Here is a 57,671-nt window from a genome sequence, read left to right on the forward strand (position 1 = left end):
CCGCAGTCCGCCTGAACCAATCAAGATCGGACTCTACGAAACTCGGGGCAGCTCATCCAGCCGGGCGATCCGGCACCTGCTGCGGCGCCGCGGCATCGCCGTCACAATCCCCGAGCGCCGCGATCAAGCGGCCAACCGTCGGCGCCGAGGGCGCCTCGGCGGCCGGCCGCCCACCTTCGACGAAAAGGTCTACCGTGAACGCAACGTGGTCGAACGATGCTTCGCACGCCTCAAGCAGTTCCGCGCGATCGCGACCAGATTCGACAAGCTCGCCGACCGCTACCGTGGCGGAGTCGTTCTGGCCTCGCTGACCCTCTGGCTCCGCGAAACCAGCTCGTGATCATTTGTCAGACACGGCCTAGTCGCCGTACAGCTACTGGAAGTGCAGAGTGTCCTCGATGACCTGCTGCGGGCTGCCGACACTGGACGGCGTCGCCTTCACCCAGTCCTCCAGCGGCGTCTGGATGCCGAACGGGCCGTTGTCGAAGTACGGCCGGTACCGTTCGATCGCGCCTTGGGACCGGTTGGCGATGTGTGCCTGTCCGCCGAGTCCCACGATCGCGTCCTGCGGACGCCCGTGACCGTGGTGAAGAAGGGCGGGTTGTTGTACTCGCCGATCTCAAAACGTCCAGGCCCGCCTCATCGGCATGTCGCGCCATATCAATCACGTTCCGTATCCTCTCGGCCTCGCTCGGCGTGTGCCCCATGGCGGGGTCGCGGGCGATGTCTCTGACGGAGAAGATCCCGAACTGGGCCGCACAGCACGCCGGAACTGCACGGCCCCGGTGTGCTGAAAGGTGCGCACACAGCATTGCGGCGGATCCCGTCCGTGGGATCCGCCGCAATACGGCTGTGCCGTCTGCTCGGCGTGTCAGCCGACGTGCCAGCAGCTGTGGTCGACGTATGCCACGTGGACACTGCCTGCGGTGACGTGTGCGTTCTCGTACCAGCATCCGTGTACGTCACCGGGCTGTGCGGCAGCAGGTGCGGCGGCGACGAGGCCTGCGGCGAACAGACCGGCCAGAACGATCGAGACGCGCCGAAGCATGGTGATCTCCTTCGAGTAGGGGTCCTCGCTATGACTCTTCAACAGCCACCGCGGGGCCGCACGCCGGGAAGGGCCAGCGGGTGGGACGGTCACTGTCGCGGCGGTGCCGCCCCACACCCCGGCGGGGGTCGCAGCTCGGTGACGCCGCCCTGACTGCCGTGGACCGTCGGCGCAGGCCACAGCGTGTGGAGATCAGCTCCCGTAGCCGTAGGTATCGCTGCCGTAACCGTCCATGCCGTCGCCCGATCCGCCGCCGGATCCAGTGCCGTCACCGGAACCCGAACCGTCACCGTCACCGTCATCGGAACCGTCGCCCGAGCCCATGTCACCGCCGCCGTCGGCAGGAGCGACGTCACCGTTCAGGCAAGAGTTGCCGAAGGTCGGGTTCAGAGCGCCGATGACGTTCCCGGAGTTGCCGCACAGGTTCAGCGGAACGTCGATCGGGGCCTGTGCCACGTTGCCGGAGCCGACGCCGGGTGAGCCGACCGCTGCGGCCTCGGCCGTCGCGTCGGCGCCGCTGTTCACACACGTGTTTCCGAACGCCGGGTTCAGGGCACCGATGACGTTCACGGTGTTGCCGCAGAAGTTGACCGGGACGTGGACGGGGGCCTGAGCCGCGTTGCCGGACACCACTCCGGGCGAACCGACCGCGGCCGCCTCCGCGCCCGCATCCGCGGCTGCGAAGCCTGCTCCGCCCAGCACGACCGCGCCCGTGCCGGCGACGACAGCCGCGGTCTTCGAGATGCGAGACATCAAAGAACTCCTTGCTCAAGTCGGCCGCAGGAAACGCGGCCGTAACGTTCCGCCAACGCCCCTCGGCCTACGCGGTCACGCCCGCTGGGCCGAATGGCACCGGCCCGGTCCCACATGAGGGGGAACCGCGCGCATCTCCGCCAGGGGAACCGATCCGACCCCGCTCCGCGCCACACGGGCGGGTGGTGATCGTCTTCGGCAGACCCACCCGCCCGCCGGAAACACGAGCACCGGTCTTCGGAAACCCAACCGCCCCGCACGGGCTTGCCGCGGACCGCCGTAGGAGAAGGAAACGGGAAACAGCTTCGATCGCCTTGTCGGTCCGGGAGTCGGTGCAGCACTCTTCCGTGCAGTACCGCCTCGGCCCGGACGACCGGGTTCGGGAGGTTCCCGTGCGACATCCGTCCACATCGTTCGGCGAGGAACTGAGGAAGCGGCGTCTGGAGGCCGGACTGAGCCTGACGGACCTGTCCGGTCTCGTGCACTACAGCAAGGCGCAGCTCAGCAAGGTCGAGCGGGGCATCAAGTCGCCCAGCCGTGATCTCGCGCGGCTGTGTGACGCCGCACTCGGTGCTGATGGGGCACTGATCGCCCTGGGCACCCCTACCGCCGTCGACTCACCTGCCGTGTCGGCGCCAGGCCGGGTCGAGGAGGAGAACTGGATGATGCAATTGTCACCGGATGGCCCGAATTCGTTCGGGCCCGTGGGTCGGCGTGAGGTGTTGAACGCCGGCGTCGCCTCGCTGATGACCTGGAGGTCGGACGGATCAGGTCCGGCTTCCCCGATCGTCGGCGCGGGCATGCTGGAAGCCTCACGCTCCCTGTTCACGCACTACCGCACACTCGGTCAGACCGTGGATCCCGGCCTGCTCCTGCCCGTTCTGATCGCGCAGACGCACACGCTGCGGGAGTTATCGGCGCAGAGCGACAGCGGCACCAGGCGTCGCCTGCTGGCACTTGGTTCCCGGTACGCCGAGTACGTGGGCTGGCTGGTGCAGGAGACAGGGGACGAGCGCGCGGCGCTGTGGTGGACACAGCGTGCGGTCGACCTGGCCGCCGCCGGCGGTGATCAGGCACTGGCCGGATATGCGCTGGTCCGTAGGGCGTTGGTCACGCTGTACAGGGAGGATGCCGAGCAGACGATCGCGCTGGCCCGCCGGGCACAGAGCGACGTGCTGCCGTCACGGATCCGCGGTCTCGCCGCACAGCGCGAAGCGCAGGGTCACGCCCTCGCCGGTGATGTCGGCGCCTGTCTACGTGCCCTGGACCGGGCTCGTACTCTGCTCTCCCACCCGGACGGCACTGCCGAAGGTGCTGACGGCCCGGTGATCGGCTCCATGCATCTTCCCGATTCGGTCGGCATGGTCACCGGCTGGTGCCTCGTCGATCTCGGGCGGCCGCGCGAGGCGGGCGAGGAACTGGATCGACAGCTCACTCTGGTCGGCCCCGACGCGGTGCGTACCCAGGTCCGGTACGGCGTACGTCGCGCGCTCGCCTTTGCCTGCGCCGGCGAGATCGACCACGCCTGCGCGCTGACGGAGCTACTGCTCGACGGCGTGACGGCGGTGCGCTCGGCGACCGTCACGACCGATCTCCGACGGCTCGTCAGGGTGTTGGGTCGCTATCCGGACCACCCACCGGTACGTCGGCTGGCACCGCGGCTCGGCACCTTGTCACGCCCGACCATCCCTCTTGAGGAGTCACCGTCATGAGCGAGATTTTCATCAACTACCGGACAGGAGACGGAGAGAAGACCGCGGCGCTGCTGCGCCAAGGACTGTCCCACCGCTTCGGTCCAGGACACGCGTTCCACGCATCACAATCCATCGTCCCCGGTGAAAGCTGGCCCGAACGGCTGCTGTCCGCAGTACGGCGCAGTTCCGTACTCCTGGCCATCATCGGTCCGGACTGGACGAACTTCCGTACCCGGTTGGAGGATCCCGAGGACTGGGTGCGCAAGGAAATCGAGGAGGCTTTCCAGTGCGAGGTCCCGGTGGTCCCTGTCCTGGACGGACGCAAAACCAGTCGGCTGGCCAAGGCTGATCTGCCGCCCGCATTACAACGGCTCGCCGATCTCCAGTCCATCGCGTTCGACTCCGGCGACACCGAGGTGTGTGTCGCGCGCATCGGTGACCTGATGGCCGACCTGGTTCCCGGCCTCGAAGACCGGTCCGGGAGCGAAACGGGGACGCCCGCGCCGGGCAGCGTCACCAATTCCATCGGAACCGTGAACGGTACAGCCGTACAGAGCCGTGAGTTCAGCGGTGACGTCGGCACGGTGGTCAAGGGCACCCACGGCCCTGTTCACACCGGGAACGGCAACATCTACTCGCACTCGCGTCATGTCTCGGGTGGCGACGGGATGACGTACTCCGAGGGCGACCACCACGGCGCCGTCCAGCACCGGTTCGGTGAACGGGACGGTCACGAGGACAAGGACCGGTGAGCCAGCACACCGGTACCTGGGTCCGGGACTCGGGTGTCACAGTGACGGGCCCCGGCGACGTCTACATCGGTACGCAGCTGCAGGACTCGGACAAGCCTGCCTTCCGCCGCGTCGCCGAGGACCAACTCCACCGACTGCGCTACGTACTGGTCGCTCCGCCGCGGATGGGTGAGGCTCGTGCCGTACTCGCCGACACCGGCACCGTCATCCTGGACGGTGCCCCGGGCATCGGCCGGTCGGCTGCGGCCCGCGTACTGCTGCACGAACATCACCGGGACAGTGGTGTCTTCCACGAACTCCTGCCCGGTGAGGAGGGGGAGCTGTCCCTCCAGGATCCAGCTCTGGTCGGGACCGGTGATCAGTTGCTGCTGGATCTGTCCACCGCGGACGACCGCCGCTGGGCCGCGGCCCAGGCCGACCTCCCGGCGCTGCGCAAGGCCGTGCACGAGCAGCGGGCTCACCTCGTCGTGCTCATGCCGACCCGCGGCATTCTCGATCCGGACCTCCAGTACTGCCGTGTGGTGCTCGCACGGCCACCCGCAATCGGTGTTCTGCGGCGGCATCTGCGCCTGCACGGTGTGCCGCCTGAGCAATATCTCCGGCCGGATGGCACCGTCACCGGGTTCCTGACGGCGAACAGGCCGATGCGGGAGATCGCGGAATTCGCCGACCTGGTGCGCCGAGCACGCGAGGCCGGTCAGCCCGGAGACGGTTTCGGTCAGTGGTGTGAGGCGGCCTGGCGGGCGCGAAACGACGGCCGACGGGAAGCCGCCGCGCTCGTCGACAAGCTACGGGAGGCACCCCAACGGGCCCTGATGATCGCAGTATCCATGCTGCACGGGGCGCATGCCGATGTCGTTCACCGCGCGGCCGAGCAACTGCTGAGCGCCCTCGGGCCTCCGTCGGAGGGCGACTCGCCGCTGCAGCACCGGGACCTCGCCGAGCGACTCCATCAGATCTCGGCCACTGCCACCCCCAACGGACAGGTCCGGTTCGAGAGGCTGGACTTCGACTCCGCCGTTCGTGCCCATTTCTGGGACCACCTGCCCGATCTCCGCCCTCACCTCGGCACCTGGGCCGCGAGCGTGGTGGAGCTGAACGACCCGCACGTCGTCCCCGTCGTTCGCGACGGCCTGGTGGAGCGAGTGGCCGGTGAATATCTGCGGACCGGACGTGCGGACGGGCTGGGGACCCTCATCGAAGGCTGGAGCACCGGCGGGACGAGCCGCCGTCGCCTGGAAGCGGCCGTCCATGCGCTCACCTGCGGGTTGGCGGACCCGGTGCACGCCAGAGCCTTCCGTGAGCAGATCTACCAGTGGTGCGCCAAACGGAGCCTGAAGGGCGAGCTCGCGCAGGTGTTGGTCCGCGTCTGTGCCGACGTCCTCGCAACGAGTCATCCCGATCAAGCCCTCGTCAGGCTCTACCATCTGGCCCGGCGCGAGCGCGGCACGACGCGTGCCCGGCAGGCGCTGTGCGAGCTCGTGGCGCGCAGCCGCCGACTGCACCGCGTGCTGCTCGACCGTCTCGCCCGTTCCGACTTCTCACCCGCCAATCTCGGGATCTTCCTCCAGGCCAGCGACCCCGAACTGTTGACGCAGCACGCCGGCACCTCGCACACGCTGGTCGACGAGCAGGCCGCACAAGGCTCCCTGACGACCTGCTGGCGCGCGGTGCTGGCCGAACTGCCGCCTCCGCAGTGGCAGGCCGAGGTACGCCGTTGGTTTCATTGGGTGGCCGCCGACGCCGGACCGCACGGCGGGCTCCTGCTCGACCTCCTCGTCAGCGCGGCACAGCGGTGCACGGAGAAACGGGGCAAGGTCTTTGCTCTGCTGTACGCGTGCGCCCGCGACGCCGAGCGCACCGGCCCGGGAGATGCGGCGCGGGCCGCGGAGATCACCGGTCTGCTGCTCCGCAAGATCAGCGCGGCTCAAGCCGTCGCTCCGGCCACATCGCCGACGACCTCACCCGGGGGGACTCGATCATGACCACCGCACGGAAAACCACAACCGTCTTCCTCACCGTTCTGAGCGGCCTCCTGCTGAGCATCGTCGGTCTGGCTCAGCGGTGGCCGGCGTGGACTTGGCCGCTGCTGGCAGTGCTGCTGCTCGTCGTCCCCGCAGTCGTCTTCCGGATCGCCGCGATGCGCCGCGGCACGGTACCGGTGGCTTTCGAGGAACAGCTCACGGCCGCCCCCGTGGAACGCACAGAACACCGTGTCAGCCAGGTCGTGCTGCCAAGCAAGTGGGCCGACTACGACTTCGTCTTCTCCGCGACCGTGCGTTGGTACCTCGTCGACGCTTCCGTGAGTGGCCCCGTTCTCAACCCGGCGGGTCTCGCCGTCGACGCGGTCCTGAAGCGGGCCCGCGCCATCACCGAGCAACGAGATCCAGTCCGGGCCTCACTCGTCGAGCAGGAACTGTCCGGCGCCCTCAGCCGGATGCTGCCCGAGCCCACCGGCCATCTCCAGGCGATGGCGGAGAACATCCAGCTCGTCCTGGCGGAACAGGACCAGGAACGCCTCGACAAGCTCGCCGACGTACGCAAGGACGAGGAAGTCTGGGTGCACCAGCGCAAGTACGAACAGAGCAGGCGCCGGTACCTGGGCGAGGACGTCCTCAAGGACACCGGCAGCGCTGTGGTCTGGTGGCTCACCAAGAACGACGAACACGTGGAGCATACGGTGAACGACCTGGCCCTGCTCGCTCAGCTCACCTCGGCGGCCAATGACACCGACATTCCCGAACGGCTTCGGGATCTGATCTCTCAGCACGCCGGCGAGCCGACGACGTCAGGCCTTCCCAGGGAGGAGCCTCCCTCAGCACCGCCGGGACGGGAGACGGCCACGATGCATCTCTCCGACTTTCTGAACAGCATCGGTTTCACCGACGGTGATGTGCGCCGTCCGATGCTCGCCGCACAGATCGCCGGCCTCATCAAGGGGCAGAACCGCCACGAGACCGCCGAGGAGATCCAGCACCACTTCGATCCGCCGGCGTCTCTTGCCCCGGACGACGACGAGGCACCCGCCTCCGGCTCTCCCCTCGCCTAGGAGAAGACACATGGACAGCGAACTGGCCGTACTCGCGGCGTCGGGTGCCACCACACTGGTCTCTCTCATGGTCACCGATTCCTGGACACACGCCCGGGACCTTGTCGGGCGGTACCTGACCCGCACAGGCGCGGACCCCGCCACGTTCGATGACCTGCAGGACACCAGGACCCGGCTCCTCGCCGCCGACTCCACGGAACGTGAAAGGACCGCCCGCGAGGTCAGCCGACGATACGGTGACCGTCTGCGCCGACTCGCGAACGCCGATGACGGCAGCGGTGAGGCCCTGCGTGCTCTGCTGACCTCGTTACTGCAACTCTCGGCGCCCGCGGCAGACAGCCGACGCACGGTGGACAACCGCATCAGTGGCGGAGTCCAGCACGGCCCCGTCGTCCAGTCGGGCACCGTTACTGGGCTGACCTTGCACGTGGATCACGTCGATCGCACGGATCGCCAGTAGCGCCGACGCAGCGAGGGCACCGCTCGTTCCTGGGTTCGATCAGCCTGTTGCTGCCAAGCTCGGATGATACGGGTGCCGTGGCAACGCGAGTCGGCCGCCCCGAGGCAGCCGCGTAGATCTACGCGACGCCCGATGGTCACGGCACCCCGGAACCCATCCGGCGAGGTCGTCGTCATCGCCGGCCTTGCGTCGAGCGACGGGGCAGGAACCGGCAGGGGGTGTGCGTCGACCCAGTATCCCCCGTCGTCCCACTGGCCCAGGAGGGCGTCGATCGCGACGGAGCCGGGTATGTGACGCCGTGACAGAGGCCCCGGTGCGGGGGCTCGTGGGCAGGGCACGCGCGTGTCCTGCCCTGCGTCGTCGACCGTCACAAAACGGGGAACCAGGCCGCCGGACGCTTGGCAATGACCGGTACATCGACGTTGTCCTGCGCGACGTCCTCGACGAGCGGTGTGCGGCCCTCCCGACGAGCCCGCTCGGTGGGCTTCACGTCAAGGTCGCTGGAGAAGGCCGCGCAGCGGCAGATCGAGCGCGCGACAGCCTGGACGACGAGACGGGCGAAAAGCTGCCCGCTCCCACCGCTCTGGTCCTCGGCGGGGGGGGGCCGCTCGACGAGACGACCTCGGCGGCCGCGGCAGCGGCAGCGGCGTTCGCCTGCCCGGTGGTGAACCTCTACGGATCGGCCGACGGCGTCAACTGCCACACGGGACTCGACCACAAGACCCCGCCCACGGACCGGCACGGGGTGGTCGCGGGGTGCCCGGACCCCCGTGTGGTGGCGGGATGACAGCCGCCGGGGTACGGGAGGGCACCCCAGGTGCCCTCCCGTACCCCGCCCTCTCGCGAAGTGGCACGACTACGCGGTACGGGCCCGCCCGACAAACCCGACGACCACGTCCACGACGAGGAACCCGAGCAGCGTCACCCCGAGCAGGGGCAGCGCCCAGCCCAGGGCGACGACCGCCGGCACACCCAGGACCAGCACGGGCAGCGGCAGTCGGCGCCACGCGCCCCGGGCCGGGGCCTTGCCGAGCACGGCCCGGCGGTCGTCACGGATGGGCCTGCGCTGCCACCACATCCGGTAGCCCCAGACGACGACCAGGGTCAGACCGAGGGCGATGGCCGCCAGGGCGATCTGGTTCACGATCCCGAACAGCCGCCCCATATGGGCCTGGATGCCGAGCTTGGTCAGCTTGGCAAGGACCGGGTAGTCCGCCCACCGGCTCTCGGCGGTGACCACGCGCCTGTCCACGTCGATGGCCACGCTGTCGAAGCGGACCGGCCACACGTTGTCCTTCTGGGCCACGGCCCAGGCGCTCGCGGAGTCGGCGGGAGGCTTCACCTGCACGGTGCCGCCCAGACCGGCGTCCCGCGCCACGGCGAGGGCCGTGTCGAAGTCGGCCGGGTCGGCCGATGCCGTCTCGTTCCCGGCGGCGCCGTGCCCCGCGTGCTCACCGTGTCCCGCGTGGTCGCCTTCGGCGGCGGGCTCGGCGCCGGGCAGCGCGGTGTCCAGGCGCGGCGCTTTCCCCTTGACGGTGTCCAGCAGCTGCCCGAAGCGGTCACCGGCGTACTGGGACCAGGTCAGACCGGTCGCGCTGAGGAACAGCAGACCGAGGGCCAGCCACACTCCCGTGGCGGCGTGCCAGGAGCGGGTCCGCCGCACGCCCCGGGCACCGCGGTCGGGCAGCAGGGCGCCGCGCGCCCCCTTGGCGCGCTGCCCGCGCACGCGTCCGAGCCAGAGCACGAGCCCACCGGCGACGAGGACCCACAGCCAGGTCGCGGCGACCTCCGAGTAGAGCCGGCCGGCATCGCCAAGCTGGAGGCTGCTGTGGAGTTCGCTGAGCCAGGTGGTGAGCGGGGTCGAGCCCCAGGACGTGGTCAACTCTCCCTTCACCTCGGCGGTGTAGGGGTCGACGTAGACCGTGCGCTGGTTCTCGCCCAGCTCCGGCACGGACAGCACCACCTGCGTGGTGTCCTCCGGGCCGGGCGGTGAGATGACCGAGTCGAGCGTTCCTTCGGGATGCGCGGCCCGAGCCGCGGCTATCTGCTCCGAGAGCGGACGTGGTTCCCCGGCGACACGCTCGACGCGCAGTTGATCGCCGTAGACCAGCTGGTCGAGCTGCGGCGCGAACGTGTAGACCAGCCCGGTCAGGGCTGCCACGAGCAGGAAGGGGGCGACGAAGATCCCGGCGTAGAAGTGCAGGCGCAGCAACAGCGCCCGTACGTCCTGCCAGGAGCGGCCGGACCTGCCGCCGTCGGCGGAGTCCGTCGTCGGGCGGGCGGGCGGCTCGGCACCCCCGCGGGCGTTTTGTGAGGATTCTTCTGTTCTGGAAGACATGCGGTGTTCCTAACGGGCGTACGCGGCCGGGGCCGGTACGCGAGCGAAGCCGGTGAGGGATTCCGCCGCAGGACGCGGCGTGACGTGATCGCGGCCTTGGCCGCGGCCCGGACCGACCTCGCCTCGCGCATGCCTCAGGAGCGCCGGTCACCGACGGGCGCGCGGGTGTGCAGGGGCTATGGGGTCAGGCCGGGGCACGCGGTACGGGCGGTCCTCGCCGGGGACAGGAACGGGCGAGCAGGACACCGCGGCCGACATGCAACGCCGGCGCGGGAGTACGGAAGGGGCGGGGCGCGACGGGCAGCACGACCGCGGGGCGACGGCAGATGTCCGGCACCACCAGAGCAGCCAGTCGCCGAAGCACCCGTTCGCCGTGAACGACGCACAGCGCGGCCCCCAGGGTGGCGGCGCTGTGGGCGAGCGTCATGGCCGTGGACATGGAGTGGCCCGCCATGTCCGCCGTGTCCGCCGTGTGCGGGCCGCCCATATGGTGCGCTCCGTGCCCGACGGCCGCGTGCCCGGAGGCCGTGTGGGCGCCGCTCTCCGGCACGGACAGGCGGTGGAGGGCGAGGTGCAGCGCGAACTGGGTGCATGCCAGCAGCAGCACCGTCACGTCGAACCGGCGCCGGCGCCGGCGCCCGCCGAAGAGCACCACGCCCTGCACGGTCAGAACGCCGAACAGGAGGGCGAGCACGCCCGCGTGCGGCAGATGCCCACCGGCCGCGACGTGGCTCACGGCTCCCAGAACCAGGGACGCGGAAGCGCAGAGCAGACCCCTTGAAGTCCGCCGCATCCAGCTCTCCGTTCCGCGCACCGGCACAACCTATCCAGTGCTCACACGCGCCTCGCCACCTGCCCCGGGGGCAACTTCCCCGGTGTGGCGGGGTGCCGGCGTACGGGGCACCGCTCATCGGCCGTACGGCGCAAGGCGCTTGTGCACCGCAGAAGGGACTCCGGTGCCGCCGCGAAGGCGCCGAGCCTGCCGCTCGGTAACCGGGATCGCATATGCGCCCATGGCGGTCGTGGGCGCACAGCCGCGGCAGACATTCGCGTCAGAGGCGCCCATGGCCTTCTTCAGCTCGGCCGCCGCGTCGCGGTAGACCGACAGGAGGTCGAGATCGTTCCCCGGATCGTTGACGATCTTCACCTGTCCGGCGCCCGAGTCGGGCAGGACCGTGCCGGTCGGCATATGGGCGTTGCAGGGAGTCGCCCAGGCGTCGCGCGGCGAGCGCGGGCAGCAGGGTCAGAGCGTCGACCAGCAGGGCGCCGGTCAGCTTGATCGCACCCGCGACGGCGACCGCGACGAGGACCATCAGGACGACGGTCAGGGCCCGTACCGGCACCCCGGAGCACTGGGCCGGCTCCCGGTCGTACAGCAGCAGGCCGATGTCCCGACGGCGCCACAGGAACAGCCCCGGGACGGCGACAGCGAGCACTTCGAGGGCCTGAACCGTGGCCGCGCCCCGGCGAGCCGGAACGGAACGCCCGCCGGAACACGGGTCCGGCGGGCGCTTTCCCTCGGGCCCCTCTGGGAGCCCCGGGGCGGGACGCGTCAGTGACCGGCCACCGTCCCGGACAGTTCGTTGGTGCCCTTCGGCAGCGTCACGGACGTCTCCTTCTCGCCCGAGTCCAGGTCGAAGGAGTGCAGTTGGCGCTTGCCCGGGTCGGAGACGTACGCCGTGTGGTCACGGACGAACAGGGTGGGCCTGGGCTGCTGCCAGTCCAGGGGTTCCGTCCAGTCGCCGACCGCGTCGATCTTCTTCTCGACCTTGCCGGTCTCCGGGTCGATGACGTGCAGGACGCCGTTGGTGCCGAGCACGAGGGCCTCACCGTGCGGGCCGCGGGCGAGGGAGCGGAAGGAGTAGCTGGTGCCGAGGTCGACCAGCTTCATCTTCGCGGTGCGGGTGTCGATCAGCGAGATGCGGGTCGGCCGCTCCAGCTCCGCCTCGGGGTCGGTCTTGTAGTCGCCCAGGAGGATCGGGGAGACGTCACTGCCCGCCTGGTTGCCGGTACGGGCATAGTCGTCGGGTGCGTCGACCTTGGTGAACTCGCCGTCCTTGTAGAGCAGGACGCCGTCCTCGCAGCCGAGTCCGACCACCTCGCCCTTGGCCGCGGCCTCGCCGTGCACGCCGGGGCAGTTCTCGGCGCGGGCGATCTCCTTGTCGTCCTTGTCCAGGACGAGGGCGCCGGTGCGCTTCTCCTCGGTGCCGAGGGTGGTGACGAGTTCGCCGTCGGCCAGTTCGATGGCCACGCCGTGGTGGGGCTCGGCGGAGGTGTAGGTGCGGGTCTTCGGCTGCTTGCCGCCGGCCAGGTCGGCGGGGTCGAGAACGTTCACCTCGCCCGTGCCGTCGGTGAACAGGACCGTCCTGCCGCCGTGCCGTACGACGTGGCCCGGCTTGGCGCCCTTGAACTCGGCGTCGGTGAACTCCTGCCGGGCGGCGTCGAACACGCGGAAGCCGGTGTCGGTGGAGATGACGACGTGGTCCTCGTCGCCGGCCGGGTTGACCCGGTTGAAGCCGGGCAGATCTATCGTCTTCGCCAGTTTCAGGGTCTCGCCGTCGAGGACGTAGAGCCCCCCGTCGTAGGTGGCGACGACCGGGTTCTTGACGGCTGCGGCCTCGCTGCCCTTCGGCTGCTTCTTCGGCTCGGCGTCGGACGAGGCGCCGTCGCCTCCGCCACAGGCGGTCAGCGCCATGGCCGTCGCCAGAGCGAGTGCCGTGCCGGTGAGCGTTCTGGCGCGTGTGGACCTGTTCATCGCGTGTCTTTCCTCTCCGGCCCTCGGGGCGCGGGGTCGTGTTGTGGAGCGGCGGGCGTGTTCGGTTCGCCCGCCGGGGGGAGGCTTGTTCAGTCGCGGGTGAGGCCCTCGGCCATGGCCGAGGTGTTGGCGCGCATCATCTCCAGGTAGGTGCCGGCGCCCTTGCCCTTCTCGGTCAGCGACTCGGAGTGGAGGGAGACGACGTCCACGTCGCCGCCCATCTCCTGGCGCAGGACCTCCGCGAGCTTGGTGGGCTGGGAGGAGTCGGCGAAAACGGTGCGCACACCTGCGCTCTCCATGGCCTGGCTGAGGGAGCGCAGGTCGGAGGAGCTGGGTGAGGCAAGGGTGGTGCCGCTGGGGATGACCGCGCCGATCACGCGGAAGCCGAAGCGGTCGGCGAGGTAGCCGAAGACGTGGTGGTTGGTGACCAGGGCGCGCCGGTTCTCGGGTACGGCGGCGAAGGTTTTCTCCATCCAGGCGGTGAGGTCGGCGAGTTGTCCGTCGTAGCGTGCGGCGTTGTTCCGGACGGCCTGGTCGTCCACGCCGTTGACGTGTTCGGTGACTTGGTCGGCGATCAGGCGGGCGGCCTTGCGGACGCGGTCGGGGTCGGTCCAGAAGTGCGGGTCGGGTCCGCCGGCCTCGTTCTCGGGGCCGTCGTCCTGCCCGGTACGGAAGGTGAGGGGATCGGACGCCTCGCCCGCCGCGAAGGTGGCCACGCCGGACTCACGGGCCGCTTCCACGTGCCGCAGTACGTTCTCCTCGAGGCCGAGCCCGTTGTAGACGACCAGGTCCGCGTTCTCCAACTCCGCGGCCTGCACGGCCGACAGGCCGAAGGAGTGCGGGTCGGCGTCGGGCTTCATCAGGACACTGACGTCCGCCTCGTCCCCGACGATCTCCCGGGTGATGTCACCGAGGATGTTGGTGGTCACCACGACCTGGGGCCGTTCGTCTCCACCGCCCGCACACCCGGTCGCCGTAGCGGCGACGATGAAAAAGCTGACCAGGGTCACCAGCGCGGCACGGACCCGTGCCGCACCCACACGCACGCTCATCGGCCCGTCTCCACCATCAGGGACGGACGGACGTCCAGGTCGAAGGTGCGCGCCACTCGGAGGTCGTCGTTGCAGTCGATCTCGTACACGCGCTTGCCCTCGGGGTCGTTGAGGTAGGCACGGCTGCGGTCCACCTCGATCACCGGCGTGGCGGCGCCGCCGGGCTCCGCTTCGGAGACGTCCTTGAGCAGGGGTTCGGTGACCGTCGTCTCCTTGCCAGTGGATATGTCGTAGCCGTGCAGGGCACCGTCGGTCTCCAGGACCACCAGCGGCGAGCCTTCGCCGGCCGTGTTGGCGGCGGCCACGGGGCCGGTCTCCACCCGGGTCCAGGCGCCCTCGTTGACGTCCAGGACCCAGACGGCGTCCGTGCCCGCGAGTGCCGTGAGGGTGCTGCTCCCCGGACGGTGCCGGAACTCGGCGGCACGCTCCTCCTTCGGTACGTCCTCGCCGTAAGGGATCTTCTCGGCGGTGAAGGCGCCCTCGTCCTCGTGGACGAGCAGGGCGCCGTCGGCGCAGCCCAGGACGAGACCGCGCCGGGTGACCGCGTCGCCGTGCGGTTCCTCGCACTCCCCCTTTGGGGTGGCGACGCGCTTGCCGGACCGGTCGAGAACGGCGACCCTCGCGGGGCCGCCGCTCCCGCCGGTGAGGGCGATGAGGTGTTCGGCGTACGGCACGACCGGGCCTGCGTAGGTGCCCGGGAGCGGGGTGGGGGTGCCGAGGGCGCCCTTCTCCAGTTCGGCGCGCGGGTACACGCTCGCCCTCCCGTCGGCCGCCGTGACCACGGTGACGCCCGCGTCGCTGCGGACGCCCGTGCCGGTGCCGCTCGGGAACTCGCCGACCTCCTGGATCTTCGCGCTGTAGTAGTGCACGTGGTCTCCGTGGTCGATCATCCACGCGCCGCCGTCGAGGACCCGGGTGTCGCCCGCACGGTGGAAGTAGCCGAAGCGGCCGTCCGTGGTGAGTGCGGTGACACCGGGGGTGCGGGCGGTGTCGTGCACCTTGCCGGTGATCAGGTCCAGCACCCGGGTGTCGCCGGTCTCGGGGTCGCCGAGCAGGAGCCGGGACTGCTGCTCGGCAGCCTCGGTGGCGCCTTCCACGTAGCCGTGCGGGGTGGCGGAGGAAGCGGCGCCCTCGGAGCCGGACTCTGCATCGTCCCGGCCCCCGCATCCGGCGGTCAGGAGGGCCACGGCCGCCAGCGCCGGGGCCAGCGATGTGACGTTTCTTCGGACGAGCAACGAGATCGCCTCAGGTTTCGTTCGGTCGGGGGGTGGTGGCGCTCCGGGCCGAGGTGACCGCCCGGGCGGGGACGCCCGCAGGGCGCGCACGGCGGCGGTGCCGGAGGCCGGACGCCAGATGGGACAGGAGGAAGAGGCCGACCGCGAGGGCCGAGACGGTCGCGCCGGCCGCGGTGCTCAGGTGCCAGGACAGGAGCAGGCCGCCGAAGGTGGCGGCGGTGCCGAGGACAGTGGCCAGGGCCATGACTCCGCTCACGCTGCGCACCCAGGGCAGGGCCGCCGCGGGCGGGGCGATGAGCAGGCCCAGGACGAGCAGCGTCCCCACGATGTGGAACGAGGCGACGATGGCCAGCGCCAGCAGACCCAGCAGTACGGCGTGGGCCAGCCGCGGGCGCAGACCCAGCGTGCGGGCCTTGCGCTCGTCGAACGCCAGGGCCAGGAAGGCGCGGTGGCCCAGCACCGAGACCGCCAGCGCCAGCAGCAGGGCCGCCCCGAGGAGCGTCAGGTCGCGCTCCCGCACGGCGAGGACGTCACCGAAGAGGAAGCCGGTGAGGTCCACCGCGAAGGACTGCGAGCGGGACACGATGATGACGCCGAGCGACAGCATGCCGACGAACAGCAGGCCGATGCCGGTGTCCTGGGACAGGATCGGAGTGCGTCCGAACGCCGTGACGCCCGCCGTCATGACGGCCGCGCTCACCACCGCCCCCACCATGAGGTTGCCACCGAGCAGCGAGGCGACCGCGACGCCGGGCAGCAGCCCGTGGGACATGGCGTCGCCGAGGAAGGCCATCCCCCTCAGCACCACCCACGTACCCGCGAGGGCGCATATGGCCGACACCAGGATCCCGGCCCACAGGGCCCGCTGCACAAAGGCCACCTCGAAAGGGGCCGTCAACCACTCCATACGAAGACCCTACAATGAAAACCATGTTCAAAAACAACCCCCCGTCGGCGCCGGACGGCGAACCGAGGAACGAACGCGTCCGGTTCCACGAGCTGAACGCCGGCTATCCGGGCCGCCCCGTACTCCATCAACTCAGCGCCGAGATACCGGCTTTGGCCATGACCGCACTCGTAGGGCCGAACGGGAGCGGCAAGTCCACGCTGCTGGGCGTCCTGGCCGGCGTGATCACTGCCACGTCCGGACAGCTCAGGTACGCGGAGGGCTCGCCACCGGCATTCGTCCCGCAGCGCGGCGCCGTCGGCGACGCGCTCCCCCTTACGGCGCGGCAGACGGTGGAGATGGGCCGCTGGGGCGAGCGGGGACTGTGGCGGCGGCCGACCCGGCAGGACCGGGCCGTGGTCGACCACGCCATGGAACGGCTGGGTGTCACCGGCCTCGGCGCCCGCCAGCTCGGCGAGTTGTCGGGCGGCCAGCGCCAGCGCGTCCTGATCGCGCAGGGCCTCGCCCAGCAGTCCGACCTGCTGCTCCTGGACGAGCCGACCACCGGCCTCGACCCCGGAGCACGGGAGAGGATCACGGCCCTGCTGACCGCTCTGGTGGCCGACGGCACGACCGTCGTCCAGGCCACGCACGACCTCGAGGCGGCCCGCTCCGCCGACGCCTGCCTGCTCCTCAGCGACGGACGACTGGTCGCGGACGGTCCAGCCGCGGACGTACTCACCCCCCAGGGGCTCTCCAGGATCTGGCAACCGGCGTGAGGCGCGGGACCGGACGCGTGGCGGTCGGCGTGCGCGGATCACCGCGGTCTCACCAGGCTGGGCGGGCCGCCACCGCGCAGAAAGTGCCGAACGGTGAAGGGAGTGACGTGAGCGATCAGAAGTACACCGGAGGGCGGGGCAGGCTCGGCGACGCCGTGCGCCTGACCGTTCGGGCAGGGGTGAACGTCCTGCTCGGCGGATTCGCGCTCCTCACGATCGTCACGGTCGCCGGGATCCTCGGCCCGATGCTCGCGCTCGGCCTCTACACGCCTCCCATCGCGGCCTGGTGGACGGTGTTCACCGCCGTCGTCGTCCAGGGCGTGCCGTTCCTCCTGCTCGGTGCGTTGGTCTCCGCGGCCGTCGGCACGCTGGTCCCCGAACGGGTCTTCGCCCGGTTGCTGCCGCGCAGTCCCGTGCTCTCGGTACCCGTGGCGGGTGCCGCCGGGGTGGCACTGCCCGGGTGCGAGTGCGCTTCCGTGCCGGTGGCCGGCAGTCTCATGCGACGCGGGATCGCCCCGTCGGCCGCCCTCGCGTTCCTGTTGTCCGCGCCCGCGATCAACCCCGTGGTGCTCGTCGCCACGTCCCTCGCCTTCCCCGGTCAACCGATGATGGTGGTGGCCCGGTTCACCGCCTCGCTGGCCACCGCCGTGACCATGGGCTGGCTGTGGGCGCGCTTCGGCCGCACTGAGTGGCTGCGGCTTCCGGCACGGCCCGACGCCGAGGCCACCGGCTCACGCGCGGGTGCCTTCGCCTCCGGGGTGCAGCACGACTTCCTGCACGCCGGGGGCTTCCTGGTGGTGGGGGCGGCCGCGGCGGCGACGTTCAACATCGCCGTGCCGCGCTCGCTGCTGGACCTCTTCACGGCGTCCGCCTGGGTGTCGGTGCTGATCCTGGCGCTGCTCGCCGTGGTGCTGTGCGTGTGCAGCGAGGCGGATGCCTTCGTGGCGGCGTCGCTGAGCGGGTTCGGACCGGTGGCCCAGCTGGCGTTCATGGTGGTCGGGCCGATGGTCGACCTCAAGCTGTTCGCGCTCCAGGCGGGCACGTTCGGACGGGACTTCGCCCTCCGGTTCTCGTCCGTCACCTGGGTGGCCGCAGTGACGGGCAGTTTCCTGGTGGGATGGTGGCTGCTGTGAGGAAGTACGGATCCTCGGCGCTGCTGCTGCTCGTCGGCATCGCGGTGCTGCGCGTCTCGCTCTTCGGCGACCTCTACCTCCGCTACGTACAGGCAGGACTGCGGCCGTATCTGGTCGCCTCCGGTGGGCTGCTGGCGGTGCTCGGTCTGGCGCGGGGCGCGCTGACCGCGCGAACGGGGTGGGGGGACTCCCGCGACGCCGACGTGCACGGTCGGCAGGACCACGGTCACGCCCACACAGGCGCTCCACGTGTCGCCTGGCTGCTCGCCCTGCCCGCCGTCGCCCTGCTCTGGTTCCCTCCTCCGGCGCTGGGTTCCTACAGTGCTGCGCGCGAAGAGGCCGGGCGTGCCGAGGAGTTCGTCGGCACGTTCCCCGCACTGCCCGCCGGTGACCCGGTGGAGCTGAGCCTGGCCGAGTTCGGATCGAGGGCCGTGTACGACAGCGACTACTCGCTACGGGACCGCACGGTGCGGCTCACCGGCTTCGTCACCCGCGACGACGACGGCACCTGGTACGTGACCCGGCTGCGGGTGGCGTGCTGCGCGGCCGACGCGACGGCGGTCAAAGCAGAAGTCCGCGGCGTACGGGCACCGGAGGCCGACACCTGGGTGACGGTGACCGGCACCTGGCACCCCAGCGGCCGGCTCGGCTCGGCGGCCGCCTGGCCCCCGGTGCTGGACGCCACGGACGCCCGGCAGATCGCCGAGCCGACGGACCCCTACGAGGAGCGTTGAGACGCGTCGAGGGCCCACCGCCCGGGTGGACCGTCCGGCTCCACCCGAGGACCGCTTCGGAGGACATCCGGCGCTTGGGGGTCGTCGGCGGCGGACAGATGGGGGCCGGCATCGCCGAGGTCTGTGCCCGGGCCGGACTCGGCACGATCGTCTGCGAGGCCACCCGTCCGGCGGCCGAGGCGGCCCACGAGCGGATCGCCGTCTCTCTGGAGCGGGCCGTCCAGCGCGGCAGGCTCGACCGGATCTCCGCCCGAACCGCCCTCGAACAGGTCACGGTCACGGCGTAACTCGCCGATCTCGCCGACCGGCAGCTCGTCGTGGAGGCCGTCACCGAGAACGCCGAGGCCAAGGCCGAGGTGTTCGCGGCCCTCGACAAGATCGTCACCGATCCGGAGGCGGTCCTCGCCACCAACACCTCCTCCCTCCCCGTCATGCGCCTGGGCATGACGACCGGGCGGGCGGACCCCCTGGGCGGCAACGTGGCGCGCCGGGTGAGGGTCCGGCGCGCCACGCGAGAAGGCGGGGGGCGACATGGCGCCTCCCGCCCCTTCGACTTGCCCTCGCCCGTCACTCGTCACTCGTCACCCGTCACTCGTCACTCGTCACTCGTCACTCGTCACCAAGGTGTCTCACCTCACGATCCGGATCATGGACAACGGCCGCCATGCCTTGGACGCCCCCGTAAGGTGGCCGGTGCAGCTGGTTCGCCCCGTCCGCCAGGCGGGATGCGTCGTAAGAGGGAACCCGGTGGGAATCCGGGACTGCCCCGCAGCGGTGAGCGGGAACGACCGCCGTCATACGCACTGGGTCCGGCACACAGGACCCGGGAAGCGACGGCCAGTAGGAGTCTCGTACGACGAGACGCGCCCGCGAGTCCGAAGACCTGCCCGTTGCCCGCACGCGGACGATTCCGCGCGCGGACATCCCGGTGACCTCGAGGGCGGGTCGGCGAACACAACCAGGCGGACGCCTGCGCCTTTCCGCGCGCTCGCACCCTCCGGTCCTTCGCCCCTTCGCGCTCTCGTCCGGTCCCCGGGATCTCAGGGATTCATCTCGCGAAGGAGGTCTCCATGACCACGAAGTCCGCAGCCGCGGCAGCACGGGCCACCGTGTACGGCTACCCCCGCCAGGGACAGAACCGGGAACTGAAGAAGGCGATCGAGGGCTACTGGAAGGGCCGCGTCACCGCCGACGCCCTCCACTCCACCGCCGCCGAACTGCGCCGCACCCACTGGCAGTACCTCTCCGACACGGGCCTCCACGAGGTGCCGACCGGCGACTTCTCGTACTACGACCACGTCCTCGACACCACCGTCATGGTGGGAGCCGTCCCGGAGCGCCACCGCGCCGCCGTCGAGGCGGACGCCCTCGACGGCTACTTCGCCATGGCGCGCGGCACCCAGGATGTGGCACCGCTGGAGATGACCAAGTGGTTCGACACCAACTACCACTACCTGGTGCCCGAACTCGGCCCCGACACCGTCTTCGCGGCTGACGCGCGCAAGCAGGTCGCGGAACTCAAGGAAGCCCTCACGCTCGGGCTCACCGCCCGGCCCGTGCTCGTCGGCCCCGTCACCTACCTCCTGCTCGCCAAGCCCGCCCCGGGCGTGGCCGCGGACTTCGACACGCTCACCCTGCTGGACCGGCTGATGCCGGTGTACGCGGAGGTGCTGGCCGACCTCCGGGCCGCCGGCGCGGAGTGGGTCCAGCTCGACGAGCCGGCGCTCGTCCAGGACCGTACTCCCGCCGAGCTGAACGCGGCCACGCGCGCCTACCGCGACCTCGGCGGTCTCGCCGACCGGCCGAAGCTCCTCGTCGCCTCCTACTTCGACCGTCTCGGCGAGGCGCTTCCTGTCCTCGCCAAGGCCCCGGTCGAAGGGCTCGCGCTCGACTTCACCGGCCCCGCCGCCGCCCATCTGGAGGCGCTGGCAGCCGTCGGCGGCCTGCCGGGCAAGCGGCTCGTCGCCGGCGTGGTCGACGGACGCAACATCTGGGTCAACGACCTGGAGAAGTCCCTGTCCACACTCGGCACCCTGCTCGGCCTCGCCGACCGCGTCGACGTCTCCGCCTCCTGCTCCCTGCTCCATGTGCCGCTCGACGCGGCGGCCGAGAAGGACGTAGACCCGCAGATCCTGCGCTGGCTCGCCTTCGCCGGGCAGAAGACGGCGGAGATCGTCACCCTGGCCAAGGGATTGTCGAAGGGCACCGACACGATCGCGGGCGAACTCGCCGCCAACCGAGCCGCCCTCGCCTCCCGGGCCAGTTCCCCCATCACCCGCGACCCTGTCGTCCGCTCCCGCACGGCCGCCGTCACCCGTGCCGACGCCCTGCGCTCCCAGCCCTACCCGGAGCGGGCCGCCGCCCAGCGCGCCCACCTCGGGCTGCCGCTCCTGCCGACCACGTCCATCGGCTCCTTCCCGCAGACCGCCGAACTGCGCGCCGCCCGCGCCGACCTGCGGGCCGGCCGGATCGACGCCGACGGCTACGAAGACCGGATCAGGGCGGAGATCCAGGAGGTGATCGCCTTCCAGGAGAAGACCGGGCTCGACGTCCTTGTGCACGGAGAGCCCGAACGCAACGACATGGTCCAGTACTTCGCCGAACAGCTGACCGGTTATCTGGCCACCCGGCACGGCTGGGTCCAGTCGTACGGCACCCGCTACGTACGCCCGCCGATCCTCGCCGGCGACATCTCCCGGCCGGAGCCGATGACCGTGCGCTGGACGTCGTACGCCCAGTCCCTCACCCCCAAGCCGGTCAAGGGCATGCTCACCGGCCCCGTCACCATGCTCGCCTGGTCCTACGTCCGCGACGACCAGCCGCTCGCCGACACCGCCCGCCAGGTCGCCCTCGCCCTGCGCGACGAGGTGGTCGACCTGGAGGCGGCCGGCACGGCCGTCATCCAGGTCGACGAGCCCGCCCTGCGCGAAACACTGCCGCTCCGCGCCGCCGACCACCCGGCCTACCTCGCCTGGGCCACGGAGGCGTTCCGACTCACGACCGGTGGCGTGCGACCGGACACCCAGATCCACACCCACATGTGCTACGCCGAGTTCGGCGACATCGTCCAGGCCATCGACGACCTCGACGCCGACGTCATCAGCCTGGAGGCCGCGCGCTCCCACATGCAGGTCGCCCGCGAGCTCGCCTCGCACGGCTACCCGCGCGAGGCCGGCCCCGGTGTCTGGGACATCCACTCACCGCGCGTCCCGTCCACGGAGGAGGCGGCGGCCCTGCTCCGGACCGGCCTCGAAGCCATCCCGGCCGAGCGCCTCTGGGTCAACCCCGACTGCGGCCTGAAGACCCGCGGTTGGCCCGAGACCCGCGCGTCCCTGGAGAACCTGGTCACCGCGGCGCGTGCCGTTCGCGGTGAGCTGTCCGGCTCCTGACGTACACCGTGTGCCACAACGGAGACCCTCTTGCGCACGACGTGTACGAGGGTCTCCATTGTGGGGAGGGAGGAGGGTTACGCGAGTTCTTTGCTGCACCTCACCGCCCCGGCTCGTCGGATCACCTGCCCGGGCGGCTCCTGCGGCGGGAGGCCACGGCCAGGCTCTCCAGCAGCGGCAGGGTGCGGGACCAGCCGAGGCAGGAGTCGGTGACGCTGAGGTCGGGACGCAGCGCCGGTGCGCCGGGGTCCTGACGTCCGTCCGACAGGTACGACTCGATCATGATGCCGGCCAGGGCGGGGTCGCCGTCGGCGATCTGTCCGGCCAGGTCGGCGACCACGACGGGCTGCCGGTTGTGGTCCTTGCCGCTGTTGCCGTGAGAGGCGTCGACGACGATGCGCTCCGGAAGGCCGGACGCGGCGAGGGCAGAGCGGGCCCGCGCGATGCTCGCCCGGTCGTAGTTCGGGTTGGGGCCGCCGCGCAGGACCAGGTGGGCATCGGGGTTCCCGGTGCTCCGCAGGGTGGTGAGGCGGCCGTCGGATGAGAGGCCGGGAAGGGTGTGCGGATGGGCGGCGGCCCGAACGGCGGCGATCGCGGTGTCCGTGCTGCCGGAGACACAGTTCTTCATGCCGACCGGCATGGGGAGCCACGAGGCCAGCTGGCGGTGTGGCTGGCTGGCAACGGTGCGCGCACCGATGGCGGCCCACGACACCGTGTCGGCGACGTACGTGGCGAGGGCGGGGTCCACGAACTCGTACGCCAAGGGCAGTCCCGAGGCGGCCGCCTGGGTCAGGAAGGACCTGCCGAGGTGCAGCCCCCGGGCCAGGTCGCCCGTGCCGTCGAGGGAGGGGGCTGTGAGCAGGCCGGTCCAGCCGGTGACGGTGCGGGGCTTCTCCAGATAGGCGCGCAGGACGACGACCAGGTCGTCGGCGAGGCGCTCGGCGGCATCGGCGAGGAGCGCCGCGTACTCCGATCCCGCGGCGGTGTCGTGGACCGAGCAGGGTCCGACGACGACGAGCAGGCGGGGGTCCCGCCGGGCGAGGACGGCGGCGACCGTGTCGCGGTGCCGGGCGACGGCGTCGGCGGCCACCGGGGTCAGAGGGTGGGCCGAGGCCAGTTCGGCGGGTGTCGGCAGCGGATCGGCCGTGGCGAGGTCCGCCGGCGTGGGCAGGGGCCGCACCGCGGCGAGGTCGGACGGCGCGGACAGGGGACGGGTCATGGCTTCCTCACGTGGGTACGGGGCAGCCTTGTTGCCCCGGCAGCGGCGAGCAGGCAGAGACCGAGCACCCACCAGAAGGTGTCGGCGAACGCCCGGGAGATGTCCGGGCCTCGGGCGGCCAGGTGGTCCTGCAGGACCACGGCGAGCGCCGCGGTGCCGACCGAGCCGCCTACGGTGTTGAGCAGGTTGAGCGCTCCCGACGCGCGTGGGAGGTGTTCGGGTTCGATCCGGCTGTAGACGATGTTCATGACGGGCGCGCCGATCATCGCCATCCCGACGCCGCGGACCACCAGCGCCGAGACGATGGCGACGTCCGGGACCCCGTGGCCGAGGAAGGTGAACGGGACCGTGCCGGCGAGGATCAACGCGATACCGGCGACCACCAGGGTCCGTGGCACGACCTTGTCGATGGTGCGATTGACCAGGACCGATCCGGCCGCCGCGCCCAGCCCTTGGGGGGCGAGCAGCAGTCCGGCCTCCCAGGCCGACAGCCCGCGGCCGGTCTGGAAGTACAGCGGCAGCAGGAACATCGTGCCGAACACGGATGCCCCCAGGACCAGCAGCGCCAGGGCGGCTGCGCCGAACGGCGGCCGGGCGAACAGCCGCGGGTCGACCAGCGGGGTGCGGCGGGTCCTCAGCCCGTGCACGGTGAAGGCGGCCAGCATCGCCAGGCCCGCCGTCACGCCGACCGCAGCAGGCAGGGTCCGGCCGTGGACGACCTCGGTCAGGCCGAGCACCAGCACGGCCAGACCGGGCGAGAGCAGCAGGGCCCCGCGCAGGTCGAACGGCGTGCGCCGGTCCGACGGCGGCACGACGGGCACGTGGCGGCGGGCGAGCAGCACGGCGGCCGCCCCGATGGGCAGGTTGACCAGGAACAGCCACGGCCAGGGCGCCACCGCGAGGAGGGAACCGCCCGCCGGCGGGCCGAGCACCGGCGACAGCAGCGGGACGACCGCGACGATGCTGAGCACCCGCCCCGTGCGGCCGGGACCGGCGACGCGGGCCAGGAGAGCCTGCCCGGTGGCGGGCAGCAGCCCGCCACCAAGGCCCTGGAGGACCCGGAACACGATCAGGCTGGTCGCCGACCAGGCCAGCGCGCACAGCGCCGAGCCGAGCACGAACACCCCCACCGCGACGAGCCAGGTCCGTCGGCCGCCGAACCGGTCGGCGAGCCAGCCGGACGCGGGCACGACGGTGACGACGGCCAGCAGGTAGGCGGTACTGACCCACTGGATCTCGGTGACCCCGGCGTCGAATTCCTCGGTCAGGGTGTCCAGTCCGACGCTGACGATCGTGGCGTCGATGGTGGCCATGAAGGTGCCGAGGACCAGGATGAACGCGATCCGCAGCAGTCGCCGGTCGACCCGCTCGGCCTGCGGTGCGGCCTCCGCGCTCATCGGCGCTCCAGCAGGCCGCGCACGTCGTCGTCGAGCCGACGGCCCAGGGTGCGGAGCAGGTCGAGGAGTTCCTCGGCGAGCCCGTCGACGTCCACCCCGGCCCGGTGGGCGAGCACGCCGGTCCAGCCGTCGCCGTCCGGCATGACGGTGAGGGTCACCGGGTGGTGCGTGGCCTCGCGGAACCGGGTTGCGACGACGGTCAGTCCGGGGGCGGGTTCGCGCAACCGGTCCGGATCGACCGGGTAGTTCTCGAACACCACGAGGCTGTCGAACAGCCTGCGGCGGCCGGTGAGCCGTTCCAGGTCGGTCAGGGCGACGTGGTGGTGCTCGACCAGGGCCCTCTGCCGGGCCTGCAGGTCGTGGAGCGTGTCCGCCAGGGTGCCCGCGAGCCGTGCGCGTACCGGCACGGTGTTGGCGAGCAGGCCGATGATCTCCTCGACGCCCTCCAGCTCCGGCGGCCGGCACGCGACCATCGCGCCGAAGCAGACGTCCGTGCGGCCGGACCGCCGCGCGAGCAGCACCGACCAGGCGCCCTGCACCAGCGTGTTGCGGGTCAGGCCGCGCCGCGCGGCGAGCTCGGACAGCTCGGCCACCAGGGTCGCGTCGAATCCGATGACCGCGGGTTCCTGCCAGGCGGGGCCGGGGTCGCCGACAGCCAGGTAGTCCCCTTCCGGCAGACCGTCCAGCTCGGCCGCCCAGGGGGCGAGCGCAGGCTCGTGGTCGGTGCGCCAGCGCAGGTAGTCGGCGAACGGCACGGGGGCGGGCAGGCCGGACGTCCCGCCGCGCAGGCGCGCGGTGTAGAGGGCGAACAGCTCGGTGAGGATGCGCGGCGCCGACCAGCCGTCGGAGAGCACGTGGTGGCTGGTCAGGACCAGGTCCGCCAGCTCGGGGCCGCGCCGGATCACGGTCAGGCGGAACAGCGGCCCCCCTGCGAGGTCGAACGGCTCGGCCAGGTCCGCCTCCAGCGCCTCGTCCGCGGGCCCGTCGCACACGCGGAACTCCGGCCGGGCCGCCTCCGGGATCACCGAGAGGTCGGCGGGGAACACGGCGCCCAGGTTCGGGTGGCGGGCGAGCAGGTCGGCGCCGGCGGCGCGCAGGGCGCCGGCGTCGAGCGGCCCGGCGAGGGTGAACACCGACTGCGTGGTGTATGGATCGGGGCGCTGGGTCCGGGAGTGCCGCAGCATCACCTCCTGCAACGGGGTGAGCGGTTGCACCTCGGCGACCGGGCGTTCGCCCGCGAGCGCCCGGATCTCCTGCGCGGCGGCTGCGCGCAGCAGCTCGGCCCGCAGGTGACCGGCCAGGTCCTCGATCTCGGCAGCGGTGAACAGGGCGGACGGCCAGGTGATGCGGACCCCGAGCGCGCCGTCCCGTACGAGGGCGTTGACCATCAGGCTGTGCGACAGGGGCAGCGCGTCGGAGCCGCCCGAGCCGAGCGGGTCGGCATCCGGCGGAGCCTGCCACGGCGTCTCCTCGGTGGGGGCGCCGGGGTACTGGCCGAGATAGTTCCAGGCGATCTCCGGCCGTACGGGGTCCAGCAGACCCGCCGTGGTGAGGATGCCGTGGCCGAGGCCGTCGCCCTGGGCGCGCAGCCGAACCGCCACCGCCTTCACGTCGTCGTCGGCTTCGAGGCGCACGGAGTGGACGGCGGTGAACCAGCCGACGGTCTGGGACAGGTCAACCTGGGGCGGGCGCCCGTGACTTTCCAGAGCGACCAGGAGTTCCCGCGTCCCCCTCCACGCTCGCATCGCCTGTGCAAGGGCCACGAGGAGCACGGCGTCCGGGGTGGTGCGGTGGACGGCGGGCAGGGTCGTGACCAGGGCGCGGGAGGTGTCCGCGTCGAGCCGTATCTCGTGGTGTGCCGCGGTAGCCACGGTGTCCCGGGCGGGGTCGAGGGGCCGGGTGAGCGCCGGTGCGGCGGTCATCCGCCGCCAGTGGGGCAGTTCGGCCGTCCGGTCGGCCTCGCGCAGGGAGCGGGCCCAGCCGAGGAACGACTGGCCGTGCCGGGCGAGTGTGCCACCGGAGTGGGCGTGCTGGACGTCGTCCAGCAGGACGCGCCAGGACACACCGTCGACGACGAGGTGGTGGGCGAGCAGGACGAGCCTGCCCGGCCGGGCGGGTCCGGCGTCCAGCCACAGCGCCCGCAGCAGCGGGCCGGTGCGCGGATCCATCGTGTCGCGGGCCTGGGCGGTCCAGGCGTCGACCTGGGCCCGCGGCTCGTCGTCCGCCGGTACGCGGGTCAGCACCTCGGCCGCCGTCACGGCGCCGACCGTCGGGACGCGGAGCACGGTGTCGCCGTCGGCGAGGTGGGCGCGCAGCACATCGTGCCGGGTCAGGACCGCGTCGAGCACGGCCCGCCAGGACGCCTCGTCGCCGCCCGGCGGCACGCAGAGTTCCACCCACTGGCAGAAGCCGTCCGCGGCACTCCCCGCACGGTGCAGCAGGTCCCGCATGATCGGCGTCAGCGGTGCGTCGCCGACCGCGGGGGCGTCGCCGTCGCCGAGGGCGCGGGCCCGCGCCGCGATCCCGGCGACCGTTTCCCCGCCGAACACGTCCCGCGCGGTGAGGCCCAGCCCCCGGCGACGGGCCCGGGACACCACCTGCAGCGCCACGATGCTGTCGCCGCCGATGGCGAAGAAGTCGTCGTCGGGTCCGATGGCGTCGGTGCCGAGGACGTCCCGGAACACTCCGAGCAGTACCGCCTCGGTTTCGGTGGCGGGTTCGCGGTGCGCCGTGGCCGCGGTCCCGGGGGTCGGCAGCGCGGCGGTGTCGAGCTTGCCGCCGGGGGTCAGCGGCAGGCGGTCGAGGGTGAGGAGGGCGGCGGGGACCATGTGGTCGGGCAGCTCCGCGGCCAGGTGGGCGCGCAGCTGCGCGGTGTCCGGGTCGGCGCCGTCGGTCGGGATGACGTAGCCGACGAGCCTGCCGTCGCGCACGATCACGACGCCGGCCCGCACGTCGGGGTGGCGCGTCAGGGCGGACTCGATCTCGCCCAGCTCGACCCGGAAGCCGCGGATCTTGACCTGGTGGTCGACGCGGCCGAGGAAGACGAGCTGCCCGTCCGCCCGCCACCGCACGCGGTCGCCGGTGCGGTACATCCGCTCGCCCGGAGGGCCGTACGGGTCGGCGACGAACGCCGCGGCGGTGAGGGCTGGGCGGCCGAGGTAGCCGCGGGCCAGACTCGGTCCGGCGAGGTACAGCTCGCCCGTCACTCCGACACCGACCGGCTGGAGCCCGCCGTCGAGCACATAGGCACGGACGTTGGGGTCGGGGCGGCCGATGGGCAGCGGACCGGTGTCGTCGGCCTCGTCGGGGTCGTAGCGCCAGGTCACGGAGTTGATGGTGACCTCGGTCGGCCCGTAGGCGTTGAAGAGGGCCCTGCGGCCGGTGCCCCAGCGCCGCGCCAGCTCGGGATCGAGGCGCTCGGCTCCGACGACGAAGAACACGTCGGAACGGACCGTGCGGTCGTCGGGCATGGCGGCCAGGAAGGACGGGAGCAGGTTCACACCGGTCACACGGTGCTCCGCGATGTAGTCGAGCAGTTCGTCGCCGGGTACGCGCACCTCCTCGGGTGCGACCACGGACGTGCCGCCGGACAGCAGCGGCACCATGGTCTGCCAGAACGCCACGTCGAAGCTGGTCGACGCGAAGTGCAGGTACCGGTCGTGCTCCGTGACGCCGACGACCTCCTCCTGGAGCGCGACGAGATCGGGCACGCCGCGATGGGTGACCCCGACGCCCTTGGGCCGGCCGGTGGTGCCCGAGGTGTAGATGACGTACGCCAGGGCGTCGTCGGTGAGCCCGGCGCGTGCCCCGGCCGGGTCGGTGTCCGGTACGGAGGCGAGCGTGGCCGGTTCGTCCAGCCGCAGTACGGGGACGTCGCGGTCGACGGGCAGGTCGGCTCCGGTCGCCAGGACAGCGGCCGGCGCGATGTCGTCGAGCATGTAGGCGAGCCGGTCGCGCGGGTAGGCGGCGTCCATCGGCACGTACACCGCACCGGCCTTGGCCACACCGAACAGCGCCACGGTCATCTCGATGTCGCGCCCCAGCAGCACCGCCACCGGGTCCTGGGGCCGCACCCCGCGCTCGATCAGCGCGTGGGCGAGCCGGTTGGCCTGCCGGTCAAGTTCGGCGTAGCTGAGGCTGCGGTCACGGCAGACGAGGGCTTCCGCGTCGGGCTTGCGACGCACCCAGCCGGCGAACTCGTCCAGCCAGTGGCCGCGGACCCTGGCGGGCACGATGCCGGTGCCGACGCGGAGCATCCGCTGCCGCTCGTCGGGATCGAGAGCGGGCAGCCGGATGGCGGGCCGCGCCGGGTCGTCCACGATCTCCCGCAGCAGGTTGTGCAGCCAGCGGCCGTAGTCGCGGACGGTCGCCTCGGCGAAGGCGCGCGGCTGGTAGCCGAGGCCGATGGTGATCTCGTCGTCGGGGATCACGATCACGGTCAGCGCGTAGTGGGTGGCGTCGGTGATGTCCACCCCGGCGAGGTCGAGTCCGCGGGCGAGCGGAGTGCGCTTCCGGCTGGAGAGCGGGAAGTTCTCCATCACGAGCATGGTGTCGAAGAGTTCCCCGACACCCACCGCCCGCTGGATTCCGGACAGTCCGACGTGGTGGTGCTCCGCGAGGGCGACGCTCTGCGCGTGCACGTCGGCCAGGAGATCCCGCGCGGTCTGGTCCTGGGTGTGCCGGACGCGGACCGGGATGGTGGTGCCGAGCTGCCCGATCATCGACTCGACGCCGTCGACCTCGGAGGGCCGCCCGGACACCGGGCAGCCGAACACGACGTCGCGGCTCCCGGTGAGCCTGCCGAGGAGCAGGCCCCAGGCTGTCTGGAGCACGGTGGTCAGGGTGACGCCCTGCTCGCGGGCGAAGGCGCGCAGCCGGTCGCTGAACTCCCGGCCCAGCTCGACGCTCACACGGCCGGGCCGCTCGATGCCGGTCCCGGTGGTCGCCGGTGCGAGCCGCGTCGCGTCGTCGACTCCGGCCAGCGCCTCCCGCCACGCCTCCAGGGACGCGCGGTGGTCCCGGCCGGCCAGCCAACGGAAGTACTCCGACAGCGGCGGGGCGGCGGGGACGGCGGGGCCGCCGCCGAGTTCGGCGTAGAGGGCGAGCAGGGTGCGCCCGACCAGCGGCATCGACCAGCCGTCGAGCAGGGCGTGGTGGTTGGTGATGACCAGCTTGTGCTCGTCGGGGCCGACCCGGGACAGCAGGAAGCGGATCAGAGGTGGCCTGGCCGGGTCGAAGGGGCGCTCCAGTTCGGCGCGGGCGGCCTCGGGGAAGCGGTCGTCGCACCGCCAGTCCAGGACGGTGTCGGCGGGGACCACCTGCACCACGTCATCGCCGGCCTGGGCGAGGTACACGCGCAGCGCGGCGTGACGGCGCAGCAGTTCGCGGGCGGCCTCCCGCATCCGGTCCGGGTCGAGTTCGCCGACCAGGGTCGTCACGGCCTGGACGACGTAGACGTCGGTGTCCTGGTCGCCGCGGACCAGCGTGTGGAAGGAGAGTCCGACCTGGAGCGGGGTGGCGGGCAAGACGTCGGCGACACGGCCGGCGGCGGCGCCTTCGAGGGCGTCGACGGCGGCCTGGTCGAGATCGACGAGCGGCAGGTCCGACGGGGTGAGGCCGCCTGCGGTGTCGCGGGCGTGGGCGGCGAGCGCGTCCAGCGCGGCGGCCCAGGCCGTCTGCAGGGCCGCCACCGCTTCGACGCCGAGCGCCTCCGTCGCGGCCGTCCACTCGACAGCGAGCCGGGGTGCGCCCTCCTCGTGGACGAAGCAGTTCAGGGCCAGCACCTGTTCCAGGGCCTTGGCGCCGGGTTCGGTCACCGAGAAGGGGTCCCGCTCCGGCAGCTGCCATCCGGTGCCGGGCAGCGCGGCGAACCGGCCGAGGTAGTTCAGGAGCACGTCCGGCGGCGGAGTGGCGGACAGTTCGGGGCCGGCCACCGGGTCGAGCGACCGCAGGACGCCGTAGCCGATGCCGCCGTCGGGGACGCCCCGCTTGGCCTCCTTGGCCGCGCGCAGCACCTGCCGCACGTCTCCGGCCGTGGGGACGCGGACCGGGTACTCGCTGGTGAACCAGCCGACCGTACGGGACAGGTCGAGGTGCTCGCGACCGTGGCCCTCCAGTGTGACGGTCACCGCCTCGCCGGACAGACCCCACTCGCGCAGCGCCAGCACGAGCGCGGCCAGCAGCACCTCGTCGACGCCGGCCCGGTAGGCCGCGGGCAGGGTGGTCAGCAGCGCCTCGGTGACCTCGGGTCCGGCCAGAGTGACGGTGCGGTGGGCGGTGGACACGGTGTCCACCCGTTGGTCGAGCGGGCGCGCGCCCAGTCGCGACACCGTGGCGAGTGCGGCCCGCCAGTGGTCGAGTTCGCCGCGGCGCGCCCCGGTCCTGCCCTGCTCGGCCAGGAGTGCCGCGTGCCGCCGCCACGACGCCCCGACGGGGTCGAGGGCGCCGCCCGCGCAGGCCGTACGGAGGTCGGGGAGGAGCACCCGCCAGGACACGCCGTCCATGGCGAGGTGGTGGACGACGACGACCAGGCGGTCCGCCGTGCCGTCGGCGGTGCGGAGCAGCGCGGACCGCACCAGGTCGCCCGCGCGGGGGTCGAGCTCTCCGGCGAGGCGCTCGGCGAGGGCGGTCGCGTCGGTGCCGCGGACCTCGTGGACGACGGCCTTCACGTCTCCGCGGGGGAGGATCTCCAGTTCGTCGCCGCCGACCCGCAGCCGCAGCGCGTCGTGGTGGTCGAGGACCGTCTGCACGCCCGTGACGAGGTCGTCGACGGCGAGCGCGTCGACCCGCAGGGCCGTCCACTGCGCGTAGCCGGCGACGGTGTCGACGTCGGGGTGCGGGTCGAGCAGGGTGCGTACGATCGGCGGCGCGGGCACCGGGCCCGTCGGGTCGTCGACCGTGGCTGCCGCGTCGTCGACCGGCGTGGCGGAGGCGGCCAGGGCGGCGAGACTGCGGCGGGCCATCAGGTCCCGCGGGCGCAGCGCCAGGCCCCTGGCGCGCAGCCTGCTGCTGACGGCGATGGCGGTGATGCTGTCGCCGCCGAGGGCGAAGTAGTCGTCGTCCACGCTGACGTGCTCGACGTCGAGCACGTCGGCGAGGACCTCGCACAGCACGCGCTCCCGCTCGGTGCGGGGCTCCCGGCCGCCGTCGGACACCGCGGGCGCGGGCAGGGCTGCGCGGTCGAGCTTGCCGTTGGGCGTCAGCGGCAGCTCGTCGAGCACCACCACCGCCGCGGGCACCAGGTGATCGGGCAGCCGCTCGGCCAGGTGGGCGCGCACCGCTTCGGGGGTGGCGGCGGCGGACACGACGTAGCCGACCAGCCGGGACGACCGGACGGTGGCGGCGGCCGCGGTGACCCCGGGGACCGCGCCGAGGGCGGCCTCCACCTCGCCGGTCTCCACGCGGTGGCCGCGGATCTTGACCTGTCCGTCGCCGCGGCCCAGGTACTCCAGGCCGCGGCCGGGCAGCCAGCGCGCCAGGTCGCCCGTGCGGTACATCCGGTCGCCCGGTGCGCCGTACGGGTCGGCGACGAACCGTTCGGCGGTCGCGCCGGGGCGGCCGAGGTAGCCGCGGGCCAGGTGCGGTCCGGCCAGGTACAGCTCGCCCGCGGTACGGTGCGGCACCGGCTGCAGGGCGCTGTCGAGCACGTAGGCCCGGGTGCCGGCAAGCGGCTGGCCGATCGTCGGCTCGTCGCCGTCGACGCGCGCGGTGCTGCTGGTGACGGACGCCTCCGTAGGCCCGTACATGTTGCGGGCGGCGATCCCCGACCCGGCGATCCGGCGCCACAGCGCGGGCGGTGTCGCCTCTCCGCCGAGGACGAGCAGGGTGGGCCGGAGGTCGAGCAGTCCGCCGTCGATCAGGGGCGCGGCCATCGACGGGGTGGTGTCGACGACGTCGATGCCGTCGCGGGCGTAGGCGGCGAGCAGGGCGTCGGCGTCGCGGGTCGTCTCGGCGTCGTAGAGGTGCAGTTCGTGGCCGCAGAGCAGCCAGACGAGGTGCTCGAACGCGGAGTCGAAGGCGAACGAGTACGTGTGTGCGGCGCGCAGTCGCCTGCCCGCGGCCCGCTCGGCCTCCGCGACGACGGTCGACCGCTGGTGGTGCACCAGTGCGGCGAGTCCGCCGATTCGGCCGAGGACGCCCTTGGGGCGTCCGGTCGAGCCGGAGGTGTGGATGACGTAGGCGAGGTGGTCGGGGTGGCGGGGTTCGGCCAGTTCACCTGCCGCCAGCGGCGTGCCGGGCAGTTCGGCGGCCTCGCGGAGGAACGAGTTCCATGCCAGGCCGGCGATCGATCCGTCGGTGAGGACGAGCGCGGGGCGGGTGTCGTCGACGAGGGCGCGCAGCCGCTCCGGCGGGTACGCGGCGTCGAGCGGCAGCAAGGCGGCTCCGGCGTCCATGACAGCGAGGAGGGCGGCCACCAGGTCGGCGGAGCGCGGCAGGGCCAGCGCCACGACGTCGCCGGGCCCGATCCCGCGGGCCCGCAGGGCGCGGGCGAGCCGGTGCACGCGGTCTGCGAGTTCCCCGGCGGACAGCCGGTCCGCGCCGCATACCAGGGCGGTGCGCCCGGGATCGGCGGCGACCATGGCGTCGAACGCGGTGGGGACGTCCACGGGCCTGCCGGGCAGGGCGCGCGGCGACCAGCGGGCCAGGATGCGGTCCACGTCGCCGGTGAGCGGGATCCGGCCCACGGGGCGGCCGTCGACCAGGCCGGACAGCAGGGCGCGCAGGCCGGACAGTCTGCCGTCGACGGCAGACTGGTCGCTGCCACGGGCGTCGACCTCGAAGCCGAGCAGCAGCCCGCCGTCGCGGGTCGGCAGGACGCTCAGCCCCATATCCTCCGGCGGGCCGCCGGCGACGTTGCGCATCACCCCGGTGGCCCCGGCGAAGTCGATGGTCAGGTCGAAAGCCTTGAGGTTGATGCCGCGTCCGTGCAGCAGCGCGCCCGCACCGGGCGCGCCGAGGTCGCGCGGCAGGTCCTCGCCCCGGTACCGCTGGTGGTCACGCATCTCCCGCATGGCGGAGGCGACCCGTCGGCTCAACTCCCCCAGCCCATCGCCGGGGTGGACGGTGACCCGCAGCGGCAGCACGTTGACGGCCATGGCGGGTGTGCGCAGTTCGGCGGAGCCGGTCCGGCACATCAGCGGCAAGGCGAACACCACGTCGGTGCGGCCCAGCGCGCGGTGCAGGTAGGCGGCGTAGCAGGCGATCAGCGCCTCACCCCAGCTGACGCCCTCCCGATCGGCGAACGCGCGGAGCCGGGCCGTCTCGTCGGGGGTGACGACGGCACGGGCGGTCAGGGTGCGCTCGGGCGGGCCGGCGGCGGTGTCGGGGTCGCCGAGGGGGCCGAGGTCGGGCAGCGGGGTGAACCGCTCGACCCAGTACGCGCGGTCCTCGGCGAACCGGCCGCCGTCCCGGTAGGCGCGGTCGGCGGCGACAAGGTCGGCGAAGCGGCCGAAGGCCGATCGCGGCGTCTCGGTGCCGCGGACGAGGGCGGTGTGGCGGGCGGCGGTGCGGCGGGCGAGCATCGCGGCGCTGTAGCCGTCGAAGACGAGGTGGTGGCCGAGCTGGGTGTACCAGACCTCGCGCTCGGAGAGCCTGATGACGGTGCGCGTGTACAGCGGCCGGTCCACCATCCCCCGGCATTCCTCGGCCGCCAGGGCCCGTTCGGCGTCGACGAGCGCGTGGGCCGCTGCCGCCGGGTCGGCCTCGCCGCTGACGTCGGCCACGCGGGGCGGTGGGACCGGTTCGTCGCTGATCGTCTGGCGCGGGCCGTCCGGGGTGTCGTGGAAGCGCAGCCGCAGGCTCTCGGCCTCCTCGGTGGTGGCGCGGACCGCCTCGACGAGGGCGTCGACGTCGACGGGTTCCGCGCCGGATATCTCCACCACGTCTCCGACGAGGTAGTAGGGCGAGTCGGGTTCGAGGCGCTGGGCGTTCCAGATGCCCAGTTGGGCGCTGGTCAGGGGGAGCCGGCCGTCCGAGGGCACGCGTGCGGTGGTCAACTTACTCTCCTTGCAGTGTGGGGACGACCATCGGCATGGCGGTCACCGGGTCGGGGACGATGACGCTCGGCAGGTCGAACACTTCCTTGATCAGCGCGGCGTCCACGATGTCCGCGGGGGCGCCCTCGGCGACCACCCGGCCGTCCTTCATGGCGACCAGGTGGTCGGCGAACCGGCACGCCTGGTTGATGTCGTGGAGGACGGCGATCACCGTGCGTCCCTCGTCGCGCAGCGCGGCAAGCAGGCCGAGCAACTGGTACTGGTGCGTGATGTCGAGGAAGGAGGTCGGCTCGTCGAGCAGCAGGTAGGGCGTCCGCTGGGCGAGCACCATGGCCATCCAGACCCGTTGCCGCTGGCCGCCGGACAGTTCCTGCACGGGCCGGTCGGCCAGGTCGGCGACGCCGGCGCCGGCCATCGCGTCGGCGACGGCCTCCTCGTCGCCCTCCGACCACAGCGCCAGGATCGACTGGTGGGGGAACCTGCCCCGGCGCACGAGTTGCCTGACCTTGATGTCGTCGGGGGCTTGCGGGTCCTGCGGCAGGAAGCCGAGCTGCCTGGCCAGCGCCTTGGCCGGGTACCCTCCGACGTCCCGGCCGTCGAAGTGCATCTGTCCCTCGGTGGGGCGCAGCAGCCGGACGAAGGCCCGCAACAGGGTCGACTTCCCGCAGGCGTTGGGGCCCACGACGGCGGTGAACGCACCGTCGGGGACGTCGAGGCTCAACCGGGTGGACACCACCCGGTCGCCGTAGCGCAGAGTGATATCCCGCGCGGTCAGGCGTGCGGTCACGCTCGCCTCACTTCCTTGGTCAGCAGCCAGATCAGGTAGCAGCCGCCGATCGCGGTGCTCACCACGCCGACGGGCAGCGCGACGGGCGCCAGCAGCATCTGGGCGAGCAGGTCGGCGCCTTGGAGGAGCACCGCACCGGTCAGCGCGGCCGGGAGCAGGGGCACACCGGCCGAGCCGGTGAGCCTGCGCCCGATCTGCGGGGCGGCGAGGGCGATGAAGGCGATCGGTCCGGCCACCGCGGTCACCGTGGCGGTGCAGCCGACTCCGACCAGCACCATCAGCAGCCGCAGCCGGTCGATCCGCACCCCGGTGGTGACCGCGACCGCGTCGCCGAGCGACGCCTGGTGCATGGCGTGGGCGCGGGCAGCCATCAGGGTCATCAGCGCGGCGATGACCGTGAACGGGATCCACAGATCCGGCCAGCCGACGCCGTTGAGGGAGCCCGCGCTCCAGCCGACCGCGGCGATCGCCACCTCCAGCTCGGCGCGCAGCACGATCCACGAGTTGATCGCGGTCACCATCGCGTTGACCGCGATGCCGATCACCACCAGCCGTAGGCCCGAGAAGCCCCGGTCGAAGGAGAGGAGGTAGATCACGGCGGCCGTGACCAGCCCGCCGAGCACCGAGCCGGCGGCGAGCTGCGCCGACGTGCCCGACAGCACGGTGATGGCGATCAAGGCGCCGGTGTAGGCGCCCGCGTCGAGGCCGATCACGTCGGGGCTGCCCATCGGGTTGCGGGTGAGGTTCTGGAAGATCGCTCCGGCGACGCCGAGCGCGGCCCCGAAGACCAGTCCCGCCGTCACCCGCGGCAGTCGCCACTCCGCGATCACCACGGAGTGCTCCGCGCCGGTGAGCACTGCGAACACCCGTGCCGGCGATGACCAGGACGCGCCGTAGCACAGCCCGAGCAGGCCCAGGCCGAGCCCGGCGGCGACCAGCGCCGCGGCGAGCGTCACCGTGCGGCGTTCGGCACGCAGTCCGAGCGCGTTCACAGAGATCCCTCCCCGTATCGGCGAACGGCCCAGATCAGCATGGGGCCGCCGAGGAACGCGGTGACGATCGCCACCGGCACCTCGCCGGTGGGCAGCAGCACCCGCGATCCGATGTCGGCGAGCAGCAGCAGGATCGGCCCCAGGACCATCGCGTGGAGCAGCAGCCACAGCACGGAGCCGGCTGCCGCTCGGCGGACCAGGTGCGGCACGATCAGCCCGATGAAGAGGATCGGCCCGGCGACCGCGGTCGCCGCCCCCGTGAGCACGGTGATGAGCACCAGCGCTGCAGCCCGTACCCGGGTGACGCCGGCGCCCAGCGTGTGCGCCACACTCTCGCCCAGCGTCAGCGCGTCGAGGGACCGGCTCAGCAGCAGCGCCCCGAGCAGGCACGCTCCGATGGCGGCCAGCGGCAGCCCCAATGGAGCCTGTTCGCGGGCAGCCAGCGAGCCGACGGACCAGAAGCGGTAGACGTCGAAGACATCGGGGAGCATGAGCCGCAGGCCCAGGGCGACACCACCGAGCACCGCGGTGAGCGCCACACCGGCCAGCACCAGGCGCAGCGGCGAATGGCGTCCGATCGCGGCGACCAGCAAGGCCGCGAGCACCGAGCCGGTGATCGCGAAGCCGAGCTGGCCGGCCTGCCCGGCGGCCAGCCCGAGCGCCGAGCCGACGGTGATGGCGAACCCGGCGCCCGCGGTGACCCCGAGGATGCCGGGCTCGGCCAGCGGGTTGCGGGCCAGCGTCTGGATCAGTGCGCCCGCCACCGCCAGTGCCGCGCCCACCGCGACGGCCAGCACTGCGCGGGGCGCTCGGACGTTCCGGACGATGACGTGGTCGTCGGTGCCCTGGAAGTCGACCAGGGCCCGTACCACCTCGCCGGGCGGGACCGGGCGAGCGCCGACGCCGACGCTGAGCACGGCGACGACTGCCAGCAGCAGGAGTCCGCCGGCCAGCAGGACGGGCTGCGGCACGGCCCGCGTGGTCGTGGCCCGAGACGCGTGGCCTGCGAGCGTCACTGCTTCAGCAGGGGCGCGAACGCCGCGTCGATCGCTTCCAGGGTCTGGACGGCCTGCCCGTAGGTGGCGGCCTCGGTGTAGCGGATCGGGAAGGTCTTCCCGGCCTTGACGGCGGGCAGGTTCTTCCACAGTTCGGATTCCATGACGTACTTCACCGACTCGGGCACGCTGCCGTCGCCCTTGACGGAGTAGGTGATGACGTCTGCGTCGCGGAGCGAGGTGGGCAGCTCCTCCAGGGAGGGGTACTCGCTGACGCCCTTGGAGCCGGGCCCGGGCTCCTTGACCTTGCCGTAGTACGTGGCGCCGATGTCCTCGGCGATGTTGGTGCCCCACGAGCCGCTGAACTCGCGCTGGAAGGTGCCCTTGGCGGACTCGCCGTACGAGCCGACGTGACCGAACTTGAGCGGGGCCAGCGCGTCCTTGTACTTCTCGGCCAGCTCGGCGGCCTTGGACTCGTACGCCGCCTGCACGGTGTCGAACTGCTCCAGGGCACCGGCGGCGTCGGACTGCTTGCGGGACAGGTCGCGCCACGCGGACGGCACGGTGGGGCCGATGGCGACGACGGGGGCGATCCCCTCCAGCCGCTTGACGTCGATGTCGCCGAGGACGGGGGCGGGCACGCCGATGACGATGAGGTCCGGCTCGGCCTCGGCGATGGCCTCGTAGTTGGTCTCCGTTGCCTGCTCACCCGCCACCTTGGGCAGCTCCTTGTAGGTGGCGAGGTCCTCCTTGCTCATCATCGGCTCCCCGCGCTTCCAGGAGGAGATCCCGACCAGGGGGGCGTCGGCTTCGATCAGGGCGGGCACGGCGTACCCGGTGGCGACGACGCGCTGCGGGTCGGCCGGAATGGTGATCTTCCCGTTGTCGGCGGCGAACACCCGGGTCTTGTTCTTCTCCTCGGCCTTGCCGGCCGGCTCGGCCTCGTTCTTCGACGAGCCGCATCCGGTCAGGGCCAAGGCGATGGCCAGGGCACCGACCAGAACGGAGGATCTGTTTGCGGACATGCGAAACCCCTTAACTCAGGTAAAACTGACTTGAATTGATATTCGACAGACGTGGAGGCACCGGCTGGTCAGTGATCGTCGTCGTAGTCGGTGACGCCGCGTTTCCAGTAGCCGGCGATGTCGTGGTCGGCCTTCTCCAGGCGTAGGTCGTCACGGACCCAGCGGCGCAACGGCTTGAGCTGCCCCGCCTCGCCCGCGGCCCAGACGAACACCCGCTCGCCCTCGGGCACGGACACCGTGGTCACGGCCCGCGCGAGCGCGTCGCCGGTGCCCGCGGGGCGGCCGCCGCGGTGCAGCCAGTGCACCTCGAAGCCCTCGGGTGCGGCCAGCTCGATCTCCTGCCCCGCGTCGGCGACTTCGACGAACGCCCAGCCCCGGGCGGTCCTCGGCAGTTCCTCCAGCCGACGGGCGATCGCGGGCAGGGCCGTGAGGTCGCCCGCCAGCACGTAGTGGTCATAGGCGTGCGGGACGATCAGCCCGCCGGGCGGCCCCGCGACGTGCACGACGGCGCCCGGCTCGACCGCGCACGCCCAGTCCGACGCGAGACCGCCGTCGTGCAGGGCGAAGTCGATGTCGATCTCGCCCGCCACCGGGTCGTGGCGACGCACGGTGTACTCCCGCGAGATGGGCGCCGGCCGCGGCCAGGTCAGCATCAGGCCGTTCGGCTCGGGCAGCGGCAGCGAGCCGTCCGGCGCCGGGAAGAGCAACTTCACGTGCTCGTCCGGCGCATGGGCCTCGAAGCCCTCGACGCTCTCGCCACCCAACGTCACCCGTAGGAGGCCGGCGCCGACCATGGCGGTACGGACGACCTCCGTCCGCCGCAGGCGGATCGGATAGCCCACCTTCTCGGCGTGGCGGCCCGCCCGGACCTCCGCGATGCGCTCCAGATGCCGGTGCCGGTTGTCGGTCCTGATCACGTCCCGTCCCCCGTCAGGAGCGCCGTCCAGTGGCCGAGTTCAGCGCACTCCGCAAGGTCGGGGAACTCCAGCGACGCCGCTCCGGCGGACCGCCAGCGCTCCACGAGGATCATCATGCGCATCGAGTCCAGCCCGCGGTCGAGGAGGTTCTCCTCGGGCGTGAGCTCGGCGGGTTCGCAGCCCAGCAGTTCCGCCACGTCGGCCCGGACTCGCTCGGGTGTGAGGGTCTGGCTCATCGGGCGACTCCCGCGGTGGCCGGCGCGGACAGCGCGGCGAGCGCGTCGGCCGTGGTGGTCACGACGCCGCAGCGCCGGGCGACGTACGCGCACGCCTGGTCATGGCGTTCGCGGGAGAAGTCGGCGACCGCGTCGGCCACCAGAAAGGGTTGGATGTCGCGCATGAACGCCTCGACGGCGGTGGCCTGGCAGCCGATGTGCGCGTAGACGCCGGTGATGAGCAGCTGGTCGCGGCCCAGCGCCGCCAGCCGTTCGGCGAACGTGCTGCGCTGGAACGCGCTGTAGCGCCACTTGACCAGGACGGTGTCGCCCTCGGCCGGTGCGAGCGCCGGGACGATGTCGGCGGCCTGCGGGTCGGCGTCGATGACCGCGCCGATGCCGTCACCCCAGAAGTCGGCGAGCAGCCCGCGGTCCGCGGGGTCCTGCCGACCGGGCTGGGCGGTGTAGAACACCGGGATCCCCTGCGCGCGGGCGTGCGCGGCGAGCCGCGCGATGTTCGCCGTCGCCTCGGGCACCGGCGCCCCGGCGTACGGCGTGAGGAAGTAGCGCTGCATGTCGTGGACGAGCAGGGCCGCGCGGCCCGGCTCGGGCAGCCACCCCACCCGCCCCGCGGGCAGGTCGGCAGCCGCGGGAAGCGGATAGGGCCGTATCTCGGGCAGGGACATCCTCATGACTCCTTCCGAGCGAGCGCGGCCAGGGCCGCCCTCAGCTCGCGCTTGCTGGTCTTGCCGACACCGGTCACCGGGAACTCCTCGACGACCTGGACGAGGTCCGGCACCTTGAAGGCGGCCACCCCGCGCTCGCGCACGAACGCGCGCAGCTGAGGCCCGGTGGGCGTCGCACCCGCGGCGGGCACGACGTAGGCGCAGGTCCGCTCGCCGAGATAGGTGTCGGGCACGGCCACCACGGCGGCGTCGAGCACCCCCGGGTGAGCCATCAGATGGTTTTCGACCTCCTCGGCCGCCACCTTCTCCCCGCCCCGGTTGATCTGCTCCTTGGCCCGGCCGACGACCTCCAGGTGCCCCGTGGGCGTGCGGCGCACCAGGTCGCCGGTCCGGTAGAACCCGTCCTCGGTGAACGCGGTGGCGTTGTGCTCCGCCGCCCGGTAGTAGCCGCGGATCGTGTACGGCCCTCGGGTCAGCAGTGCGCCCGTCCCGCCCGGCGCCACGTCGGCACCGGTGTCCGGGTCGACGACGCGGATCTCGTCGTCCGGGGAGATCGGCCGACCCTGCGTGGAAAGCACGGCCTCGTCCGGGTCGTCCAGACGGGTGTAGCACACCAGGCCCTCCGCCATGCCGAACACCTGCTGCAGCCGGCAGCCCAGCGCCGGGCCGATCCGCTCGGCCAGCTCGCGCCCGCACTTGGCCCCGCCGACCAGCAGCACCTCCAGGGACGACAGGTCGCGGTCGGTGCGCGCGGCCGCCTGCACCCACGCGGCGGCAAGCGGCGGCACCACCCCAGTGATCGTGACCCGCTCCGCCTCGATCAGCCGGAACACGGTGTCCGCGTCGGGCCGTGGCGCCATGACGGTGGCCGCGCCCGCGTGCAGCGCGCCGAGCACCCCCGGCGAACTGAGCGGGAAGTTGTGGGACACCGGCAGCGCGGCCAGGTGGACGCTGTCCGGGCGCAGACCGCAGATCCGGACACTCTCGCGGACGCTGTACAGGTAGTCGTCGTGTGTGCGCGGGATCAGCTTCGACAGCCCGGTACTCCCCCCGGACAGCTGCAGGAAGGCCACGCCTCCGGAGTCGGGGTCGGGCAGTTCTCGCGGCGCCGACGCGGCAAGGTCGGCGAACTCGCGCGAGCCGACGACCATGACCTGTCGTACGGAGTCGACGTCGGACGCGACGGCGCGGGCCATCGCCGCGTGGTCGTGCCGTTCGTGCTCGCCGACGGTGACGATGGCGGCGGCCTCGCTGTGCGCGGCGAAGTGCCGCAGTTCGCTGTGCCGGTGCGCGGGCAGCGCGAACACCGGCAGCACGCCTGCGCGCCACATGCCGAACACGACCGGCAGGAACTCCGGGATGTTGGGCAGTTGCAGCACCACCCGGTCACCGGGCGCGAGTCCCGACCCGAGCAGGCCCGCCGCCATCCGGTGGGCCCGCTCGTCCAGTTCGGCGAAGCTCCACCGGGTCTCCCCGCCCACGACGGCGGTGCGGCCGCCGTACGCGGCGGCCAACGAGGTCAGCAGTGCCCCGAAAGTCTGCCCGCGCCAGTGGCCGGCGGCCCGGTAACGCGCGGCCGTCCGCGCCGGCCAGGGCACGTGGTCCGCGGTCATACGGCACCCTCCAGTCCGAGGGCGCGCAGCAGCGTGCTGAACTTGGCTTCGGTCTCCGCGAGTTCGGCCAGGGGGTCGGAACCCTCGACGATCCCGGCACCGGCGGACAGCCGCACCGTCCGATCGCTCACCTCGGCGCTGCGGATCGTCACCGCCCACTCTCCGTCACCGTCGAGGCCGGTCCAGCCGACCATGCCCGCGAAGTAGCCGCGGTCCTCCTGCTCCAGGTCCGCGATGGTCTCCTGCGCCGCGACCGCGGGCACACCGCCCACCGCGGGGGTCGGGTGCAGCGCCTCGGCCAGCCCCAGCGCCGAACAGGCGGGGTCGGCCGGGTCCGCGAGCCGTGCGGTGATCCGGGTGGACAGGTGCCACATCGTCGGCGTGCCGATGACCTCCGGCCGCTCCGGCACCTCCAGGTCGACACAGAACCGGCCGAGCACTTCGGCGACCTGCGCGGCGGTGTGGGCGTGCTCGCCGAGGTCCTTGGCCGAGTCGCGCAGCCGGGCGATCCGCTTGCGGTCCAGGGCTTCGTCGCCCGACCGGGAGGCCGAGCCCGCCAGCGGGTTGGCCACCACGGTCGCCCCGCGCCGGGACACCAGCAGTTCGGGACTGGCCCCGACCAGAGTGCGCGTGGCGAGGTCGCCGGGCGCGGTGACGTCGACGGCGAAGGCGTACGCGGCGGGGTCCGCCCGCACCAGCCGGGCCAGCAGGGCGGGCACCCACACCGGGGCGTCCGCGGTCAGTTCGAGGGAGCGGGCCAGCACGACCTTGCTCAGCTCGCCGCGGCCGATCAGCTCCAGCGCGCGGCGGACGCTGTCGGCGTACCGCGCGGGCTCGGGGCGCGGCGTGACCGTCCACGAGGTTCCGGACTCCGCGCCGGGTGCCCGTACACCTGCGGGGGCGTCGGCGCGCCGCACCAGGGAGGGCACCACCAGGCCGCTCTCCGCTGACCGGCGGAACCCCACGGCGCCGGCCACGACGGGGTCGGGCACCCCTGCCTCGGCGGCCGCTCGGAGCGCCTCGGCGGCGGCCCCGGCGTGCGACGCGCCGTCGGCACGGATCCTGGCGTGGATCCCATCGGCGAGCAGGGTCCCCCGGGGCGAGGAGAAGTAGAACGAGCCGGGCAGGTAGGCGGCCAGCAGGTCGGACGCCCGGTGCACCGGGCTCGGGCGCACCAGCGCGGGTATGGACACGTCGGCATTCCTCTCTCAGGCGCGCAGGGTCGCGCCGCCGTCGACGAACAGGTTCTGCATGGTGATGTGCCGCGCCCGGTCGGAGACCAGGAACAGCACGGCGTCGGCGATGTCCGCCGGGTCGGCAATGCGGCCGAGTGGTATACCCGTCCGGAACTGCTGCGGAGTGCCCGCGATCACCCGCGCGAGGTCGTCCTCGCCGGTCCACAGCTGGCGCTGCATCGGGGTGTCGGTCGAGCCGGGCGAGACCACGTTGCACCGGATGCCGTGGCGGGCGAGCTCCAAGCCGAGGCAGCGGGTGAGCATGACGCTCGCGGCCTTGGAGGCGGCGTACGCGCCCATGCCGGTGCGCGGTATGCCCGCCGCGTTGGAGGCGACAGTGACCAGGGCCCCCCTGCCACGGGGCACCATCCGGCGGGCCAGTTCACGCAGGATGAGGAAGACGCCCGTGGTGTTGACGGCGAGGGTGTCCGCCCAGTCCTTCTCGGTGGTCTCGCACAGCGGCCCGGGCCGCAGGATGCCGGCCACCGACACACCGGTGTCGATCGGACCGATGTCCTTCTCGGCCGCGGCGACCACAGCGGCGACCGCGGCGGGGTCCGACACGTCGGCGGTGAAGGGGACGACCCGTCCGTCCGAGCGCTGCGCGAGTTCGGCCAGGCCGTCCGCGTCGACGTCGACGGCGGCGACGACGGCGCCCTCGCGGACCAGCCCGTCGACCACGGCGGCACCGATTCCCCGGGCCGCCCCGGTGACCAGCGCGACCGGGCATACGTTCTCCCCGCTTCCGGCAAACACGCGCAGACCCCCACTCACTGAAGTTAGGTGTGCCTAACAAAGGCAAGGCTAACCTAACTCAACGTCATCGCGAGGGCAAACAGGAGCGACGCCGACGCGGCCACTACCTGACAGCACGTCACATCGCTTCCGTCCAGCGGCAGTCCGACGGTCCGGCGCGGTGAGAGAGGAACGACCACCGCGGCACGCACCGGATGCGCCGCGCCGGTCCCGTAGAAGACGGACGGGCCGGCACGACGAGACCTGCCGCCGCGCCCGAAAGGCCGGCTCCGGCTCCGCGACGTCGGGCGCGTGCCGCGCCGGCCTGTGGAGCCACGGGTCCTCCGACGCGGCGGCGTCGACGACCGGGCCGGGCCGGAGCAGCGGGCCACCAGCCTCTCGCCCGACGCCGGAGGGCTCTACGACGGCCACGTTGTCGAGGCAGTCGGGCACCCGCACCGGGCCTCAGCGCGCGGCCCGACGGCCTGGTCTCCCGTGCATCGAAGTCCGGTCGTTCGTCGTGGCCTCGGACCGCCGTCGCCCGGTTGCCGATCGCCCTGCCTGTCCTTGACGAACCGACCAACGAACCGACCAACGAACCGACCAACCACCTGGACATTCGCCACCAGTTGGAGGCCCCAGGCACCTTGCGGCAGCTGCCGGCGACGGCCCTGGCGGCCCTGCACGACCCGAACCTTGCCGCCTACTACCGCGACTGTCTCTTCGCGCTGCGCCCACGGGCGCGCACCAGGTGGCCTTCCTTCCCGGCGAGCCTCAGCCGACCGCACCGAGCAAGGCGGAGCACTCTTCGCCATGACGGCTGCGCCTGTGGCTGTGGTTGATCGCACAGAGGCGGGTCTGGCGGGCCCTGGCCGGTTCTGCGATGCTTCCGTCCGACAAGCGACGGCGGAACGAGGAAGCCGGTGAGATTCCGGCACGGTACCGCCACTGTGTAGGGGGAGCGACTCCACCCATGGCCACCGCCCCATCCGGGGTGGGAAGGCCGGAGAAGCTGTGATCCCAAGTCAGGAGACTCACGCCGTCGCACCTCGATGTACGGGGCGGATTTCCCCAGGAGAGGCGGTGGCACTCGTGTGCCTGCGTATGTGCGGTGGCAGCCTCGTGCTGCCCGTGGCTCTGCGGAGCAGACCTGCCCGGCTTGACGCATGGGCCCGTTCCTTCCGGTTCTGACGGCCCCTCGCTCGGCGGACTTCCCCGCCCTGTACGCCGCACCACGCGCCCCGCCATGCCGGTGCGCGCTGCCCACGCACGCCACCAGGAGTCATCTTGTCCGTACGGTCCCTCATGCCGGGCCGCCGTCAGGCGGCCGCCGCAGCCTTTCTGACCGCAGCCCTCACACTCACCGCGTGCGGCGGCAACTCCGGCCCACCCACCGACGCCACGACGGAGGTCGCCGGGAAGGGCTGCATCAAGGACTTCGACCCGGCCAAGGACTACTTCCCGGTCAAGTCGACGGTGAAGCACGCCAAGAACTTCTCCCTCCGGTACGAGAAGAGCTACCAGGTCCTCACCGTCAAGGAGCCCTTCCCCAAGGGCAAGCCCGAGTCCTACGTGCTGGTCAAGTGCGGTGCGCCGAAGCCGAAGCTGACCGGTGAGCTGGCGTCTGCGCAACAGGTCTCCGTTCCCGTCAGGAGTCTGTACTCGGCCTCCACCACCCATCTTCCGCTGCTGACCGAGACCGGCACCCTGGACGTGCTGACCGGAGTCGCGAGCGCCAGGGCCATCTCCTCCGCCGAGGTGATCGAGCGGGTGAAGGCAGGCAGGATCACCGAGTACGCCAAGGACCGCACCCTCAACGCCGAGACCGTCATCGGCGCCAAGCCTGACGTCCTGATGACCCAGGGCACCGACGACCCGCAGTACCCCAAGCTGCGCCAGGCGGGCATCACCGTCGTCGCCAACGCCGAGTGGCTGGAGCCCAGTCCGCTCGGCCGGGCCGAGTGGGTCAAGGCGATGGCCGCGCTCACCGGGGCGGAGCAGCGCGCCGGCGAGGTGTTCGCCACCATCGAGGGCGACTACCGGAAGGTCGCCGAGAAGGGCGCGCAAGCGGTCAAGGCGGCCAAGCCCGTGGAGGTCCTGCCCGGCACGATGTACCAGGGCACCTGGTACATGCCCGCCGGCAGCAGCTACGCCGCCCAACTGATCAAGGACGCGGGGGGGCACCTACCCATGGGCCGGTGAGCCGGGCACCGGCAACCTCCAGCTGAACTTCGAGGCCGTGTACGCCAAGGGCGGCCAGACCCCGGTCTGGATCGCCGACCAGCAGTGGAAGTCCACCACCGACGTGGTGAAGGCCGACAGCCGGTACGGGCAGTTGAAGGCCGTATCCGACGGTGCGGTCTGGACGAACACCAAGGCGCTCGGCCCCGGCGGCGGCAACGACTACTTCGAGCGCGGTGTGCTGCGCCCTGACCTCGTCCTCGCCGACCTCTTCGCGCTGATGCACCCGGACCGGGCGAAGGACCACACGTTCACCTTCTACCGGCAGGTGCCCAGGGCGTGACGACGCACATGACCCCGACGTCGGTCGCCGTCCCGGACGCCCCGCACGCCGCGCGGCCGGGACGGCGGCGCCTCGCCGTCGTCCTCGCTCTCGCGGTGGGCAGCTTCGTGCTGTTCGTGCTCACCATCGCCACCGGCTCCCATCCGGTGCCGGTGGCGGACGTGGTGCGGATCCTGTTCGGCGCCACCGTCGACGACCCGCGCTGGACCGTGATCGTCGAAGAGGTCAGGCTGCCGCGCGCGCTGACCGCCACCGCAGTCGGGGCCGCCCTCGCGGTGGCGGGCGTGCAGATGCAGACGCTGTTCCGTAACGCGCTGGCCGACCCGTTCTCCCTCGGGCTGAGCTCTGGCGCCAGCATCGGCGTCGCCGCCGTCGTGGTGGGCACCGGCGGCGTCGCCGGCAGCTTCACCGGAAACCTGGCCGGCCTGGGCCGCGTCGGCGTCGTCATCGCCGCTTCGCTCGGCGCCGCCGCCGTGCTGGCCCTCGTCCTGCTCCTCTCCAGGTGGGTGAAGTCGGCCGTCACCCTCCTCGTCATCGGCGTCATGATCGGCTCGGCGGCCACCGCGGTGGTCGGCGTGATGCTCGTCTACGCCCGGCCCGAGCGCGCCCAGCAGTTCGTCATGTGGGGCCTGGGCAGTTTCAGCGCCACGACCTGGCCCGACCTGCAGGTCATGCTGCCCGTGATCGGCGCGGGCTTGCTGGCGGCGCTGCTGACGGCGAAACGACTCAACGCCCTGCTGCTCGGCGAGGACTACGCCCGCACCATGGGCCTGAACGTACGGCGCAGCCGCAACCTCACACTGGTCGGCACCTCGCTGCTGGCGGGTGCGGCGACCGCGTTCTGCGGCCCCGTCGCGTTCCTCGGCCTGGCTGTCCCGCATCTGACGCGCGTGGCGCTGGGGACCTCGGACCACCGGGCGCTCGTCCCGGCGTCGATGCTCGCCGGGGCGTTCCTCGCGCTGGCGTGCGCCCTGCTGAGCCAGCCGCCCGGAACGGACTCCGTGCTGCCGCTGAGCGCCATCACCTCGCTGTTCGGCGCCCCCGTCGTCATCGCGATCCTGATCCGCAGCCGTCGTGGCGTACAAGGAGTGGCCTCGTGAGCGACACCATGACCGAACCCGCAACAGGCACGGCCGGCAGGCAGGACCGCGACCACGCCGGGGGTCTCGCCACCCAGGGGCTCGCCGTCGGCCACCGGACCCGGTCGCCGCGCAGGCGCCGAGCGAGCCGGCCCGTGCTGTCCGGGCTCGACCTGGAAGCGCGGGCCGGCGAACTGACCGTGCTCCTCGGGCCCAACGGCGCGGGCAAGTCCACGCTGCTGCGCACCTTGTGCGGACTCCTGCCACCACTCGACGGCCGGATCCGCCTCGGCGGGACGGACGTGGCGCACCAGTCACCGGCCGCTCTCGCCCGCCGTCTTGCGGTCGTCCTGACCGACCGGGTGGACGCCGGGCTGCTGTCCGTACGGGAACTTGCCGGGCTCGGCCGACACCCGCACACCGGATTCACCGGCCGCCTCACCGACGCGGACCACGCGGCCGTGGAGTGGTCGCTGAAGGCGGTGGGCGCGGGACATCTGGCGGACCGGCCGGTCGCGGAACTGTCCGACGGCGAACGTCAGCGCGTATTGACCGCCCGCGCCCTCGCCCAGGAGCCCGAGGTCGTCCTCCTCGATGAACCCACCGCCTTTCTCGACGTGCCCTCGCGCGTGGCGCTCACCGTTCTGTTGCGCGACCTCGCGCGGGACAAGGGCCTGACCGTCGTGGTCAGCACCCACGACCTGGAGCTGGCGTTGCGGGTGGCCGACGCGGTCTGGCTCGTCGACCGGGAATCCGGTGTTCACGCCGGGGCGCCCGAGGACCTGATCCACAGTGGCGCCGTCGCCGCCGCCTTCGACGCCGATCACCTCGCCTTCGACGCGGTGTCCGGCACGTTCGGCCTGCGGCGCACCGCCCGCGCCCACGTGGCGGTGGATGCGCCGGCCCATGTGCTCCCGCTCCTCGAACGAGCCCTTGCCCGCGAAGGACTGGCCCTCGCGGCCCCGACCGAGCCGACCGCCGACAGGAAGGTGAGCTGGGGCGGACCAGGCCGGCTCACCCTCACCGGACCGGATGGGCAAGTCGTCCGCGTCCACGGCTTCCACGCGCTGACACGGGCGGTACGAACATGGTGACCGCCGCCATCACCTCCGACATGCTGGCGCGTGTCTCCGCGATCGGCCCCTACTTCGCGGTGGCCACCGGTCCCCGCCCCGCAGCGCACGGCTTCCGTCCGATGACCGACCTGTACGCGGACCGGGAGGCGCTGGAGCAATGCGTACGCGTCGTCTCCGGGCGGCTGGGCACCGACCAGCTCAGGGTGGCCGCGTCCACCCTGCACCTGGGCACCACCTCCAGGCTCTGGTCCATCGCCCTGGCCTGCGCCACGCTCACCGGCCGCGTCCCTGATATGGCGCCCGAACAGCTGTGGTGGCGCCTGCCCGCCTCCGGCCCCCTCGACCTCTGGCTCCCGGACCCGCGGGAAGTAGACCAGGAACCACACCCGGCCCTGCACCACACCGTCATCGTCCAGAACCTGGTCCCCTGGGCCGATGCCGTACGGCGCGCGTCCGGCGTGTCCCCGCACACCCTGCGCGGCAACGCCGCCTCGGCGCTGATCGGAGCCCACCGCGTCCTGCTCGCCGGAGCGCCGCGAACCCTTCTCCCCGTCGTACCCCTCGTCCGGGCGCTGCTGGACCGGCCTCCACTGTCAGCAGCCGGCACCCACCGCGCCGCCCCGTCCGAGTCGCTCGCCTACCAACGACGCAGCTGCTGCCTGTACTACCGCGTGCCGGGCGCCGGCACCTGCGGCGACTGCGTCCTCAACGCCAAGGAGAAGAGCTCATGACCACCACCGAGCCGACCATTGTCGAAACCCCCGGCGGCGGCACCCAGCACGTCTGGCCCCTTCCGGTCGACGAGGCCACCCTCCTCGACCTGATCACCACTGTCTTCACCGACCACTGGCAGCACATCCACTTCGGGCCCATCATCGAAGGCGCCGCCTGGGAGGTCGGCGCCCCGGGCGCCCCGACAGCCATCACCATGAACGACGGCTACGCCACCGTCGACTTCGGCGCCTGGCACTTCCACCTGTGCATCGGTGAGCACACCGCCTCCGGCCCCGAGCTCGGCCGCATCCGCCGCTGCTCGCGCGCCGAGCTCTACCGCAGCATCGGCTCCGACGGCACTCCCGTCAGCTGGGGAGTCCGCCTGTTCAACGGCCGCGACGAGCAGATGATGACGGTCCTGCTGCCCAACCCCTTCCTCACCGACCGCCAGGAACTCCTCGACGCTCCCGACTTCACCCGGCTCGACGCATGGGACGCGCTGCGAGCCCGCTTCCTCTCGCTGCCTGCCGACCCTCTCGACCGCACGGGCAAGGGCTTCAAGCACAGCGGTTGACCACAGCCCGACGCCCCGCTGCGCCGTGCCGAGCCGCCGTCACCGACGTGGGCCTTCACCTGGCGACAGGGCGCAGGCGATCCTCTTCACCCGGATGCGGCATGCGAATTGAGTTCACCTGTGCCTCTGCCTCCCTTGAAATTACGTCACTCGGTACGCGCGATCATCCTGGATGAGAAGGCTCGCGTTCTGCTCTGCCGATGCGTACTTCCGGGCGAGGTTGTCCGGGTAACGCCTGGAGGTGGCGTCGAGGAGGGCGAGTCGATGCACGCGGCGCTGAAACGAGAACCGCACGAGGAAGTCGGTCGAGGAACCGCCGGCGATCCTCAGCAATCCAGAGAAGAAGCAGGTCAGAGCCCTTTTGCCGCAGGCTCCAAAATCGCCACGCACTCCACGTGGTGGGTCATCGGAAACAGATCGAACGCCCGCAGCGTCCGTACCCGGTAGCCCGATTCCTGGAAGTAGCCGATGTCGCGGGCCAGCGCTGCCGGGTCGCAGGCCACGTACGCGATGCGGCGGGCGGCGAGGGAGGCGAGGTGGTGGACTGTTTCGCGGCCCGCGCCCGCGCGTGGGGGGTCGAGGGCGATGAGGTCGACCTCGGTGATGCCCGTGCGCGGGAGGACGGATTCGACCTTGCCCTGTTCGATGCGGACGCGGTCGAACGAGGCGAGGTTGTGGCGGGCGTCCTCGACGGCGCGTTTGCCGGATTCGATGCCGAGGACCGCGCCCTTGTCGCCGACGCGGTCGGCGAGGGCGCCGGCGAAGAGGCCGACGCCGCAGTAGAGGTCGAGGGCCATGTCGCCCTTGCGTGGGAGCAGGCCCTGCATGACGGCGCGGACGAGGGTGTCGGCGGCCTTCGGGTGGACCTGCCAGAAGCCGCCCTCGGCCACGCGGTGGGTGCGGTCGTCCGCGCGTTCGCGGACGAAGGGGCGGCCGTGGACGCGGTGGACGGAGCCGTCGCGTTCGTGGATGCGCAGGACGGAGACGGGCTTGTCGAGTTCGACGAGAGGGAGGCGGGCGCCGGGGCGGGGGGTGAGGATGACCTGTCGGTCGTTCGAGCCCGTGGCCGCGATCGCCTCGATGGAGGCGATGCCGGGCCATTCGCGCGCCTCGATGCCGAGTTCGGTGACGCCCGGGGCGGCGATCATGCAGTGGTCGATCACTTCGACCTCGTGGGAGCGGTGGCGGCGCAGGCCCGCCTTCCCGGTGGAGGCGTCCACCGCGTACTGCACACGCGTGCGCCAGGCCGGAACCTCGCCCGCGGGGAGTTTGTCGCCCTCGGCCGGCATCACCGTGCCGTCCCAGCCGGCCTCCTCGGGGGTGAGCCCGGCGAGGCGCTGCAGTTGTTCGGCGATGACCTCGCCCTTGAGGCGGCGCTGGGCGCCGGGCTTGGCGTGCTGCCAGTCGCAGCCGCCGCAGCGGCCGGGGCCGGCGAAGGGGCAGGGGGCCTCGATGCGGTCCTTGGAGGCTTCGAGGATGGTCACCGCGTCCGCGCGGAGGAAGCGGGCGCCCTGTTCGCCCTCGGTCACGCGGGCGATCACCCGTTCGCCCGGCAGCGTGTGGCGTACGAAGAGGACCTGGCCCTCGGCGGTACGGGCGATGCAGTGGCCGCCGTGTGCGACGGGGCCGACCTCGACCTCGTACTCCTCCCCGACCAGCGAGTTCTTGGGTTCAGCCTGCATGGCGGGGGCAGCTCCTGGGGGACGTGAGCGGGCGGTCGGACGACAGCCCACCAGTCTACGTGGGGTTGGGGTGGGGTCCGTCCGTCCGCCCACCACCTGGAGTCGGCCGAACGGGCCCGGCGCCCGTCGTCAGCCGCGCCCGTTGTCAGCCGGTCCCGTCGTCAGCCGCGCCCGTCGTCAGCCGCTCCCGTCGTCAGCCGGTCCCGTTGTCAGCCGCGCCCGTTCTGCTTCTTCGCCGCATTCTTCCCGGCAGGGGTCTTCTTCTCGACCGGCCCCCGCCGCACCGCCCCCGGCGCGTTCCATTCCGAGCGCTTGCCTGCCCGCCGCTTCGCGGCTTCGGAGGATTCCAGCTGGTAGGGGACGGAGGTGACCATGACGCCCGGTGTGAACAGCAGGCGGCCCTTGAGGCGGAGTGCGCTCTGGTTGTGCAGCAGGTGTTCGTACCAGTGGCCCACCACGTACTCGGGGATGATCACCGAGACCGCGTCGCGCGGGCTCTCGCGGCGCAGGCTCTTCACGTACTCGATGACCGGGCGGGTGATCTCCCGGTACGGGGAGTCGAGGACCTTCAGTGGCACGTTGATGCCCCGCCGCTCCCATTCCTCCTTGAGCGCCTTGGTCTCCGCCGGATCCACGTTGACGCTGAGCGCTTCGAGGGAGTCCGAGCGCATCAGCTTGGCGTAGGCCACGGCGCGCAGCGTCGGCTTGTGGATTTTGGAGACGAGGACGATCGAGTGGACCCGGGAGGGGCGCACGCTGTCGTCGGAGGGGCCTTCGGGGGCTGCGATCTCGGCGGAGACCCGGTCGTAGTGCCGGCGGATCGCGGTCATCGTCGCGTAGAAGACGGCCATGCCGAGCAGGGACACCCAGGCGCCGTGGCTGAACTTGGTGACCAGGACGACCACCAGGACCAGGCCGGTGAAGAAGGCGCCGAAGGTGTTGATCGCGCGCGAGCGCATCATGCGGTGGCGCTTGGCCGGGTCCTGCTCGGTGCGCAGATGGCGGGTCCAGTGCCGCACCATGCCGGTCTGGCTGAGCGTGAAGGAGACGAAGACGCCGACGATGTAGAGCTGGATCAGCCGCGTGGAGTCGGCGTCGTAGACGATGACGAGGGCGGCCGCCGCGCCCGCGAGCAGCACGATGCCGTTGGAGAACGCGAGCCGGTCGCCGCGGGTGTGCAGCTGGCGGGGCAGATAGCGGTCCTGCGCGAGGATCGAGCCGAGCAGCGGGAAGCCGTTGTACGCGGTGTTCGCGGCGAGGAAGAGGACCAGGGCCGTCGCGGCGGCCAGGAGGATGAAGAGGAACGATCCCTCGCCGAAGACCGCCTCGGCGACCTGGGAGATCACCGGGTGCTGGACGTAGTCGCCGCCGGCGGGCTGTCCGTCGATCAGGACGTCGTTTGCGGGGTTCTCGGAGAGCCGTACGTCGCTGGCGAGGGCGAGCGCGATGATGCCGCAGAACATGGTGACGGCGAGGCCGCCCATCAGGGCGAGCGTGGTGGCCGCGTTCTTCGACTTCGGCTTGCGGAAGGCCGGGACGCCGTTGGAGATCGCCTCGACGCCGGTGAGCGCCGCACAGCCGGAGGAGAAGGCGCGCAGGAGCAGGAAGACCAGGGCGAAGCCCGCCAGGCCCTGGTGCTCGGGCTTGATCTCGTAGTCGGCCGTCGGGGCCCTGAGCTCGTCGCCCAGGACGAGGCCGCGGAAGGCGCCCCACAGCAACAGCACGAAGACGCCGGTGACGAAGACGTACGTCGGGATCGCGAAGAGCTTCCCGGATTCCTTGACGCCGCGCAGGTTCATCAGGGTGAGCAGCACGATCACGGCGATCGCGCAGAGCACCTTGTGCTCGACCACGAACGGGATCGCGGAGCCCAGGTTCTCGATGCCCGAGGAGATCGACACGGCGACGGTGAGCACGTAGTCGACGAGCAGTGCGCTCGCCACGGTCAGGCCCGCGCGCCGCCCGAGGTTGACGTTGGCGACCTCGTAGTCGCCGCCGCCGCTCGGATAGGCGTGCACGTTCTGCCGGTACGAGGCCACCACGGTGAACATGAGGACCACGACCGCGGCCGCGATCCACGGGCTGAAGTGGTACGCCGACACGCCCGCGATGGAGAGCACCAGAAGGACTTCGCCGGGCGCGTACGCCACCGAGGAGAGCGGGTCGGAGGCGAACACGGGGAGGGCGATGCGCTTCGGCAGAAGTGTTTCACCGAGCCTGTCGCTGCGTAGTGCGCGCCCGATCAGGATGCGTTTGGGCACGTCGGTCAGTTTGGGCACGCAGTGGATCGTAAGGGTTCGAACGGACGCCCGCGCACCGGCCCGGGCGCGTGTGTGGCTCGGCCCCAGGTCTGAGACCCTGGTGAGCGCGGAACGGGCCACCTGCGGGGCGGGCCGGACCGCGCCAGACTTTTAACGGAAGATTGACAGCCGGAAGGACGGTCGTGCACATCGTCATCATGGGCTGCGGACGAGTGGGTGCCGCTCTCGCGCAGACCCTGGAGCAGCAGGGCCATACGGTCGCCGTGGTCGACCAGGACCCCACGGCCTTCCGCCGGCTCGGCTCCGGATTCGGCGGCCGCCGGGTCACCGGGGTCGGATTCGACCAGGACACCCTCCGCGAGGCGGGTATCGAGGACGCCGGCGCCTTCGCCGCCGTGTCCAGCGGCGACAACTCGAACATCATCGCCGCGCGTGTCGCCCGCGAGATGTTCGGTATCGAGAACGTCGCCGCCCGTATCTACGATCCGCGGCGCGCCGAGGTGTACCAGCGTCTGGGCATCCCCACGGTCGCCACGGTCCGCTGGACCGCCGACCAGATGCTGCGCCGGCTGCTGCCCTCGGGCGCGGAGCCGCTGTGGCGGGATCCCACCGGCGGGGTGCAGCTCGCCGAGGTGCACGCCTCGACGTCCTGGGTCGGGCACCGGATCAGCAAGCTGCAGGAGGAGACCGGGGTGCGGGTCGCTTTCCTCACCCGGCTCGGCGAGGCGATCCTGCCGTCCTCGCAGACGGTGCTGCAGGAGGGTGATCTGGTGCACGTCATGATGCGCACCGACGAGATCGAGAAGGTGGAAGCGGCGTTCGCCGAGGGCCCCGAGGAGGGCGGTCACTGATGCGCGTCGCTATTGCCGGAGCCGGTGCCGTCGGCCGCTCCATCGCGGGCGAGCTCCTGGAGAACGGGCACGAGGTCCTGCTCATCGACAAGGCACCCACCGCCATCTCGGTGGAACGGGTGCCGCAGGCCGAGTGGCTGCTCGCCGATGCCTGCGAGATCACCTCGCTCGACGAGGCGGCGCTGCAGCGCTGCAACGTGGTCATCGCGGCCACCGGTGACGACAAGGTCAACCTGGTCGTCTCGCTGCTCGCCAAGACCGAGTACGGGGTGCCGCGGGTCGTGGCCCGGGTGAACAACCCCAAGAACGAGTGGCTGTTCAACGAGTCCTGGGGCGTGGACGTGGCCGTGTCCACGCCGCGGCTGATGTCGGCGCTCGTCGAGGAGGCCGTCAGCGTGGGTGACCTGGTGCGGCTGCTGCGCTTCAGCCACGGCGACGCCAACCTGGTCGAGCTGACCCTGCCGGAGGAGTCCGCGCTCGCGGGCACCGTCATCGGCGAGATCAACTGGCCCGAGGACACCTCGCTCGTCACGATCATCCGCGGCTCCCGGGTGCTCTCGCCCACGGCTGAGGACTCCCTGGAGGCCGGGGACGAGCTGCTGTTCGTCGCGGCGCAGGCGCGTGAGGAGCAGCTGGAGGATCTGCTGTCGGTACGGCGGGAGTCCTGAGGTCGTGCTCGCCGACTGAAAGGGTCCGGGGCTTGCGCCCCGGACCCTTTCAGTTGAGCTTGACTTTCTGTGGGCCTACGCCCCCAGCCCCCCGATCACTACGGTTCGCTGCGCGGAGCGACCTGCTCGCGCTCGCGCGCCTGCTCCGCTTCCTCGGCCTCCTTGGCCTCCTTGGCTTCCTCCTCCGCCTTCTCCTTCGCCTCCATCTCGGCGAAGACATCGATCGGCGGCGGAGCCTTCGCGAGGAACACCCACGTCAGGTATACGGCGAGCAGGAACGGCGGGATCTTCAGGGCGACCAGGACCCAGCCGAACTTGGTGGTGTCCGCCCACCAGTACATCGGGAAGAGCACCGCGCACTTGCCGAGCAGGATCAGGCCCCACGCCCAGCTGGCCTTCGCGTAGGCCTTCTTGCGGCCCGGGTTGCGGGTGCGCCAGGAGAGGTTCTCCTTGAAGACCGGGCCGAGGATCAGGCCGATCAGCGGGACACCGCACAGGGTCGTGATGATGTACGCGAGGGCCAGGCCCAGCGTGTAGAGCATGCCGGGGAGGTAGAAGTCCTTGGCGTTGCCCGTCATCATCGCGAAGACCACACCGAAGGCCACACCGAAGACGCCGCTGAAGGCGTGCTTGATGGTGCCGCGGCGGGCGAAACGCGCCACGAGCAGCAGCAGGGAGACACCGAGCGCCGCGATGGCGGAGAGGTGCAGGTCCTTGTTGATCGTGTAGATGGTCACGAAGAGCAGGCCCGGCAGGACCGTCTCGATCATGCCGCGCAGTCCGCCGAAGGCCTCGAACAGGGCGGCTTCGGTCACCGCCTGCACGTCCGCGTCCGGCGCCGGGCTCGCTGCCCCTGCGTTCTCGTCGGTCGGCTTGTCGACTGACGTCACCGGCTACTCCTGTCCGAGCGGTCTGAGTTCGTACTTGGGGTTGAACAGCACCCGACGCCCTTGGCTCATCGAGACCCGCCCGGATGCAATCAGTCTGCGCCCTGGTTCTATACCCACGATCGAGCGCCGACCGAGCCATACCACGTCCAGCGCGGCCGATCCGTCGAAGAGCTCGGCCTCCAGGGCCGGGACTCCGGCACGCGGACGCAGGGTGACGGTGCGCAACGTACCAGTTACCGTGACGACCTGCCTGTCCTGGCAGTCGCCGATACGGGTGCAGCCCGCCGTGGCCGCGTCCTCCCGCAGCTCCTCGGACTCGATCTCCTCCTGGGAGGAGGACAGCCGGTCCAGCATGCGGCGAAAACGGCCGGCCGGCTTCTGCGGGCTCGGAACGTCACTCATAGAGGAAGCGTACCGGGGTGGCTGCGGGTTGTTCCCCGGTGGCCCGATGGGTGGAATCACGGTTCAGGATTCGAAGCGGTAACCCATGCCCGGCTCGGTGATGAAGTGCTTCGGATGTGACGGGTCCGCCTCCAGTTTGCGGCGGAGCTGGGCCATGTAGACGCGCAGGTAGTTGGTCTCCGTGCCGTATGAGGGTCCCCAGACCTCCTGGAGGAGCTGCTTCTGGCTGACGAGACGTCCCGTATTGCGGACGAGGGCTTCCAGGAGGTGCCACTCGGTGGGGGTGAGGCGTACGTCGCGGCCCTCGCGGTGGACCTTCTTCGCTGCCAGGTCGACGGTGAAATCGCCGGCGTCCACCGTCACATCGCCCCCGGAGGCCGTGACCGGCTCGGCCCTGCGGACCGCGGCCCGCAGCCGGGCAAGGAGCTCGTCCATGCCGAAGGGCTTGGTGACGTAGTCGTCCGCGCCCGCGTCGAGGGCCTCGACCTTCTCGTCGGAGCTGTGCCGCGCCGAGAGGACGAGCACCGGGACCCGGGTCCAGCGGCGCAGACCGCGGATCACCTCGACCCCGTCCATGTCGGGCAGGCCCAGGTCGAGCACGATCGCGTCGGGACGGCGGGCGGCGGCGAGCTGGAGCGCGGTGGATCCGTCGGCGGCCGTGTCCACCTCGTAGTGGCGCGCCTTGAGGTTGATGACGAGCGCGCGGACGATCTGCGGTTCGTCGTCGACCACGAGCACCCGGGTCATGCGGTCCTGCCCTTCATGTCAGCCTGTCCTCTCACGGCAGCCTGCCCCGTCACGTCAGCCCGTCCCGTCACATCGACCAGTCCGGTCGCGTCGGCCTGGCCGGTCGCGTCAACCAGTCCGGTCGCACCAGCCTGGCCGGTCGCGTCGGACCGGCCGGCGGGTCGGACCCGCCGGAGTCCGGAGCCGGCCGAGACCGGTGCGTCTGCGTCCGCGGGGACGGCGGCGGAGGCCGCGCGCAGCGTGAGCACCATGGTGAGGCCGCCGCCAGGGGTGTCCTCCGCGGCCAGCGTGCCGCCCATCGCCTCCGTGAACCCTCGCGCCACCGCGAGCCCCAG

Annotated in this window: 46 protein-coding genes, 6 pseudogenes and 2 riboswitches (1 of these 54 running past the window's edge); of the genes and pseudogenes, 21 read left to right on the forward strand and 31 right to left on the reverse strand. The window is 72.0% G+C overall.

What is annotated here, in order from left to right:
* A pseudogene (locus ACLF6P_RS08045) lies at positions 1-362 on the forward strand (transposase); the annotation flags it as partial.
* Positions 363-373: 11 nt separating this feature from the next.
* Here the strand turns inward: ACLF6P_RS08045 and ACLF6P_RS08050 are convergent.
* The 3 genes and pseudogenes from ACLF6P_RS08050 to ACLF6P_RS08060 all read right to left on the reverse strand — a co-directional run.
* Entirely contained in the window at positions 374-556 is a 183-nt protein-coding gene (locus ACLF6P_RS08050; RefSeq protein WP_415949162.1) for a hypothetical protein, read from the reverse strand.
* Positions 557-871: 315 nt separating this feature from the next.
* Positions 872-1,048 carry a hypothetical protein gene (locus tag ACLF6P_RS08055; protein ID WP_415949163.1) on the reverse strand — a complete coding sequence of 59 codons (177 nt, stop codon included), beginning with the start codon at positions 1,046-1,048 and terminating at the stop codon, positions 872-874.
* A 342-nt stretch (positions 1,049-1,390) separates the two neighbouring features.
* Positions 1,391-1,801: pseudogene (locus tag ACLF6P_RS08060) on the reverse strand (chaplin); the annotation flags it as partial.
* Between the two features lie 185 nt (positions 1,802-1,986).
* On the opposite strand from ACLF6P_RS08060, the gene ACLF6P_RS08065 reads away from it, so the two are divergent.
* Genes ACLF6P_RS08065 through ACLF6P_RS08085 form a run of 5 tightly spaced genes read left to right on the forward strand, consistent with a single transcriptional unit; the run spans position 1,987 to position 7,756 of the window.
* A complete protein-coding gene (locus tag ACLF6P_RS08065) occupies positions 1,987-3,513 on the forward strand; it encodes a helix-turn-helix domain-containing protein (protein ID WP_415949164.1) in 1,527 nt (508 codons plus the stop codon).
* Entirely contained in the window at positions 3,510-4,247 is a 738-nt protein-coding gene (locus ACLF6P_RS08070) for a toll/interleukin-1 receptor domain-containing protein (RefSeq protein ID WP_415949165.1), read from the forward strand. The genes ACLF6P_RS08065 and ACLF6P_RS08070 overlap by 4 nt, the downstream gene beginning before the upstream one ends.
* Positions 4,244-6,232 carry a hypothetical protein gene (locus tag ACLF6P_RS08075; RefSeq protein WP_415949166.1) on the forward strand — a complete coding sequence of 663 codons (1,989 nt, stop codon included), beginning with the start codon at positions 4,244-4,246 and terminating at the stop codon, positions 6,230-6,232. The genes ACLF6P_RS08070 and ACLF6P_RS08075 overlap by 4 nt, the downstream gene beginning before the upstream one ends.
* A complete protein-coding gene (locus tag ACLF6P_RS08080; RefSeq protein ID WP_415949167.1) occupies positions 6,229-7,296 on the forward strand; it encodes a cell wall-binding repeat-containing protein in 1,068 nt (355 codons plus the stop codon). Before ACLF6P_RS08075 ends, ACLF6P_RS08080 begins: the two co-directional genes overlap by 4 nt.
* 10 nt (positions 7,297-7,306) lie before the next feature.
* Entirely contained in the window at positions 7,307-7,756 is a 450-nt protein-coding gene (locus ACLF6P_RS08085) for a hypothetical protein (RefSeq protein WP_415949168.1), read from the forward strand.
* Between the two features lie 367 nt (positions 7,757-8,123).
* Here the strand turns inward: ACLF6P_RS08085 and ACLF6P_RS08090 are convergent, their stop codons facing one another.
* Positions 8,124-8,246: a hypothetical protein gene (locus ACLF6P_RS08090; RefSeq protein ID WP_415949352.1), complete on the reverse strand. Its 123-nt coding sequence runs from the start codon at positions 8,244-8,246 to the stop codon at positions 8,124-8,126.
* Between the two features lie 57 nt (positions 8,247-8,303).
* On the opposite strand from ACLF6P_RS08090, the pseudogene ACLF6P_RS08095 reads away from it, so the two are divergent.
* Positions 8,304-8,531: pseudogene (locus tag ACLF6P_RS08095) on the forward strand (long-chain fatty acid--CoA ligase); the annotation flags it as partial.
* Positions 8,532-8,612: 81 nt separating this feature from the next.
* On the opposite strand, the gene ACLF6P_RS08100 reads toward ACLF6P_RS08095, so the two are convergent.
* The 8 genes and pseudogenes from ACLF6P_RS08100 to aztB all read right to left on the reverse strand — a co-directional run bounded on the left by ACLF6P_RS08100 (position 8,613) and on the right by aztB (position 16,043).
* Entirely contained in the window at positions 8,613-10,094 is a 1,482-nt protein-coding gene (locus ACLF6P_RS08100; RefSeq protein WP_415949169.1) for a PepSY-associated TM helix domain-containing protein, read from the reverse strand.
* 184 nt (positions 10,095-10,278) lie between these two features.
* Positions 10,279-10,830 carry a hypothetical protein gene (locus ACLF6P_RS08105; protein ID WP_415949170.1) on the reverse strand — a complete coding sequence of 184 codons (552 nt, stop codon included), beginning with the start codon at positions 10,828-10,830 and terminating at the stop codon, positions 10,279-10,281.
* Between the two features lie 318 nt (positions 10,831-11,148).
* A pseudogene (locus ACLF6P_RS08110) lies at positions 11,149-11,292 on the reverse strand (ABC transporter substrate-binding protein); the annotation flags it as partial.
* A 1-nt stretch (position 11,293) separates the two neighbouring features.
* Positions 11,294-11,536: pseudogene (locus ACLF6P_RS08115) on the reverse strand (metal ABC transporter permease); the annotation flags it as partial.
* 110 nt (positions 11,537-11,646) lie between these two features.
* Positions 11,647-12,849 carry a zinc metallochaperone AztD gene (aztD, locus tag ACLF6P_RS08120; protein WP_415949171.1) on the reverse strand — a complete coding sequence of 401 codons (1,203 nt, stop codon included), beginning with the start codon at positions 12,847-12,849 and terminating at the stop codon, positions 11,647-11,649.
* Positions 12,850-12,938: 89 nt separating this feature from the next.
* Positions 12,939-13,901, reverse strand: a complete 963-nt coding sequence (gene aztC / locus ACLF6P_RS08125) for a zinc ABC transporter substrate-binding protein AztC (protein WP_415949172.1) — start codon at positions 13,899-13,901, stop codon at positions 12,939-12,941.
* Positions 13,898-15,136: a hypothetical protein gene (locus tag ACLF6P_RS08130; protein WP_415949173.1), complete on the reverse strand. Its 1,239-nt coding sequence runs from the start codon at positions 15,134-15,136 to the stop codon at positions 13,898-13,900. The genes aztC and ACLF6P_RS08130 overlap by 4 nt, the downstream gene beginning before the upstream one ends.
* 10 nt (positions 15,137-15,146) lie before the next feature.
* The gene (gene aztB, locus ACLF6P_RS08135) at positions 15,147-16,043 is read right to left on the reverse strand and encodes a zinc ABC transporter permease AztB (protein ID WP_415949174.1); all 897 of its coding nucleotides are present in this window, start codon (positions 16,041-16,043) and stop codon (positions 15,147-15,149) included.
* A 23-nt stretch (positions 16,044-16,066) separates the two neighbouring features.
* On the opposite strand from aztB, the gene aztA reads away from it, so the two are divergent.
* From aztA to metE, 5 genes and pseudogenes are all read left to right on the forward strand, one after another.
* Positions 16,067-16,801, forward strand: coding sequence for a zinc ABC transporter ATP-binding protein AztA (aztA, locus tag ACLF6P_RS08140; protein WP_415949175.1), 735 nt, complete (start codon positions 16,067-16,069; stop codon positions 16,799-16,801).
* 107 nt (positions 16,802-16,908) lie between these two features.
* A complete protein-coding gene (locus ACLF6P_RS08145) occupies positions 16,909-17,934 on the forward strand; it encodes a permease (RefSeq protein WP_415949176.1) in 1,026 nt (341 codons plus the stop codon).
* Positions 17,931-18,668 (forward strand): TIGR03943 family putative permease subunit, encoded by a 738-nt coding sequence (locus ACLF6P_RS08150; RefSeq protein ID WP_415949177.1) that lies wholly within the window; start codon positions 17,931-17,933, stop codon positions 18,666-18,668. The genes ACLF6P_RS08145 and ACLF6P_RS08150 overlap by 4 nt, the downstream gene beginning before the upstream one ends.
* A gap of 65 nt (positions 18,669-18,733) precedes the next feature.
* A pseudogene (locus ACLF6P_RS08155) lies at positions 18,734-19,144 on the forward strand (3-hydroxyacyl-CoA dehydrogenase NAD-binding domain-containing protein); the annotation flags it as partial.
* Between the two features lie 207 nt (positions 19,145-19,351).
* A riboswitch (cobalamin riboswitch) is annotated at positions 19,352-19,573 on the forward strand.
* Between the two features lie 165 nt (positions 19,574-19,738).
* Positions 19,739-22,057 carry a 5-methyltetrahydropteroyltriglutamate--homocysteine S-methyltransferase gene (gene metE / locus ACLF6P_RS08160; protein ID WP_415949178.1) on the forward strand — a complete coding sequence of 773 codons (2,319 nt, stop codon included), beginning with the start codon at positions 19,739-19,741 and terminating at the stop codon, positions 22,055-22,057.
* 121 nt (positions 22,058-22,178) lie between these two features.
* Here the strand turns inward: metE and ACLF6P_RS08165 are convergent, their stop codons facing one another.
* From ACLF6P_RS08165 to ACLF6P_RS08225, 13 genes are all read right to left on the reverse strand, one after another.
* Positions 22,179-23,276, reverse strand: coding sequence for a 3-deoxy-7-phosphoheptulonate synthase (locus ACLF6P_RS08165; RefSeq protein WP_415949179.1), 1,098 nt, complete (start codon positions 23,274-23,276; stop codon positions 22,179-22,181).
* Entirely contained in the window at positions 23,273-24,673 is a 1,401-nt protein-coding gene (locus tag ACLF6P_RS08170) for an MDR family MFS transporter (protein WP_415949180.1), read from the reverse strand. The genes ACLF6P_RS08165 and ACLF6P_RS08170 overlap by 4 nt, the downstream gene beginning before the upstream one ends.
* Positions 24,670-34,668: an amino acid adenylation domain-containing protein gene (locus ACLF6P_RS08175; RefSeq protein ID WP_415949181.1), complete on the reverse strand. Its 9,999-nt coding sequence runs from the start codon at positions 34,666-34,668 to the stop codon at positions 24,670-24,672. Before ACLF6P_RS08175 ends, ACLF6P_RS08170 begins: the two co-directional genes overlap by 4 nt.
* A 1-nt stretch (position 34,669) precedes the next feature.
* On the reverse strand, positions 34,670-35,455 hold the full coding sequence (locus tag ACLF6P_RS08180) for an ABC transporter ATP-binding protein (protein WP_415949182.1): 786 nt from the start codon (positions 35,453-35,455) through the stop codon (positions 34,670-34,672).
* The gene (locus ACLF6P_RS08185; protein ID WP_415949342.1) at positions 35,452-36,453 is read right to left on the reverse strand and encodes a FecCD family ABC transporter permease; all 1,002 of its coding nucleotides are present in this window, start codon (positions 36,451-36,453) and stop codon (positions 35,452-35,454) included. Before ACLF6P_RS08185 ends, ACLF6P_RS08180 begins: the two co-directional genes overlap by 4 nt.
* Positions 36,444-37,463, reverse strand: a complete 1,020-nt coding sequence (locus ACLF6P_RS08190) for a FecCD family ABC transporter permease (protein ID WP_415949183.1) — start codon at positions 37,461-37,463, stop codon at positions 36,444-36,446. The genes ACLF6P_RS08185 and ACLF6P_RS08190 overlap by 10 nt, the downstream gene beginning before the upstream one ends.
* A complete protein-coding gene (locus ACLF6P_RS08195; RefSeq protein ID WP_415949184.1) occupies positions 37,460-38,467 on the reverse strand; it encodes an ABC transporter substrate-binding protein in 1,008 nt (335 codons plus the stop codon). Before ACLF6P_RS08195 ends, ACLF6P_RS08190 begins: the two co-directional genes overlap by 4 nt.
* Before the next feature lie 68 nt (positions 38,468-38,535).
* Positions 38,536-39,384 carry a siderophore-interacting protein gene (locus ACLF6P_RS08200; protein ID WP_415949185.1) on the reverse strand — a complete coding sequence of 283 codons (849 nt, stop codon included), beginning with the start codon at positions 39,382-39,384 and terminating at the stop codon, positions 38,536-38,538.
* Positions 39,381-39,620 (reverse strand): phosphopantetheine-binding protein, encoded by a 240-nt coding sequence (locus tag ACLF6P_RS08205; protein ID WP_415949186.1) that lies wholly within the window; start codon positions 39,618-39,620, stop codon positions 39,381-39,383. The genes ACLF6P_RS08200 and ACLF6P_RS08205 overlap by 4 nt, the downstream gene beginning before the upstream one ends.
* Positions 39,617-40,285, reverse strand: coding sequence for an isochorismatase family protein (locus ACLF6P_RS08210; protein WP_415949187.1), 669 nt, complete (start codon positions 40,283-40,285; stop codon positions 39,617-39,619). Before ACLF6P_RS08210 ends, ACLF6P_RS08205 begins: the two co-directional genes overlap by 4 nt.
* A 2-nt stretch (positions 40,286-40,287) precedes the next feature.
* Complete coding sequence (locus ACLF6P_RS08215) at positions 40,288-41,898, reverse strand: (2,3-dihydroxybenzoyl)adenylate synthase (protein WP_415949188.1); 1,611 nt, start codon at positions 41,896-41,898, stop codon at positions 40,288-40,290.
* Positions 41,895-43,091, reverse strand: a complete 1,197-nt coding sequence (locus ACLF6P_RS08220; RefSeq protein WP_415949189.1) for an isochorismate synthase — start codon at positions 43,089-43,091, stop codon at positions 41,895-41,897. The genes ACLF6P_RS08215 and ACLF6P_RS08220 overlap by 4 nt, the downstream gene beginning before the upstream one ends.
* Positions 43,092-43,106: 15 nt before the next feature.
* Positions 43,107-43,889 carry a 2,3-dihydro-2,3-dihydroxybenzoate dehydrogenase gene (locus tag ACLF6P_RS08225; protein WP_415949190.1) on the reverse strand — a complete coding sequence of 261 codons (783 nt, stop codon included), beginning with the start codon at positions 43,887-43,889 and terminating at the stop codon, positions 43,107-43,109.
* Positions 43,890-44,735: 846 nt separating this feature from the next.
* A riboswitch (cobalamin riboswitch) is annotated at positions 44,736-44,923 on the forward strand.
* 232 nt (positions 44,924-45,155) lie between these two features.
* On the opposite strand from ACLF6P_RS08225, the gene ACLF6P_RS08230 reads away from it, so the two are divergent.
* The 7 genes from ACLF6P_RS08230 to ACLF6P_RS08260 all read left to right on the forward strand — a co-directional run bounded on the left by ACLF6P_RS08230 (position 45,156) and on the right by ACLF6P_RS08260 (position 50,282).
* Entirely contained in the window at positions 45,156-46,070 is a 915-nt protein-coding gene (locus ACLF6P_RS08230) for an ABC transporter substrate-binding protein (RefSeq protein WP_415949191.1), read from the forward strand.
* A gap of 37 nt (positions 46,071-46,107) precedes the next feature.
* Positions 46,108-46,392: a hypothetical protein gene (locus tag ACLF6P_RS08235; RefSeq protein WP_415949192.1), complete on the forward strand. Its 285-nt coding sequence runs from the start codon at positions 46,108-46,110 to the stop codon at positions 46,390-46,392.
* The gene (locus tag ACLF6P_RS08240) at positions 46,389-47,492 is read left to right on the forward strand and encodes a FecCD family ABC transporter permease (RefSeq protein WP_415949193.1); all 1,104 of its coding nucleotides are present in this window, start codon (positions 46,389-46,391) and stop codon (positions 47,490-47,492) included. The genes ACLF6P_RS08235 and ACLF6P_RS08240 overlap by 4 nt, the downstream gene beginning before the upstream one ends.
* Entirely contained in the window at positions 47,489-48,565 is a 1,077-nt protein-coding gene (locus ACLF6P_RS08245; protein ID WP_415949194.1) for an ABC transporter ATP-binding protein, read from the forward strand. Before ACLF6P_RS08240 ends, ACLF6P_RS08245 begins: the two co-directional genes overlap by 4 nt.
* Positions 48,559-49,278, forward strand: coding sequence for a (2Fe-2S)-binding protein (locus tag ACLF6P_RS08250; protein ID WP_415949195.1), 720 nt, complete (start codon positions 48,559-48,561; stop codon positions 49,276-49,278). The genes ACLF6P_RS08245 and ACLF6P_RS08250 overlap by 7 nt, the downstream gene beginning before the upstream one ends.
* Positions 49,275-49,835 carry a DUF7676 family protein gene (locus ACLF6P_RS08255; protein WP_415949196.1) on the forward strand — a complete coding sequence of 187 codons (561 nt, stop codon included), beginning with the start codon at positions 49,275-49,277 and terminating at the stop codon, positions 49,833-49,835. The genes ACLF6P_RS08250 and ACLF6P_RS08255 overlap by 4 nt, the downstream gene beginning before the upstream one ends.
* Positions 49,836-49,955: 120 nt before the next feature.
* Entirely contained in the window at positions 49,956-50,282 is a 327-nt protein-coding gene (locus tag ACLF6P_RS08260) for an NUDIX domain-containing protein (RefSeq protein ID WP_415949197.1), read from the forward strand.
* On the opposite strand, the gene ACLF6P_RS08265 is transcribed toward ACLF6P_RS08260, so the two are convergent.
* A complete protein-coding gene (locus ACLF6P_RS08265; protein ID WP_415949198.1) occupies positions 50,186-51,517 on the reverse strand; it encodes a class I SAM-dependent RNA methyltransferase in 1,332 nt (443 codons plus the stop codon). The genes ACLF6P_RS08260 and ACLF6P_RS08265 overlap by 97 nt on opposite strands.
* A 209-nt stretch (positions 51,518-51,726) precedes the next feature.
* Positions 51,727-53,796: an APC family permease gene (locus ACLF6P_RS08270; protein WP_415949199.1), complete on the reverse strand. Its 2,070-nt coding sequence runs from the start codon at positions 53,794-53,796 to the stop codon at positions 51,727-51,729.
* A gap of 164 nt (positions 53,797-53,960) precedes the next feature.
* Between ACLF6P_RS08270 and ACLF6P_RS08275 the strand changes: the two genes are divergently transcribed.
* A complete protein-coding gene (locus ACLF6P_RS08275) occupies positions 53,961-54,629 on the forward strand; it encodes a potassium channel family protein (protein WP_415949200.1) in 669 nt (222 codons plus the stop codon).
* Positions 54,629-55,297, forward strand: coding sequence for a potassium channel family protein (locus ACLF6P_RS08280; protein WP_415949201.1), 669 nt, complete (start codon positions 54,629-54,631; stop codon positions 55,295-55,297). Before ACLF6P_RS08275 ends, ACLF6P_RS08280 begins: the two co-directional genes overlap by 1 nt.
* A 98-nt stretch (positions 55,298-55,395) precedes the next feature.
* Here ACLF6P_RS08280 and ACLF6P_RS08285 read toward each other — a convergent pair whose 3' ends face one another.
* From ACLF6P_RS08285 to ACLF6P_RS08300, 4 genes are all read right to left on the reverse strand, one after another.
* Positions 55,396-56,187: a DUF3159 domain-containing protein gene (locus ACLF6P_RS08285; RefSeq protein ID WP_415949202.1), complete on the reverse strand. Its 792-nt coding sequence runs from the start codon at positions 56,185-56,187 to the stop codon at positions 55,396-55,398.
* A 3-nt stretch (positions 56,188-56,190) separates the two neighbouring features.
* The gene (locus ACLF6P_RS08290) at positions 56,191-56,589 is read right to left on the reverse strand and encodes an OB-fold nucleic acid binding domain-containing protein (RefSeq protein WP_415949203.1); all 399 of its coding nucleotides are present in this window, start codon (positions 56,587-56,589) and stop codon (positions 56,191-56,193) included.
* A gap of 63 nt (positions 56,590-56,652) precedes the next feature.
* Positions 56,653-57,336 (reverse strand): response regulator, encoded by a 684-nt coding sequence (locus ACLF6P_RS08295; RefSeq protein WP_415949204.1) that lies wholly within the window; start codon positions 57,334-57,336, stop codon positions 56,653-56,655.
* Positions 57,333-57,671, reverse strand: partial view of an ATP-binding protein gene (locus ACLF6P_RS08300; protein ID WP_415949205.1) — the final stretch only. It continues 2,388 nt past the right edge of the window; the window shows 339 of its 2,727 coding nt (coding positions 2,389-2,727); its start codon lies beyond the right edge, outside the window; the stop codon is at positions 57,333-57,335. The genes ACLF6P_RS08295 and ACLF6P_RS08300 overlap by 4 nt, the downstream gene beginning before the upstream one ends.

This window comes from Streptomyces lothianensis (assembly GCF_047779955.1).
Lineage (GTDB): Bacteria > Actinomycetota > Actinomycetes > Streptomycetales > Streptomycetaceae > Streptomyces.

Bases quoted from the DNA above. Each gene is read 5' to 3' on its own strand.
- ACLF6P_RS08055 (WP_415949163.1), bottom strand. From the start codon at position 1,048: ATGCTTCGGCGCGTCTCGATCGTTCTGGCCGGTCTGTTCGCCGCAGGC.
- ACLF6P_RS08070 (WP_415949165.1), top strand. From the start codon at position 3,510: ATGAGCGAGATTTTCATCAACTACCGGACAGGAGACGGAGAGAAGACC.
- ACLF6P_RS08080 (WP_415949167.1), top strand. From the start codon at position 6,229: ATGACCACCGCACGGAAAACCACAACCGTCTTCCTCACCGTTCTGAGC.
- ACLF6P_RS08085 (WP_415949168.1), top strand. From the start codon at position 7,307: ATGGACAGCGAACTGGCCGTACTCGCGGCGTCGGGTGCCACCACACTG.
- ACLF6P_RS08100 (WP_415949169.1), bottom strand. From the start codon at position 10,094: ATGTCTTCCAGAACAGAAGAATCCTCACAAAACGCCCGCGGGGGTGCC.
- aztD (WP_415949171.1), bottom strand. From the start codon at position 12,849: ATGAACAGGTCCACACGCGCCAGAACGCTCACCGGCACGGCACTCGCT.
- aztC (WP_415949172.1), bottom strand. From the start codon at position 13,901: ATGAGCGTGCGTGTGGGTGCGGCACGGGTCCGTGCCGCGCTGGTGACC.
- aztB (WP_415949174.1), bottom strand. From the start codon at position 16,043: ATGGAGTGGTTGACGGCCCCTTTCGAGGTGGCCTTTGTGCAGCGGGCC.
- aztA (WP_415949175.1), top strand. From the start codon at position 16,067: ATGTTCAAAAACAACCCCCCGTCGGCGCCGGACGGCGAACCGAGGAAC.
- metE (WP_415949178.1), top strand. From the start codon at position 19,739: ATGACCACGAAGTCCGCAGCCGCGGCAGCACGGGCCACCGTGTACGGC.
- ACLF6P_RS08165 (WP_415949179.1), bottom strand. From the start codon at position 23,276: ATGACCCGTCCCCTGTCCGCGCCGTCCGACCTCGCCGCGGTGCGGCCC.
- ACLF6P_RS08170 (WP_415949180.1), bottom strand. From the start codon at position 24,673: ATGAGCGCGGAGGCCGCACCGCAGGCCGAGCGGGTCGACCGGCGACTG.
- ACLF6P_RS08195 (WP_415949184.1), bottom strand. From the start codon at position 38,467: ATGTCCGCAAACAGATCCTCCGTTCTGGTCGGTGCCCTGGCCATCGCC.
- ACLF6P_RS08205 (WP_415949186.1), bottom strand. From the start codon at position 39,620: ATGAGCCAGACCCTCACACCCGAGCGAGTCCGGGCCGACGTGGCGGAA.
- ACLF6P_RS08210 (WP_415949187.1), bottom strand. From the start codon at position 40,285: ATGTCCCTGCCCGAGATACGGCCCTATCCGCTTCCCGCGGCTGCCGAC.
- ACLF6P_RS08215 (WP_415949188.1), bottom strand. From the start codon at position 41,898: ATGACCGCGGACCACGTGCCCTGGCCGGCGCGGACGGCCGCGCGTTAC.
- ACLF6P_RS08250 (WP_415949195.1), top strand. From the start codon at position 48,559: ATGGTGACCGCCGCCATCACCTCCGACATGCTGGCGCGTGTCTCCGCG.
- ACLF6P_RS08255 (WP_415949196.1), top strand. From the start codon at position 49,275: ATGACCACCACCGAGCCGACCATTGTCGAAACCCCCGGCGGCGGCACC.
- ACLF6P_RS08265 (WP_415949198.1), bottom strand. From the start codon at position 51,517: ATGCAGGCTGAACCCAAGAACTCGCTGGTCGGGGAGGAGTACGAGGTC.
- ACLF6P_RS08280 (WP_415949201.1), top strand. From the start codon at position 54,629: ATGCGCGTCGCTATTGCCGGAGCCGGTGCCGTCGGCCGCTCCATCGCG.
- ACLF6P_RS08290 (WP_415949203.1), bottom strand. From the start codon at position 56,589: ATGAGTGACGTTCCGAGCCCGCAGAAGCCGGCCGGCCGTTTTCGCCGC.
- ACLF6P_RS08295 (WP_415949204.1), bottom strand. From the start codon at position 57,336: ATGACCCGGGTGCTCGTGGTCGACGACGAACCGCAGATCGTCCGCGCG.